The organism is Sphingobium sp. 22B, assembly GCF_001580035.1.
Taxonomy (GTDB): domain Bacteria; phylum Pseudomonadota; class Alphaproteobacteria; order Sphingomonadales; family Sphingomonadaceae; genus Sphingobium; species Sphingobium fuliginis.
The window spans coordinates 1-54673 of record NZ_LTAB01000008.1 but is presented as its reverse complement, the minus strand read 5'-3'; the positions used below and the strand labels follow the sequence as shown (position 1 = coordinate 54673).

55 protein-coding genes, 2 tRNA genes and 1 pseudogene (1 of these 58 cut by a window edge) are annotated in these 54673 nt (G+C 65.5%); 21 read left to right on the top strand and 37 right to left on the bottom strand.

The features are described from left to right. Together lspA and A0J57_RS09450 are read left to right on the top strand one after the other, a co-directional pair. On the top strand, positions 1-3 hold the final stretch of the coding sequence (gene lspA, locus A0J57_RS09455; RefSeq protein ID WP_061935276.1) for a signal peptidase II. 513 nt of this gene lie to the left of the window's left edge; the window shows 3 of its 516 coding nt (coding positions 514-516); its start codon lies off the left edge, out of view; it ends in the stop codon at positions 1-3. Next, positions 3-413, top strand: a complete 411-nt coding sequence (locus A0J57_RS09450) for a DUF3035 domain-containing protein (RefSeq protein ID WP_061935274.1) — start codon at positions 3-5, stop codon at positions 411-413. Before lspA ends, A0J57_RS09450 begins: the two co-directional genes overlap by 1 nt. Positions 414-429: 16 nt before the next feature. Here A0J57_RS09450 and A0J57_RS09445 read toward each other — a convergent pair whose 3' ends face one another. The 8 genes from A0J57_RS09445 to A0J57_RS09410 all read right to left on the bottom strand — a co-directional run bounded on the left by A0J57_RS09445 (position 430) and on the right by A0J57_RS09410 (position 8593). Next, a complete protein-coding gene (locus A0J57_RS09445; protein WP_044662499.1) occupies positions 430-759 on the bottom strand; it encodes a helix-turn-helix transcriptional regulator in 330 nt (109 codons plus the stop codon). Continuing rightward, a complete protein-coding gene (locus A0J57_RS09440; protein WP_061935498.1) occupies positions 746-1201 on the bottom strand; it encodes an SRPBCC family protein in 456 nt (151 codons plus the stop codon). The genes A0J57_RS09445 and A0J57_RS09440 overlap by 14 nt, the downstream gene beginning before the upstream one ends. A 65-nt stretch (positions 1202-1266) precedes the next feature. Continuing rightward, entirely contained in the window at positions 1267-3201 is a 1935-nt protein-coding gene (gene dxs / locus A0J57_RS09435; RefSeq protein ID WP_173664341.1) for a 1-deoxy-D-xylulose-5-phosphate synthase, read from the bottom strand. Between the two features lie 106 nt (positions 3202-3307). Next, a complete protein-coding gene (locus tag A0J57_RS09430; RefSeq protein ID WP_025550048.1) occupies positions 3308-3778 on the bottom strand; it encodes a Fur family transcriptional regulator in 471 nt (156 codons plus the stop codon). Between the two features lie 52 nt (positions 3779-3830). Beyond that, positions 3831-4157: a DUF423 domain-containing protein gene (locus A0J57_RS09425; RefSeq protein ID WP_025550047.1), complete on the bottom strand. Its 327-nt coding sequence runs from the start codon at positions 4155-4157 to the stop codon at positions 3831-3833. Further along, positions 4154-5974: a monovalent cation:proton antiporter-2 (CPA2) family protein gene (locus A0J57_RS09420; RefSeq protein ID WP_061935272.1), complete on the bottom strand. Its 1821-nt coding sequence runs from the start codon at positions 5972-5974 to the stop codon at positions 4154-4156. The genes A0J57_RS09425 and A0J57_RS09420 overlap by 4 nt, the downstream gene beginning before the upstream one ends. After that, positions 5974-6396 carry an iron-sulfur cluster assembly scaffold protein gene (locus A0J57_RS09415; RefSeq protein WP_061935270.1) on the bottom strand — a complete coding sequence of 141 codons (423 nt, stop codon included), beginning with the start codon at positions 6394-6396 and terminating at the stop codon, positions 5974-5976. Before A0J57_RS09415 ends, A0J57_RS09420 begins: the two co-directional genes overlap by 1 nt. 118 nt (positions 6397-6514) lie before the next feature. Continuing rightward, on the bottom strand, positions 6515-8593 hold the full coding sequence (locus tag A0J57_RS09410; RefSeq protein WP_061935268.1) for a transglycosylase domain-containing protein: 2079 nt from the start codon (positions 8591-8593) through the stop codon (positions 6515-6517). Between the two features lie 109 nt (positions 8594-8702). On the opposite strand from A0J57_RS09410, the gene A0J57_RS09405 reads away from it, so the two are divergent. Then, on the top strand, positions 8703-8903 hold the full coding sequence (locus A0J57_RS09405; protein ID WP_025550043.1) for a hypothetical protein: 201 nt from the start codon (positions 8703-8705) through the stop codon (positions 8901-8903). 24 nt (positions 8904-8927) lie between these two features. Here the strand turns inward: A0J57_RS09405 and A0J57_RS09400 are convergent, their stop codons facing one another. After that, positions 8928-10223, bottom strand: a complete 1296-nt coding sequence (locus A0J57_RS09400; protein WP_061935266.1) for an MFS transporter — start codon at positions 10221-10223, stop codon at positions 8928-8930. 155 nt (positions 10224-10378) lie between these two features. Between A0J57_RS09400 and pgsA the strand changes: the two genes are divergently transcribed. From pgsA to A0J57_RS09385, 3 genes are read left to right on the top strand one after another with little or no spacing between them, the layout of a single operon-like run. Continuing rightward, positions 10379-10942 carry a CDP-diacylglycerol--glycerol-3-phosphate 3-phosphatidyltransferase gene (gene pgsA / locus A0J57_RS09395; protein WP_025550041.1) on the top strand — a complete coding sequence of 188 codons (564 nt, stop codon included), beginning with the start codon at positions 10379-10381 and terminating at the stop codon, positions 10940-10942. Positions 10943-10945: 3 nt separating this feature from the next. Then, the gene (moaD, locus tag A0J57_RS09390) at positions 10946-11206 is read left to right on the top strand and encodes a molybdopterin converting factor subunit 1 (RefSeq protein WP_061935264.1); all 261 of its coding nucleotides are present in this window, start codon (positions 10946-10948) and stop codon (positions 11204-11206) included. Then, positions 11203-11643 carry a molybdenum cofactor biosynthesis protein MoaE gene (locus tag A0J57_RS09385; RefSeq protein WP_061935262.1) on the top strand — a complete coding sequence of 147 codons (441 nt, stop codon included), beginning with the start codon at positions 11203-11205 and terminating at the stop codon, positions 11641-11643. Before moaD ends, A0J57_RS09385 begins: the two co-directional genes overlap by 4 nt. 78 nt (positions 11644-11721) lie before the next feature. On the opposite strand, the gene A0J57_RS09380 is transcribed toward A0J57_RS09385, so the two are convergent. Together A0J57_RS09380 and A0J57_RS09375 are read right to left on the bottom strand one after the other, a co-directional pair. Then, positions 11722-12648, bottom strand: coding sequence for a hydrogen peroxide-inducible genes activator (locus A0J57_RS09380; RefSeq protein ID WP_025550038.1), 927 nt, complete (start codon positions 12646-12648; stop codon positions 11722-11724). Between the two features lie 39 nt (positions 12649-12687). Further along, positions 12688-13461: a sulfite exporter TauE/SafE family protein gene (locus A0J57_RS09375; RefSeq protein WP_044662493.1), complete on the bottom strand. Its 774-nt coding sequence runs from the start codon at positions 13459-13461 to the stop codon at positions 12688-12690. A gap of 160 nt (positions 13462-13621) precedes the next feature. Between A0J57_RS09375 and epsC the strand changes: the two genes are divergently transcribed. The 3 genes from epsC (at position 13622) to A0J57_RS09360 (ending at position 15919) form a co-directional block, all read left to right on the top strand. Next, on the top strand, positions 13622-14332 hold the full coding sequence (epsC, locus tag A0J57_RS09370; protein WP_061935260.1) for a serine O-acetyltransferase EpsC: 711 nt from the start codon (positions 13622-13624) through the stop codon (positions 14330-14332). Beyond that, complete coding sequence (locus A0J57_RS09365; protein ID WP_061935257.1) at positions 14332-14691, top strand: DUF2794 domain-containing protein; 360 nt, start codon at positions 14332-14334, stop codon at positions 14689-14691. Before epsC ends, A0J57_RS09365 begins: the two co-directional genes overlap by 1 nt. A 295-nt stretch (positions 14692-14986) precedes the next feature. Further along, the gene (locus A0J57_RS09360) at positions 14987-15919 is read left to right on the top strand and encodes a nitronate monooxygenase family protein (RefSeq protein WP_044662490.1); all 933 of its coding nucleotides are present in this window, start codon (positions 14987-14989) and stop codon (positions 15917-15919) included. Positions 15920-16113: 194 nt separating this feature from the next. Here the strand turns inward: A0J57_RS09360 and A0J57_RS09355 are convergent. The 3 genes and pseudogenes from A0J57_RS09355 to A0J57_RS09345 all read right to left on the bottom strand — a co-directional run. Next, positions 16114-16421, bottom strand: a pseudogene (locus A0J57_RS09355) (transposase); the annotation flags it as partial. A 304-nt stretch (positions 16422-16725) separates the two neighbouring features. After that, a complete protein-coding gene (locus A0J57_RS09350; protein WP_044662489.1) occupies positions 16726-17598 on the bottom strand; it encodes an alpha/beta fold hydrolase in 873 nt (290 codons plus the stop codon). A 138-nt stretch (positions 17599-17736) separates the two neighbouring features. Next, positions 17737-19698 (bottom strand): PAS domain-containing sensor histidine kinase, encoded by a 1962-nt coding sequence (locus A0J57_RS09345; protein WP_061939737.1) that lies wholly within the window; start codon positions 19696-19698, stop codon positions 17737-17739. A gap of 174 nt (positions 19699-19872) precedes the next feature. On the opposite strand from A0J57_RS09345, the gene A0J57_RS09340 reads away from it, so the two are divergent. Then, a complete protein-coding gene (locus A0J57_RS09340) occupies positions 19873-20835 on the top strand; it encodes a sugar kinase (protein ID WP_061939735.1) in 963 nt (320 codons plus the stop codon). A gap of 62 nt (positions 20836-20897) precedes the next feature. Beyond that, positions 20898-20971: transfer RNA gene (locus tag A0J57_RS09335), tRNA-Gly, on the top strand. On the opposite strand, the gene A0J57_RS26340 is transcribed toward A0J57_RS09335, so the two are convergent. Genes A0J57_RS26340 through cyoA form a run of 8 tightly spaced genes read right to left on the bottom strand, consistent with a single transcriptional unit; the run spans position 20937 to position 27902 of the window. Then, the gene (locus A0J57_RS26340; protein ID WP_158298506.1) at positions 20937-21086 is read right to left on the bottom strand and encodes a hypothetical protein; all 150 of its coding nucleotides are present in this window, start codon (positions 21084-21086) and stop codon (positions 20937-20939) included. The genes A0J57_RS09335 and A0J57_RS26340 overlap by 35 nt on opposite strands. Positions 21087-21137: 51 nt before the next feature. Next, a complete protein-coding gene (locus A0J57_RS09330) occupies positions 21138-21668 on the bottom strand; it encodes a response regulator transcription factor (RefSeq protein WP_044662486.1) in 531 nt (176 codons plus the stop codon). Then, positions 21665-22987, bottom strand: coding sequence for an ATP-binding protein (locus tag A0J57_RS09325; protein WP_044662485.1), 1323 nt, complete (start codon positions 22985-22987; stop codon positions 21665-21667). Before A0J57_RS09325 ends, A0J57_RS09330 begins: the two co-directional genes overlap by 4 nt. Then, positions 22984-23709, bottom strand: coding sequence for an SURF1 family protein (locus A0J57_RS09320; RefSeq protein ID WP_061939733.1), 726 nt, complete (start codon positions 23707-23709; stop codon positions 22984-22986). The genes A0J57_RS09325 and A0J57_RS09320 overlap by 4 nt, the downstream gene beginning before the upstream one ends. After that, a complete protein-coding gene (gene cyoD, locus A0J57_RS09315) occupies positions 23706-24143 on the bottom strand; it encodes a cytochrome o ubiquinol oxidase subunit IV (RefSeq protein ID WP_025551292.1) in 438 nt (145 codons plus the stop codon). Before cyoD ends, A0J57_RS09320 begins: the two co-directional genes overlap by 4 nt. Further along, positions 24140-24763, bottom strand: a complete 624-nt coding sequence (cyoC, locus tag A0J57_RS09310; protein ID WP_025551291.1) for a cytochrome o ubiquinol oxidase subunit III — start codon at positions 24761-24763, stop codon at positions 24140-24142. The genes cyoD and cyoC overlap by 4 nt, the downstream gene beginning before the upstream one ends. 5 nt (positions 24764-24768) lie before the next feature. Then, positions 24769-26772, bottom strand: a complete 2004-nt coding sequence (cyoB, locus tag A0J57_RS09305; RefSeq protein WP_061939731.1) for a cytochrome o ubiquinol oxidase subunit I — start codon at positions 26770-26772, stop codon at positions 24769-24771. 5 nt (positions 26773-26777) lie between these two features. Beyond that, complete coding sequence (gene cyoA / locus A0J57_RS09300) at positions 26778-27902, bottom strand: ubiquinol oxidase subunit II (RefSeq protein ID WP_076605720.1); 1125 nt, start codon at positions 27900-27902, stop codon at positions 26778-26780. A 187-nt stretch (positions 27903-28089) separates the two neighbouring features. On the opposite strand from cyoA, the gene A0J57_RS09295 reads away from it, so the two are divergent. After that, complete coding sequence (locus A0J57_RS09295) at positions 28090-29421, top strand: MFS transporter (protein WP_025551285.1); 1332 nt, start codon at positions 28090-28092, stop codon at positions 29419-29421. 98 nt (positions 29422-29519) lie between these two features. On the opposite strand, the gene A0J57_RS09290 is transcribed toward A0J57_RS09295, so the two are convergent. From A0J57_RS09290 to A0J57_RS09280, 3 genes are all read right to left on the bottom strand, one after another. After that, complete coding sequence (locus A0J57_RS09290; RefSeq protein ID WP_061939729.1) at positions 29520-30386, bottom strand: glycosyltransferase family A protein; 867 nt, start codon at positions 30384-30386, stop codon at positions 29520-29522. 2 nt (positions 30387-30388) lie between these two features. After that, complete coding sequence (locus A0J57_RS09285) at positions 30389-31657, bottom strand: ammonium transporter (protein ID WP_061939727.1); 1269 nt, start codon at positions 31655-31657, stop codon at positions 30389-30391. A 391-nt stretch (positions 31658-32048) separates the two neighbouring features. Further along, complete coding sequence (locus A0J57_RS09280) at positions 32049-32750, bottom strand: DUF2807 domain-containing protein (protein ID WP_061939725.1); 702 nt, start codon at positions 32748-32750, stop codon at positions 32049-32051. A 119-nt stretch (positions 32751-32869) separates the two neighbouring features. On the opposite strand from A0J57_RS09280, the gene A0J57_RS09275 reads away from it, so the two are divergent. The 3 genes from A0J57_RS09275 to A0J57_RS09265 are packed head-to-tail and all read left to right on the top strand — an operon-like array spanning position 32870 to position 36081. Beyond that, the gene (locus tag A0J57_RS09275; protein ID WP_048577732.1) at positions 32870-34450 is read left to right on the top strand and encodes a M28 family metallopeptidase; all 1581 of its coding nucleotides are present in this window, start codon (positions 32870-32872) and stop codon (positions 34448-34450) included. Between the two features lie 48 nt (positions 34451-34498). After that, complete coding sequence (gene hemB, locus A0J57_RS09270; RefSeq protein ID WP_061939723.1) at positions 34499-35494, top strand: porphobilinogen synthase; 996 nt, start codon at positions 34499-34501, stop codon at positions 35492-35494. A gap of 2 nt (positions 35495-35496) precedes the next feature. Further along, on the top strand, positions 35497-36081 hold the full coding sequence (locus tag A0J57_RS09265) for a gamma carbonic anhydrase family protein (RefSeq protein ID WP_025551384.1): 585 nt from the start codon (positions 35497-35499) through the stop codon (positions 36079-36081). A gap of 21 nt (positions 36082-36102) precedes the next feature. Here the strand turns inward: A0J57_RS09265 and A0J57_RS09260 are convergent, their stop codons facing one another. From A0J57_RS09260 to zwf, 5 genes are all read right to left on the bottom strand, one after another. Further along, on the bottom strand, positions 36103-36615 hold the full coding sequence (locus A0J57_RS09260) for a hypothetical protein (protein WP_025551382.1): 513 nt from the start codon (positions 36613-36615) through the stop codon (positions 36103-36105). Positions 36616-36652: 37 nt separating this feature from the next. Continuing rightward, positions 36653-37270 (bottom strand): bifunctional 4-hydroxy-2-oxoglutarate aldolase/2-dehydro-3-deoxy-phosphogluconate aldolase, encoded by a 618-nt coding sequence (eda, locus tag A0J57_RS09255; RefSeq protein ID WP_061939721.1) that lies wholly within the window; start codon positions 37268-37270, stop codon positions 36653-36655. Continuing rightward, positions 37270-38235, bottom strand: coding sequence for a glucokinase (glk, locus tag A0J57_RS09250; RefSeq protein ID WP_044662476.1), 966 nt, complete (start codon positions 38233-38235; stop codon positions 37270-37272). Before glk ends, eda begins: the two co-directional genes overlap by 1 nt. A 101-nt stretch (positions 38236-38336) precedes the next feature. Beyond that, the gene (gene edd, locus A0J57_RS09245) at positions 38337-40178 is read right to left on the bottom strand and encodes a phosphogluconate dehydratase (RefSeq protein ID WP_048577724.1); all 1842 of its coding nucleotides are present in this window, start codon (positions 40176-40178) and stop codon (positions 38337-38339) included. Continuing rightward, entirely contained in the window at positions 40171-41631 is a 1461-nt protein-coding gene (gene zwf, locus A0J57_RS09240; RefSeq protein ID WP_048577725.1) for a glucose-6-phosphate dehydrogenase, read from the bottom strand. Before zwf ends, edd begins: the two co-directional genes overlap by 8 nt. A 233-nt stretch (positions 41632-41864) precedes the next feature. Between zwf and A0J57_RS09235 the strand changes: the two genes are divergently transcribed. Beyond that, a tRNA-Leu gene (locus A0J57_RS09235) sits at positions 41865-41949 on the top strand. 262 nt (positions 41950-42211) lie between these two features. On the opposite strand, the gene A0J57_RS09230 is transcribed toward A0J57_RS09235, so the two are convergent. Then, positions 42212-43357 (bottom strand): aminotransferase class I/II-fold pyridoxal phosphate-dependent enzyme, encoded by a 1146-nt coding sequence (locus tag A0J57_RS09230; RefSeq protein ID WP_061939719.1) that lies wholly within the window; start codon positions 43355-43357, stop codon positions 42212-42214. Positions 43358-43411: 54 nt separating this feature from the next. On the opposite strand from A0J57_RS09230, the gene A0J57_RS09225 reads away from it, so the two are divergent. Then, a complete protein-coding gene (locus A0J57_RS09225) occupies positions 43412-43675 on the top strand; it encodes a hypothetical protein (RefSeq protein ID WP_061939717.1) in 264 nt (87 codons plus the stop codon). A gap of 2 nt (positions 43676-43677) precedes the next feature. Here the strand turns inward: A0J57_RS09225 and pgl are convergent, their stop codons facing one another. The 5 genes from pgl to A0J57_RS09200 all read right to left on the bottom strand — a co-directional run bounded on the left by pgl (position 43678) and on the right by A0J57_RS09200 (position 49600). Then, positions 43678-44367: a 6-phosphogluconolactonase gene (gene pgl, locus A0J57_RS09220; protein ID WP_061939741.1), complete on the bottom strand. Its 690-nt coding sequence runs from the start codon at positions 44365-44367 to the stop codon at positions 43678-43680. Positions 44368-44372: 5 nt separating this feature from the next. Next, positions 44373-44861, bottom strand: a complete 489-nt coding sequence (locus tag A0J57_RS09215) for a YbaK/EbsC family protein (protein WP_061939716.1) — start codon at positions 44859-44861, stop codon at positions 44373-44375. Beyond that, the gene (galE, locus tag A0J57_RS09210; protein WP_061939714.1) at positions 44858-45877 is read right to left on the bottom strand and encodes a UDP-glucose 4-epimerase GalE; all 1020 of its coding nucleotides are present in this window, start codon (positions 45875-45877) and stop codon (positions 44858-44860) included. Before galE ends, A0J57_RS09215 begins: the two co-directional genes overlap by 4 nt. A 202-nt stretch (positions 45878-46079) precedes the next feature. After that, entirely contained in the window at positions 46080-48257 is a 2178-nt protein-coding gene (locus A0J57_RS09205; protein ID WP_061939712.1) for a 3-hydroxyacyl-CoA dehydrogenase NAD-binding domain-containing protein, read from the bottom strand. Between the two features lie 134 nt (positions 48258-48391). After that, a complete protein-coding gene (locus tag A0J57_RS09200) occupies positions 48392-49600 on the bottom strand; it encodes an acetyl-CoA C-acetyltransferase (RefSeq protein WP_061939710.1) in 1209 nt (402 codons plus the stop codon). Positions 49601-49805: 205 nt separating this feature from the next. Between A0J57_RS09200 and A0J57_RS09195 the strand changes: the two genes are divergently transcribed. Then, positions 49806-51476 carry an MFS transporter gene (locus tag A0J57_RS09195; RefSeq protein ID WP_061939739.1) on the top strand — a complete coding sequence of 557 codons (1671 nt, stop codon included), beginning with the start codon at positions 49806-49808 and terminating at the stop codon, positions 51474-51476. 4 nt (positions 51477-51480) lie between these two features. On the opposite strand, the gene A0J57_RS09190 is transcribed toward A0J57_RS09195, so the two are convergent. Next, the gene (locus A0J57_RS09190) at positions 51481-52071 is read right to left on the bottom strand and encodes a nucleotidyltransferase family protein (protein ID WP_061939708.1); all 591 of its coding nucleotides are present in this window, start codon (positions 52069-52071) and stop codon (positions 51481-51483) included. Positions 52072-52223: 152 nt separating this feature from the next. Here A0J57_RS09190 and folE point away from each other — a divergent pair, with 152 nt between their 5' ends. From folE to A0J57_RS09175, 3 genes are all read left to right on the top strand, one after another. After that, positions 52224-52832, top strand: coding sequence for a GTP cyclohydrolase I FolE (gene folE / locus A0J57_RS09185; protein WP_025550994.1), 609 nt, complete (start codon positions 52224-52226; stop codon positions 52830-52832). Beyond that, entirely contained in the window at positions 52829-53671 is an 843-nt protein-coding gene (locus tag A0J57_RS09180) for an SDR family oxidoreductase (RefSeq protein ID WP_025550996.1), read from the top strand. The genes folE and A0J57_RS09180 overlap by 4 nt, the downstream gene beginning before the upstream one ends. 89 nt (positions 53672-53760) lie before the next feature. Continuing rightward, on the top strand, positions 53761-54537 hold the full coding sequence (locus tag A0J57_RS09175; protein WP_025550998.1) for an enoyl-CoA hydratase-related protein: 777 nt from the start codon (positions 53761-53763) through the stop codon (positions 54535-54537). Positions 54538-54673 lie beyond the last annotated feature (136 nt).

The window sequence follows — 54673 nt, the reverse complement described above, 5'->3', positions numbered from 1 at the left end:
TGATGCGTAAACTGATCCTCGCCGCTGGCCTGATTTCCATGCTGTCCGCTTGCGGCGGTGGCGGCGGCCTTTTCAACCGGTCGCGTCCCGACGAATTTGCCGTTTCGCGCCAGGCTCCGCTCGTGATCCCGCCTGATTTCGCGCTGGTTCCGCCCGCGCCCGGCACGCCTGCCGCCGCGTCGGTCGATTCGAGCAAGGCTGCAATGGACGCCATGTTCGGCGGCCCCGCTGCCCGCAGCCCGGGCGAAAGCGCCACTCTGAACGCGGCCGGCCGCGCCAATGCCGCCGCGGGCATTCGTTCCTCCGCCGGCGATCCGGCGACCGAAGTGGTCGAAAAGGGCGCAACCACCCGCGACATCATCGCCGCCCCCGGAGGCGACGGTCAGGACGCCCGCGCGGCCACTCCGCAATAATCGGAAAAACCGGAATTCAGGGCTGGCTCTCGACGAAATCTTTGAGCCGGCCCAAAGTCCCATCCCATTGACTGCCGACCTTGGCGAGCCAGTCCCTGGCCTCTGCGACACCCTCGGGCCGCAGGCTGAACAGCGCCTCGCGCCCGGCCCTGGTTCGCGTGACGAGTCCGGCGCCAAGCAGCACATCCAGATGCTTGGCCACCGCCTGGCGGCTGATCGGCAATCCATGGCCCAACTGACCGATCGAACGCTCTCCGCCATCGGCAAGCCGCCCGATCATGCCCAGCCGCGTCGCATCTCCCAAGGCCGCGAAAAGTCGGGCTGGGGCAGCGTCAATGCTCGGCATAGTCGCGAATATTCTTCACCTGCTCCGCCCAGCCGCCTTCATTGTCCCGCATGACATTGCTTCGCCGGGGTTCGGGAACCTTGTCGAAGCCGCTTTCCGTGACCGTCAGCCGGGTGCCCAGGGCAGTCGGCTCCAGCACGAATTCGACCAGCGTCCATTCGGGCACGGCCACGCCGCTTTCCATCAATTCCTTGTCGCCGCCGGTCGCCGGCCATTCATAGGCGAAGCGTGTCATCGGCTCGATCGCCACGACCCGCGCTTCCCAGCGATAATCCTCATATCCCGGATAGGTCATATATCCGGTCGAAGCCGCCCCCACGGCAAAGGGCTGATCGAGAGCGACCCGGAACCAGCTTCCGAACTTCTCATGATCGATCAGCGCGTCCCACACCCTTTCGACAGGGGCGGCGATCTCGATGGTCTTGGTGATGGAATCAGGCATATAGGCAACCTCCGGATTGCCCATATGCACTCATAACCTCCATCATGCAACCTTTTGGTTGCTTATCATGCCCGGACTTCGGTTCCGATCCCGGCGCTGTTATGACGCAGGGCCGTCAGCACCGTGTCGACTATGGCGCTCGCGTCCAGACGGGCGTCGGCATATTGCTTTTCCGGCTTGTCCTGATCCTGGAAGATGTCGGGCAGGCGCATGGTGCGCAGCTTGAGACCGTTGTCGATCAACCCCTGATCGCTAGCCAATGTAAGCACATGCGCCCCCAGCCCGCCGACCGAGCCTTCCTCTATGGTGACGGCAACCTCATGCGTGGTCAGCAACCTGCGGATCAGCGCTTCGTCCAGCGGCTTGGCGAAGCGCAGGTCGGCCACGGTCGTGGACAGTCCCTTGGCCTCCAGCGTTTCCGCCGCCTTCAGCGCCTCCTCCAGCCGGGTTCCGAGAGACAGGATCGCGACCTGCCGTCCTTCCCGCACGATCCTGCCCTTGCCGATTTCCAGCCTTTCCGGCGTGGCGGGCAGGGCGACGCCCGTGCCGTTGCCGCGCGGGTAGCGCACCGCAATCGGCCCATCGTCGTGCAGGGCGCAGGTGTGGACCATATGGACCAGTTCCGCCTCGTCCGCTGCCGCCATGACGACGAAATTGGGCAGGCTGGCAAGATAGGTCACATCGAAACTGCCCGCATGGGTCGATCCGTCGGCACCGACGAGCCCGGCCCGGTCTATGGCGAAGCGCACCGGCAGATTCTGGATCGCCACGTCATGGACGACCTGATCATAGGCGCGTTGCAGGAAGGTCGAATAGATGGCGCAGAAGGGGCGCATGCCCTGCGCGGCAAGCCCGGCGGCAAAGGTCACGGCATGCTGTTCTGCAATGCCGACGTCGAACGTCCGGTCGGGAAAGGCGGCGCCGAACTTGTCCAGCCCCGTTCCCGACGGCATGGCGGCGGTGATCGCGCATACCGCCGGATCGCGTTCCGCCTCCGCGATCAGCGCCTGGGCGAAGACGCCGGTATAGCTCGGCGGACCGGGAGGCGCCTTGGCCTGCGCGCCGGTGATGACGTCGAACTTCTGCACGCCATGATATTTGTCCGCCGCCGCCTCCGCCGGGGCATAGCCCTTGCCCTTCTGCGTCACGACATGGACGAGGCATGGCCCCTCCGCCGCATCGCGGACATTCTCCAGCACCGGGATCAACTGGTCGAGATTATGCCCATCGATGGGGCCGACATAATAGAAGCCCAGTTCCTCGAACAGCGTGCCGCCCATCGCCATGCCGCGCGCGAACTCGTCGGTCTTGCGCGCCGCATTGTGAAGGGGGCGGGGCAGCCGCCGCGCCAGCCGCTTGGCAAGGTCGCGCAGGCCAAGGAACTCCCGGCTCGACACCAGCCGCGCAAGATAGGCCGACAGCCCGCCGACCGGCGGCGCGATCGACATGTCGTTGTCGTTCAGGATCACGATCAGCCGGTTTCCGGCCTCCCGCGCATTGTTCATCGCCTCATAGGCCATGCCCGCCGACATGGAGCCGTCGCCAATGACGGCGATCGCCTTGCCGGGCTGACCCTTCATCCTGTTCGCCACGGCAAAGCCGAGAGCCGCGCTGATCGAGGTCGAGCTATGCGCCGCGCCAAAGGGATCGAACTCGCTCTCCGCCCGCTTGGTGAAGCCGCTGAGGCCGCCGCCCTGACGCAGCGTGCGGATGCGGTCGCGCCGTCCGGTCAGGATCTTGTGCGGATAGCATTGATGGCCGACGTCCCAGACCAGCCTGTCGTTCGGCGTATCGAACACATAATGGATGGCGGTCGTCAGTTCCACCACGCCCAGGCCGGAACCCAGATGACCGCCGGTCACGCCGACGGCGGAAATCACCTCCTGCCGCAGCTCGTCGGCCAGTTGCCGAAGCTGGCCCGGTTGCAGCCTGCGCAGGTCCGCCGGCCAGACGACCTGGTCGAGCAGCGGGGTGGAAGGACGATCGTTCATGAAAGACATAGACTCCCGAACGCAGGAAGTTCCCTGCTTGCCGCATTTTCCGAGTCAGCAGATCGCATCCGCTTCGAAAATGCTCTGGGCCGTTCCGGGCGAAAGCGCAACGCCATCACGCGGCGCATTTGGCGCAGATGCCCAATATCTCGATGACGGGGCGATCCGGCTGAAAACCCTCGCCGCGGGCCACTGCGCGGACCTTGTCGGTCACCTTGTCGTCGTCGACATGCGTCGCCTGCCTGCAGCGGGTGCATACCAGGAAGATGCAGTCGTGATGGCAGCCCGGATGCACATTGGCGATATAGGCATTGGCGCTTTCCACCCGCATCGCGATGTTGTTGTTCACGAACAGGTCGAGGATGCGATAGACGCTGTTGGGCGCCACCCGCTTGCCCCGCGCCTTGGACACGCTGTCGGCTATGTCATAGGCGGATGCGGGGGTTTCCTCCGCCGCCAGCGCATCGAAAATGGCCGCGCGCATCGGCGTCCATTGTTCCTGGCTCGCCTCCAGCGTGGCGCGGGCGGCATCCGCGAGACTGTCGCTCGACGGTTCGTGATGGTCGTGATGATGATGGTCGGCCATGGGTGCAATCTAAGCCTGGGTTAATGCGGGGGCAAGTGGCGGGCGCGGTCCGTCAGCCGCGCCAGTAGATCCACGCCGCCCATATCCAGCCGGCGATCATCAGCGTCCCTCCGACGGGCGTGACTGCGCCCAGCCATTTGGGAGCGCCCAGGGCCATGGCGTAGAGGGTGAAGGCGAAGATCGCCGCTCCGCCAAGATGCAGCGCCGCCGGACCCCGCGCCACCCCCATGATGGCGAGCGCGCCTACCGCATGGACGAGCTGATAGAGCCCGCCGGTGCGCAGCCACTCCGCCGCCTGCGGGCTGGCCGCGCCATGCGCGCCGAAGGCGCCCGCCGCTATCGCCACGGCCGCCGATAATGCAGCCAGAACCGCGATCATGCCTCTTCCTCCCCATCGCCGCGCGCCAGCAGGCGCATTTGCCTGCCGGGCCGATACATCAGCTCCTTCGCCGCCATCAGATTGCCGTGCTCCATCTGGAGCGCCATGCGCTGTTCGTCATTGCGGCGATATTGACGCTCCACTTCCTCGACCTCTTCCGGCGGAACGCCAAGTGCCTGCATCGCCAGAACGCCCATGCAGATGGCGGATTCGAACACTTCGCGCACGACGCCGGCCAGATCCATGTCCTTGAGCGCCAGCAACTGCCGCCGGTCGAAGGCGCGTACCACCAGCGCCGCCTGCGGAAAAGCCTCGGCTATCGGTTCCAGCACCCGCCCGTCGAGCGAAGGATCGTCGATGCAGAAGGCGATCAGCCGCGCCTCTTCCGCGCCAGAACGGCGCAGCAGGTCGATGCGCGTGCCGTCGCCATAATAGACCTTCATGTCGAAGCGGCTGGACACTTCGATCTGCGACGGCTTCTTGTCGATCAGCACGACGCCGAAGCCATGGCCCATCAGCATCTGCGCGACGGTCTGCCCGAAACGGCCATAGCCGACGATGATCGCCGTGCCGCGCGGCGCCTCCTCGGGTGTGGGCAGGTCCGGCCTCGCCTTGGGCCTGGCGAATTCCAGCTTGCGCGCGAACAGCATCAGGAAGGGCGTCGTCGCCATGGAGAAGGTGACGATGGCGCTGAACAGGCTGGCGGCCTGGGGAGCGATCAGCAGGGCGCTCTGCGCCTGAGCGAACAGCACGAAGCCGAATTCGCCCCCCTGGCTCAGCAGCAGGCCGGAGCCGATGGCCTGGTTCCATTCCATGCCGAACAATCGGGCAAGGCCGGTGATCAGCGCCGCCTTGGTCAGCACCAATATCGCCGCCATGCCGATGACGAACAGCGGATTGGCGGCCACCGCGTGCAGGTCCAGCACCATGCCGACCGCCAGGAAGAACAGGCCGAGCAGGATCGAGCGAAAGGGTTCGACATCCGCCTCTATCTCATGGCGATAGGGCGAATCGGCCAGCATCACGCCCGCCACGAAGGCGCCGAGGGCGGTCGAAAGGTGCAGCGCGTGCATCAGCGCGGCCGCCGCCAGCACGGTGAACAGGCCGACGACGACGAACAGCTCCCGCTCCCCCAGCCGCCCGACCAGATGGAGCAGGGGGCGCAGGATGAAGCGGCCCGTCAGGACCAGCCCGGCGATGGCGGCCACCGTATAGCCCGCCATCAGCCATCCCGGCGGACCGGCCGCATCGGCCGGGTTGCGGGACAGCGCGGCGACGATGGTGATCAGCGGGACGATGGAAAGATCCTGGAACAGCAGGATCGAGAACACCTTTTCACCAAAGGGCGAATTGATCCGGCCGCTGCTCTTGAGGCCGGGCAGCACCTGCGCCGTCGAGGAAAGCGCCAGCGGCAGCCCCAGCGCAATGGCCGCCCCCCAGGTGAAGCCGGTCGTGTAGAAGATGATCGTCGTCAGCGCGCATCCGCACAGCACCACCTGCGCCATGCCGAGCGCGAAGATGTCGCGCTTCAGCCGCCAGAGCCGGGCCGGATGCAGTTCGAGGCCCACCAGGAACAGCAGCAGCACGATGCCGATCTCGGCTATGGCGAGCTTCGATTCCGCTCCGCCGACAAGCCTCAGGCCCTGCGGACCCACAAGAGCGCCCGCAACCAGATAGCCCAGCACGGCGCCCAGCCCAAGGCGACGGAACAGCATGACGAACAGCACTGCCGCGCCCAGCAGGATCACGCCCTCCGACAATAATATATCGGTGGCGGAAACAGGTACCGCAGCAGTTGACCCAGTCTGCCCCTGCATCAGGCGTCGGCCATGCGCGCGGCTTCGGCAATGGCTTCGAAGCCCAGCCGGATGGAGGCGTGGCGGGCCGGATAATCGCGGGCGGGCGCGAGTACGGCCAGCCCCGGCCAGAAATCCAGCTCATCGCTTTCCCCCGCCAGATAGGCGGTCAGCCGGTCCCGCGCCTCCGCCAGTTCGCCGGCCGTGAGGCCGATCGCCTGCGCGGCCATCAGCGCCGCGGAGGCCTGCCCCAGCGCGCAGGCCTTCACGTCCAGCCCCATGTCGGCCAGCCGGCCATCTTCCATCCTGACGTCGGCGGTCACGCGCGACCCGCAAGTGGGCGAGCGCTTCTCGACGCTGGCCTGCGCGTCGGGCAGCCGCCTGTGATGGGGTATGTTCGCGGCCAGCCGCAAAATGTCCTTGTTGTAGAGGGGGGCGCTCATTCCGATCCATGTAGGGCAGGATGCGTTCAGGAGAAAGGGCGGAAGGGGTCGTGCATGGCGCCGGCGGGAAAATATTGCATGTGTCGGCGCAGGCAGGCGCGCATCCATTCCGCCGCCGTCAGGGCTGTTGATCGGTGGTCCCGGGACTGGCCGGAACGATCACGCGCGGCGGCGGCGCGCCCGGCTGCGGTCCGGGCACGCCGGGCGGCGGCCCCTGCGGCTGGTCGATGGGCAGGCGAAGCTGGCCGCCGCCGATATTCACCGTCACCCCCTCCGTATCCAGGCCCACGCTCATATTGCCGAGCCCGGCCTCCGTCGCGACATTGGCTATGGCGTTGACCAGATCGCTGTCCCTGCTTTCCTCCGGCGCATCCTCGACCGGTTCGTTGATCGCGCCCGCCATGAAGGTCCGCCAGATGCGGGCGGGCACGCCGCCGCCCGCCGCGCCGCCGGGCAGGGGCGTATTATCGTCATTGCCGATCCACACCGCCGTCACCAGCCCGCCCGCATAGCCGACGAAGATCGCGTCGCGGCTGTCCTGCGTCGTCCCCGTCTTGCCGAAGGTGCTGGTGCGAAGCGCGGCCGCGCTGCCGGTGCCGCGATTGGCGGCGGAGGACAGGAGGTCGCGGATCATCTCCAACTGGTCGTCGCTGAAATGCTTCTGGCGGCTCATCAGCCGGTCGAACCAGCCCTGCTCCTCCGGCGGCAGGCCGTGCGCCAGCACCGGATAGGCGCCCGCCGCCACCGCCGCATAGGCCTCCGTCAGTTCGACGAGCGGTATTTCCGACGTGCCGAGCGCCAGGCTCAAATCCTCCGTCAAGGGGGCCGTCACGCCCAGATCGCGCGCCACCTTGATGACATTGTCGACGCCCACCTTCTGCGTCAGCCGTACCGCGGCAACATTGCTGGACGCGGCGAAGGCCTGCCGCAATGTGATCCGCCCGCGATATTTGCCGCCATGATTGGCCGGGCGATAGCTGCCCGTGGTGATCGGCGTGTCCTCGATGAAGTCGTCGGGCGTCATGCCGGCCCGGAAGGCAGCGAGATAGACGAACAGCTTGAAGGTGGAACCCGGTTGCCGCTTCGCCTGGACGGCGCGGTTGAAGGCGCTCTCGCCGTAATTCCTGCCGCCGACCATCGCGACCACGCTGCCATCGGGCTTCATCGCGACGAGGGCGGCCTGCGCCTTGCCCAGCGGGGCGCGGCGGATCGCGGCCTCCGCCAGCCGCTGGATGCGCCAGTCCAGCGTGGTGGCCACATTCTGCGCGCCATAGACCGCGCCGGCCCTGTCCCTCGCCTGCGGCAGCACCCAGTCCGCAAAATAGGTGCCGCTGGTCGGATCGGGCGCTTCATGCACGTTGAGCCGCGCCGGGGGCAGGGCGTCGCGTTCCGCCTTGGTGATGTAGCCTGCCTCGACCATCGCCTGCGTCACTAGGGCGGCGCGGTCGCGCGCGCCCTTCAAATTGGCGGTCGGCGCAAGGCGGGATGGCGCCTTCAGCAACCCCGCCAGCATCGCCGCCTGGGGGATGGTCAACCGTTCCGGCTGGCGGTTGAAATAGTGCAGGGACGCGGCCCGCAGGCCATAGACATTGTCCCCGAAATAGACGTTGGACAGATAGCGCTCCAATATCTGGTCCTTGGTCAGCCACGCCTCCAGCCAGAAGGCGATCAGCGCCTCCCGCGCCTTGCGCCCGAAGGTCCGGTCGCTGGAGAGGAACACGCCCTTGGCAAGCTGCTGCGTGATCGTGCTGCCGCCCTGGGAGGAGCCGTTGGACCAGAGATTGTGCCAGGCCGCCCGCGCTATGCCTCGTGGATCGACGCCCCAATGGTCATAGAATCGCCGGTCCTCGATCGCCATGAAGGCCTGGGGCACATGCTTGGGCAGGGCCGCGACGGTGACGGGCTTGTCGATGATCGCGCCGCGCCGCGCGATCAGATGGCCGTCCGCCGACATCAGGCTGATGCTGGGGGGCGCGATGGGCTTCAGGGATCGGGACATGGGCGCCGTCACCGCGAGCCAGGCGATGAGGATCATCAGCAGCGCCAGCAGCGCCGCGACCACCCATCCGGCTATCTGCACCCGGCGCTTCCATGGCCGCGGCGGCGCGAAGGCGCTGGGCGGTCCGGCGCCGAAGGCGCGGGGCGGCAGGGCGTCAGGGTCGGAAAGGGGCAGGGGATCTTTCATCGCTTCGGTCATGCTGTGTTATTTGCCTGACACGGTCAAGCGTGTCCCGTCGCGGGACAATCGGGGGTTAACTTTAAATCGCGATATTCCAAAAGGTAAAGAATCTCTTAACCTGTGCGTCATGAGAAGCAGACCTCTAGTCCTGACGAGCGAGTCGGCGCGCCATCCGTTCCGGCAGCGGTTGCCGCGCCATGTCCTGCGCGTCGTCGAACCGGCCCCCGCCGCGCGCGAACGCCCGCCGGTTTCCGACGACAATGACTGGAAACTGTTTGTGCTGAGCTTCGGTGCCTTCTTCACGGCCTTCTACAGCTTTATCTTTTAATCGCTTCTTATCAGCCACGCACCGTCAATCGCATGCCTTGTGCAGCGTCCAGGCGATCCATGCGCAGGGCAGGCACAGCGCCGCCACCAGCAGCAACTGGTTCACCACGGAAAGGCCCGCGATGCTGAGGCTGATGGTCAGCAGCGATCCCAGCACCATCGCCCCTGAATTGACGATGTTGTTCGCCGCGACGGTGCGCGCCGCCTCGCACTTCTCGACCGTCGTGGTGAGGAAGGCGTAGAGCGGCACCACGAACATCCCGCCGAAGGTCGCCACGCAGAGCAGGCAGAGCGACAGCGGGATCGCCAGCGGGTGATAGAGGAATCCCGCCAGAGAGAGCATCTTCCCATCCGATCTCGCCATCCAGAGGTCGCAAACGATGTGGAAGGCGACGATGCTGATCCCCATGCCGATGACGGAGGCGGGCGCATATCGGGCCGACACATGGCCGCTCAGCAACCGGTTGATCGCCACCGACCCGATGGCGATGCCGATGGAAAAAATGCCCAGGAACAGGCTGGCGACGGATTTGTCGGCGCTCAGCACATTCTTGACCAGCGGCGGGAACTGGATGAACAGCACCGTGCCGACCGCCCAGAAAAAGCTGATCGCCATGATGGCGAGGTAGAGCCGCCGGATGTGCATCGTTCCCCGCACCAGCGCGATCGAGGATCGGATGATGTGGAAATCGATCGGTTGCCGCTCCAGCAGCGACGGCGCGGCGGGCACGTTGCGCCCCGCCAGCCAGCCTATCACCGCCGTCAGGATGATGCAGACCGCCGCCGCCTGCACGGGGATGATCCCGGCCAATATGGTCCCGGCAAGGATGGCGATATAGGTTCCGGCCTCGACCAGGCCGGTTCCGCCCAGCACTTCCTCGTCATGCAGGTGCTGGGGAAGGATCGCATATTTGATCGGCCCGAAGAAGGTCGAATGCACCCCCATGGCGAACAGCGCGACCAGCAGCAGCGGAATGGCGAGCAGATGGACCGCGATCCCGCTCCAGATCAGCGCCAGCCCGGCCGCGCCGACCGCCATGATGACGATTTCGGCGGCCTTGACGATGCGGATGATCGCCGCCTTGTCCCGCTGGTCGGCCAGCTGGCCCGACAGGGCGGACATCAGGAAGAAGGGCAGGATGAAGACGCCGGTCGCCAGCGCGCTGAACCAGGTTTCCGACTTCTCGTCATTATAGACGGTATAGACGACGAACAGCACCATCGCGTTCTTGAACAGATTGTCGTTGAAGGCGCCAAGGAGCTGAGTGATGAAAAGCGGCAGAAAACGTCGCTTGTTGAGGAGCCTTAGAGAGGCTTGCATGGGCGAGGGGGTCTTCTTCGCTGTGGATGAGCGTGGCGGGGTCTAGCGATAGAAGACGGGTCAGCACAACCCCTCTGCGCGAAACCTTGCCGCCCGTCCTCTCCCATGTTGCGCATCCGCTTGTGCGCCGGCCCCGACTGTGGCAGTCCGCCGCCATGCTGACGCTGCCCAATCTGCTGACGCTTTCGCGCATCCTGACCGTGCCGCTGCTGGTCGCCCTGTTGTGGCCGGCGGAGATCGGCGCGCGCTGGACGACCGGCTATATGCTGGCCTTCGCGCTATATTGCCTGATGGGGATCACCGATTATTTCGACGGCTACCTCGCCCGCGCTCAGGGCGCCGTATCGAAACTGGGGATCTTCCTCGATCCCATAGCGGACAAGATCATGGTGGGGGCGGTGATCCTGATGCTGTCGGCCACGCGCGACATTTCGGGCATCCATATCGCCGCCGCGATGATCATCCTGCTGCGCGAGATCGCGGTTTCGGGCCTGCGCGAATTCCTGGCCGGGCTCCAGGTTTCCGTGCCGGTGTCGCGCCTCGCCAAATGGAAGACGACCTTCCAGCTCATCGCGCTGGGCGCGCTGATTCTCGCCGGCGCCGTACCGCAATTTCCGTTCGTGCAACTGGTCGGCATCGCCACGCTCTGGGCGGCGGCGATACTGACGCTGGTCACGGGCTGGGACTATCTGCGCGTCGGCATCAAGCATATGGATTGAACCATGGCCGACCTCACGCTCGTCTATTTCGCCTGGGTCCGGGATGCCATCGGCCGGGATGAGGAGCGGTTGGAGCGGCCTGCCGCCGACGCCACTGTCGCCGCGTTGATCGCCGCGCTGGCCGCGCGGGGCGGCGGTTATGCCGAGGCGTTCGCCCGGCCGGACAGGCTGCGCGCGGCGCTGGACCAGCATTTCGTGCCGATGGACAGCCCGATCGGGGACGCGAAGGAACTGGCGATCTTCCCGCCGGTCACGGGCGGATGAACCGCGTCTCCATCCAGGCCGAGGATTTCGATCCGGCGGCGGAACTGGCCGCGTTGGAGGCCAGCGGCGGCGGCGGCGTCGCCAGCTTCACCGGCATCGTTCGGGGGGAAGGCGGGTTGGTCGCGCTCGAACTGGAACATTATCCGGCGATGACGACGGCGCAGGTCGAACGCATCGTCGCGGAGGCGAGCGACCGCTGGCCCCTGCTGGGGGTTCGGGTAATCCACCGCTTCGGTCGGCTGGAGCCGGGCGAACGCATCGTGTTCGTTGGCACGGCGTCGCGCCACCGCACCGCCGCGCTGGAGGCTTGCGCCTTCCTCATCGACTGGCTGAAATCCCGGGCGCCCTTCTGGAAGAAGGAACATTTCCCGGATCGGACGGAATGGGTCGAAGCCCGCGTCGAGGATGATGCGAAGGCCGAGAGCTGGAAGCGTTGAGCAAAAATCTGCCCTGTTCCTGCTTCCGCGGGAACAGCATGTTTCTCTCCAGCCACCGTCCGCCAATGGGTCCTGAGCCTAGGCCGCCGCGCTGACCTCCGGCAAGTCCGCCGCGTCGCGCAGCAATTCCGCCAGCAGCCGGAATTCCTTGTCGCGCGGGCTGTTCTTGCGCCACACCAGGGCGATGTCGCGATGGGCCCGTTCCGACCGGAGCGGCCGGGCGGTGATCTGCGTATGGTCGAGCAGGCCGCTCGCAATCGCCATTTCCGGCATGATCGTCATGCCCAGGCCATTGTCCACCATCTGCACCAGCGTATGCAACGACGTGCCCATCATCATGGCGCTCGCCCGGATCTCCGGCCGGTTGCACGCGGCCAGCGCGTGATCCTTCAGGCAATGCCCGTCCTCCAGCAGCAGCAGCTTGGTTTCATCGATCATTTCCGGCGCGATCCATTCGGGCGGATCGCGCGGATCGTCCCGGGGAAAGGCGACATAAAGCCGGTCCTGGAACAGAAATTCGCTGTCCAGTTCGCCGGTGGGAAAGGGCAGGGCGAGCAGCACGCAATCCACATTGCCGTGCCGCAGCGATTCGATGGCGGCCTGCGTCGTTTCCTCGCGCAGGTACAGCTTCAGTTCCGGCCGTTCGCCCCGCAACCTGGGCAGCAGGCGAGGGAGCAGGAAGGGTGCGATGGTGGGAATGACGCTCATCCGCAGTTCGCCGGTCAGCGGCTTTCCCGACGCTTCGGCAATGGCCGCCAGTTCTTCGGCTTCGCGCAGCACCCGGTGCGCCTTTTCCACGATGCGGTCGCCCAGAGCGGTGAACCGCACCACCCGGCGCGTCCGCTCGACCAGCGTGATGCCGATCAGCGATTCCAGCTCGCGAATGCCGGCCGACAGCGTCGACTGGGTGACGAAGCAGCTATCCGCCGCCTTGCCGAAATGGCCATGCTCCTTCAGCGCCACCAGATATTGCAGCTGCTTGAGCGTCGGCATGTAACTCGACATTGATCGCCTTCCTCGATTGGAAAGCCCAATATAATTGTCTTAGCCGATATATCCAAGCCATTTGGCCACGCCGAACAAGGATGTGAGGGTCAGGATCGATCCCACGGCGATGAACAGCGTCCGGGGCGAGACGTGCCGGGCCAGCATCGCCCCGAACGGGGCCGCGATCACGCCGCCGATCAACAGGCCGACCGTGTAGGTGGTGAAGGTTTCCCACCCCAGATGCAGCAGGAATGTGATGCTGATGGAGGTGGTCAGGATGAATTCGACGCTGTTGACCGTGCCGATGGTGTGCCGGGGGCTGGACCCCTGGATCAGCAGATTCGACGTCACAACGGGCCCCCAGCCGCCCCCGCCGGTGGCGTCCATGAAGCCGCCAACCAGGCCCAGGGGCCCCACCCATTTGGGATTGCGCGCCTGGGGCGGATAATGAAAGCCCCGCCACACCAGATAGATGCCGATGGCCGTCAGATAGGCCTGGACGAACGGCTTGATCATCGCCCCGTCCACATTGGACAGGAGATAGGCGCCCGCCACCCCGCCGATCACGCCCGGAATGATGAGGCGCGCGAACAGGCGCCAGTCGACATTGCGATGGATGATGTGGCTGATGGCCGACACCCCGGTGGTGAAGGTTTCCGCCGCATGGACGCTGGCCGATGCCCTGCTGGGCGGCACGCCGAGCGCCAGAAGCAGCGTGCTGGAAATGACGCCATAGGCCATGCCCAAAGCGCCGTCGATCATCTGGGCGCCGAAACCGATGAGAATGAAAGGCAGGATTTCGCCGAAATGGGCGATAAAGATGTCGATCATTCATTGGTTCCTGTTATGATTGTCTACCGCCTTGATTGGTATATCACGGGCCGCCAAGAAACTTTCTGTTTTATCGGGCGAAGCCGAAATAGCCCGCCATCTGGAAAATTCTTCCTTTTGCGCTTATGTACCGTCTGGTCGGTTTCATCAGGGGCGCTTCATGCTGCGCAATCTTATTGCTTATCTGGACTCGGTCAAATCACGCGACCCTGCCCCGCGCTCGCGCGCTGAAATCCTGCTCTATCCGGGCGTCTGGTCGCTGGCTTTCCACCGCGTGGCGCACCGCCTCTACCGCGCGCGGCTCTATTTCCTGGCCCGTGCGGTGAATCATTTTTCGCGATTCCTGACCGGCAACGACATTCATCCCGGCGCCCGCATCGGCAGGCGCTTCTTCATCGACCATGGCTTCACCGTGATCGGGGAGACGGCGGAGATCGGGAACGACGTCACCCTCTATCAGAACGTGACGCTGGGCGGGACCGATCCCGCCAACGGCATCGCAGGCAAGCGTCATCCGACACTGGAAGACGGCGTGATCGTCGGTTCCGGCGCTCAGGTTCTGGGCCCCGTCCGCGTCGGCGCCCGCGCCCGCATCGGCGCCAATGCCGTGGTGACCAAGGATGTGAAGGAAGGCGCGACCATGGTCGGCATTCCCGCGCGGCCCATGCTGGTCGACGTGACGGCCTATCAGCGCGAGTTCCTGCCCTATGGCACGCCATGTTCCGACTGCGTCGATCCCGAAAAGCAGAAGCTGGAACTGCTCCAGCTTGAAATCGACCAGTTGCAGAAGCGCGTGGCCGAACTGCTTGCCGAACGGGGCGGTGCGCCCGTGGATGACGTTCGCCTGGTCAAGGAGCGTGGCCGCGCCTGATGAGCAACGTGACGCCGTTCCCGTCGCAAGCGGCCCCGGGTGCAAGGGGGACGGCCAGCCAGACCGGTTTCGATCGTCTCGAACTCCAGCGGATCATGGATCTTTACGGCCGCATGGTCGCGGCGGGCCATTGGCGCGACTATGCCATCGACCTGGGCCGCGAAGCCGCGATCTTCTCCGCCTTCCGCCGCTCCGCCGAGCGGCCGGAATTCCGCATCGAAAAACGCCCCTCCCTGCGGAACCGCCAAGGCATGTGGGCGCTGATCGGGGAGGCCGGGCACGTGTTGAAGCGTGGCGCGGAACTGCAGGGGATACTCGCGCCGGTGGAACGGCGGCTGCTCAAGATCGTGGGGGATTGACGCCCCCGCGCCCCGCCAGGGCATGGGCGGGTAGGGAGCGGACGTTGGCGGTCCCGTTATGGTTCCTGCCTTCGCGGGAGCATCATGTGCCTGACGTCCCTTATTGACCCTTTCCCGCGAAGACCTGCGATTTCCGGTTCGGCAGGACCGTAATCATCAGAAGAGCGATCATCCTTGACCCTACGGCATTGCGGAAGATGCCGCTCTCCCGGCAACAGCGCCAAGATTCCGCCTTTTTAGCCGCTCGTGTAAATGATAGCGCCGTCCTGGAAATCATGAAGGAGAGGCTTCGCCCATGAGCTTGCCGGCATTTTTGGAAGGCCGTTTGTCCCTGCCGTTGATCGGTTCGCCGATGTTCATCATCTCCCAGCCTGCGCTGGTGATCGCCCAGTGCCGTGCCGGGATCGTGGGTTCCTTTCCCTCGCTCAATGCCCGTCCGTCCGGGGTATTCGAACAATGGCTCCAGCAATTGAACGAGGCGCTGACGGACAGGGACGCCCCCTTCGCGGTCAACCTGATCGTGCACAGGACCAACAGCCGGCTGGAGGAGGATCTCGCCCTCTGCGTCAAATATCGCGTGCCGATCGTGATCACGTCGCTGGGCGCGCGGGAGGATGTGAACCGGGCGGTGCACAGCTATGGGGGCATCGTGCTGCACGACGTCATCAACAATGTCTTCGCGCGCAAGGCGATCGAGAAAGGCGCGGATGGCCTGATCGCCGTCGCGGCGGGGGCGGGCGGGCATGCCGGCACCCTGTCGCCCTTCGCGCTGGTGGAGGAAATCCGGGCCTGGTTCGACGGGCCGCTGGCCTTGTCGGGCGCGATCGCCACGGGCCGGTCGATCGCGGCCGCGCGGATGATGGGGGCTGACTTCGCCTATATGGGTTCCCCCTTCATCGCGACGGAGGAGGCCAATGCCGAACCGGCCTATAAGCAGATGATCGTCGACAGCGGCGCGGCGGACATCGTCTATTCGGATTATTTCACCGGCGTGCTCGGCAATTATCTGCGTCCCAGCATCGCCGCAGCAGGTCTGGACGCCGACAAGCTGCCCAAGGCGTCGGAAATGGATTTCTCCAGCGATGCGGGCGGCGACAAGAAGGCGTGGCGCGATGTCTGGGGCGCGGGGCAGGGGATCGGCGCGATCCGCAAGGTTCAGTCCGCCACGACCTTCATCGCGCAACTGAAATCGGAATATCAGGCAGCCGTCGCCGCCTTCGGAGCCTAGAGCGTTTTCCAAGCAGATGGAATCATCTGCTGACTCGGAAAACGCGACAAAACAAAAGCTTAGAGCAGTCGAGCCGATGCAATCGGATCGGAATCTGCTCTAGGCAGTAGTGACGATTTAATCATTTGAGCCATAGCATGATGCTGGCGAGTTTGACGAAGCCGAGGAAGTTTGCGGCGAGTTTGTCATAGCGTCGCCTGGGCCTGGGCRCGGATCACSGTCGCATCGATCGCCAGCCATTCGATGTCGGGATCATCCGACACAGCCTCGAAGATCCGGTCGATCACGCCTTGCTCAACCCAGCGATAATAACGCCGCTTGGCGGTCTGATAGGGACCGAACTTCTCSGGTAGATCGCGCCAGCGWCCMCCTGAACGCGCCAGCCAGAGCAAGGCGTCAAGAAACAACCGTCCGTCACTGCGAGGACCGCGCTTGCCCTTGCGCCCKCCCGGAACGAACTCCCGCAGCCCCACTGATCATCCCGCAGCACTTCGCCTTCCACGCCAGCCTCCAAAAGCCAGCCTTGAAGCACAAATCCAAACCGTCGTGAATCCCTAAAATGTCACTACGGCCTAGAGCCAATCGACATTCAGCCCTGACGGCCTGCAAATGACGCTTTTCCGTGCTTCCGGTGCTCACCTACTTTGAGCAGGCTGCGCTCCGGGTCACGGAAAACCACCATTTTACCTTCGGTGGCCTTCGGCTTGGCTCGTCATCTTCTGAATGTCGATTGGCTCCAGGCGGCGCCCTTCATACCCTCATCCCGGCTTTCGCCGGGGTGAGGGTTGAAATTCCGAATGGCCGGGTCACAGGAAGGCGCGCAGTTCCGCGATGAAGCGGTCGAACTGGTCATGGTGCAGCCAATGACCGGCATCCGCGAATTCGACCAGCCGGGCATCCCGGAAATGCGCGGCGCGCCCATCCTTCACCGGATTGGACGCCCAGCTATCCAGCCCAAGGCACAGCAGCGTCGGGCATGTGATCCGCTTCCAGAATTGCGGCAGGTCCATGTCCGACCAGGCCTGGGGCGCCGCATCGTGCAGATAGGGGTCGAATTTCCAGCGATAGCTGCCATCCTCGTTGCGATTGACGCCGTGGATGGTGAGGTGCATCGCCTGTTCGACCGACAGATGGTCGTTGCGTTCCCGCATGCGCGCCACGGCTGCCTCCAGGGTCGGATAATGCCGCCGTGCCTGACGCGCCCGGTTCCGCCGCTTCTCGATCCATTGCAGCCATAGGTCGGGCTCGGCCTTTTGCGACTGTTCCTCGATCCGGCCCGGCGACAGGCCCAGTCCCTCTATGGCGACGATCCTGGCGACCTTTTCCGGGAACAGCCCGGCATAGCGCAGCGCGATCGATCCGCCCAGCGAATGGCCGACCAATATCACCGGCTCCCGGCCCAGTTGCTCGATCAATTGCGCCAGGTCGTAGACATAGTTCGCCATCATGTAGGAACCCTCGGCCGACCAGGCGCTGTCGCCATGGCCGCGCAGGTCGGGCGCGACGACGTGATAATCCTTCGCCAGCGCCCGTGCCGTCCAGTCCCAGCTCCGCGAATGGTCGAAGCCGCCATGCACCAGAACCAGCGTCGGCGCGGCGCTGTTGCCCCAGTCCAGATAGTGCAGGCGCATCCGCAGCGACGTGTAGAAATGGGAAGTCGGCGCGGCTTGCGTGTTCATGCGATCCTGCGAGCGGGTGGACAGGGGAGGGACAAGGTTCATGTCTCTTTGGCGAACTCCCCGGCGCATGCAAGGGGCGAGAACAGGAAAATCCCTGTTTTACGCCTGTTTCGTCAAGCTTTGGTAAAGATCGCCGCTCTACAGATCGTCCGAATGGGCGGCCAGCCTGACGAGCTTCTGGTGGTCCTGCGCCACCGCGGTCACGATGCGCGCCAGTTCCGCCTGCTTGAACGGCTTGTCCAGTCGGGGCCGTTGCGTCATGTTAGGCGGCAGTTCGGCAAAACCCGTGATGATGACCACCGGCAGGCCGGGCAGCCTTTGCTCGATCTCGTCGGCCAGCTGCGTGCCGGTCATGCCCGGCATGGCATAGTCGCTGATCACCAGGTCGACGCTGCCCTGTTCCAATATGCGCAGCGCATCGGGTCCCGACGTCGCCTGGAATACCGTGTGCCCCAGTTCCTCCAGCATGCCCGCGGTGTTGGTCAGCACCAGATCGTCATCGTCGACGGCCAGGATCACCAGCGGCTCCGTCAGCGCCAGGGCAAGGGCATCGGGAATGTCGGCCACGGCCACCTCCGCCGGTTCGGCGGGCGCCATCGGCAGCCACAGCGACACCGTGGTTCCCTGGCCCGGTTCGCTGACGATGGTCAGGGAACCGCCGCATTGTTCGGCAAAGCCGTGCACCATCGACAGGCCAAGGCCCGTGCCCTTGCCGGCGCCCTTTGTCGTGAAGAAGGGTTCGCGCGCCCGCTCCAGCGTCGCTGCGTCCATGCCCTCGCCCTCATCGATGACGGACAGGCGCACATAGGGGCCGCCCTCCAATCCGGGGCGTTGCGCCTTGGGCAGAGTGGCCTCCGCCCCTTCTATGATGATCCGTCCGTCGCCGGACATGGCGTCCCTGGCGTTCACCGCCAGATTGAGCAGCGCCAGTTCAAGCTGGGCCGGATCGGCATGGGCGGCGCTCAGGTGCAGGGGAAAGCGGGTTTCGATGGCGATCCCGCTGCCCAGCGTCGTCTTCAGGAGGTCGGCCATGTCCCGCACCAGCGCCACGCAATCGACGCTCCGCAACTTCAGTTCCTGCTTGCGCGCAAAGGCCAGCATGCGCTGCGTCAGCGTCGCCCCGCGTTCCGCCGCCGTCATCGCATTGTCGATATAGCGGGACACGTCCGCCCCGGTCGCCAGCCGCTGCCGCGCCAGGTCCAGACTGCCGACGATCACGGCCAGCAGATTGTTGAAATCATGGGCGACACCGCCCGTCAGCTTGCCGATGGCCTCCATCTTCTGCGCCTGGAACACCGCCTCCCGCGCTTCTTCGAGCGCCAGTTGCGTCTCCCGCCGTTCGGTGAGGTCGCGCGTTATCTTGGCGAAGCCGATCAGTTCGCCGGCGGCGCTGCGGATCGTATCGATGATGACATGCGCCCAGAAGCGGGAGCCGTCCTTGCGGATGCGCCATCCCTCCGCTTCGAACCGGCCTTCGCGCGCCGCCGTGTCCAGCGCCCGGGATGGCAGGCCGGCCATGCGGTCCTCTTCCGAATAGAAGCGCGCGAAATTCTGGCCCAATATCTCTTCGGTCGTATAGCCCTTGAAGCGTTCGGCCCCCGGATTCCAGCTCGTGATCGTCCCCATGGGGTCGAGCATGTAGATGGCATAGTCGGTCACGCCCTGCACCAGCAGGCGGAACCGTTCCTCGCTGCGGCGCAATTCCTCCTCCGCCGCGCGGCGTTCGGTCAGGTCGCGAGTGACCTTGGCGAATCCGATAAGCTGGCCGCCGGGTTCGCGGATGGGATCGATGACCACATGCGCCCAGAAGCGGGAGCCGTCCTTGCGCACGCGCCATCCCTCCGCCTCGAACCGGCCGGCATTTTCGGCGGTGTCCAGCGCGAGCGCGGGCAGGCCGGCCGCCTGATCCTCCGGCGTGTAGAAGCGGGAGAAATGCTCACCGATGATCTCATCGGCCTCATAGCCCTTGAAGCGCCGCGCGCCGGCATTCCAACTGACGACGATGCCGTTGGCGGAAAGCATGTAGATGGCATAGTCGGTGACGTTCTGGACCAGCAGCTCGAAGCGGTTTCCAGATCCTTCCGGTGCCGCCGTGCTCATGAGGGGTTCCCGTCGAATTGACATGTTCGTCGTCCACAACGCGCATGCGTTCCGGACGTTCCGCTTGCGAAAGCGATTGTCCGGCGTGCCGGGCCGGGCGCGGCATTGACTTCGCCGTGCCCTCCGCGCCAAGGAGGCGCCTTCGGCAAGGATGGCCAGGAAGACGGAACGCATATGGGCAAGACAGCAGGGATCACCGTCGTGGGCGAAGCGATGCTGGAACTGAGCCGCGCGTCGGACGGGGTCGGTTCGGGCCAGGTTGGTTCGGGCCAGGTTGGATCGGGCGGGGGCTGGAACCTGCGCTATGGCGGCGACGTCATCAACACGGCGATCCATCTCGCCCGTTGTGGCGACCATGTGCGCTTTGCGAGCGCGATCGGCGCCGATCCGATGAGCGCTGAACTGCGCGCAGCCTGGGAAGCAGAGGGCGTCGACACGTCGCTGCTGCTCTCCGCCGAGGGAAAGCTGCCGGGCCTTTACGCGATAGAGACCGATGCGCAGGGCGAACGCAGCTTCCATTATTGGCGGGGGGAGGCCGCCGCCAGGCGCATGTTCGACCTGCCGGAAAGCGCCGCCATGGTGGAAGAAGCGGCTGGATCGGAACTGCTCTATTTTTCCCTGATCACGCTTGCGATATTGTCCGGGGAAGCGCGCGAAAAGCTGTTCGCCCTGTGCGCGGCGGTTCGCGCAAAGGGGGGCAAGGTGGCGTTCGACGGCAATTACCGCGCCCGGCTCTGGCCCGATGCCGCGACCGCGCGCCACTGGCGCGACCGTGCCATCGCGCTCAGCGACATGGGTCTGCCCACTTTGGCCGATGAGGTCGAAATGGGCGAGGCGGACGATGTCGAGGATGCGGCCCGCCGCTGGGGCGCGGGCGAAGGCCGCGAGATCGTGGTGAAACTGGGTGCCGACGGCTGTCTGGTGGATGGGCAGATCGTCGCGCCGCCCGCCAGGCTCTCCGTCGTCGATTCGAGCGGCGCTGGCGATGCGTTCAACGGCGGCTATCTCCATGCCCGCCTCGCCGGTCGTTCCGCGCGCGAGGCGGCGCTTGCGGGCCATCGCCTGGCCGGCTGGAATATCGGCCGCCGGGGCGCGATACCGGCCCGCGATGGCGATGCGCCCTATGCCGATCTCTGAAATTCTCCGCTGCGACCTCGTTGACGGCATTGGGATCAAAGGCTAAGCCGCGTTTCACCCCGGCGGGTGTAGCTCAATGGCAGAGCAGAAGCTTCCCAAGCTTACGACGAGGGTTCGATTCCCTTCACCCGCTCCAGATTTCCTGACATCATGACGGCTATGTCGAGTTCGCCCCGGGCGCGTTCCTGATGGGCCAGCCGCGAACCGGCCAATAGCGACCGGCGAATCGCGAACCGGTCAATGGCGGGCATCAACTCCTGCCGCCAACGGCCGCGCCGACCGCCATCCACCCCATATCCTCTTCAACCCACCTGCCGCTTCGCCAGCTTCCTTGCCAGCGTGCGCCGGTGCATGCCCAATCGCCGCGCCGCTTCGGAGATATTGAAGTCGCTGTCCTTCAGCACTTCATGGATATGTTCCCATTCCAGCGTCTTGATCGACGTCGGGCGGGGCGCGAGGGGGGTGGAAGGGTCGCCGGCGGAACGCGCGAAGGCCGCCTCTATGTCGTCGGTGTTGGACGGCTTGGCGAGATAGTTGGACGCGCCGAGCTTGATCGCCTCCACCGCCGTCGCGATGCTGGCGAAGCCGGTCAGGACGACGATCACCATCGCCGGATCATGGGCATGCAATGTCTGCACGCAGACGAGTCCGGATTCCGCGCCCAGCTTCAGGTCGACCACGGCGAAGCCGGGCCTGCTGCCCGCCAGCACCGTTTCCAGCGCCGCATGGCTGTCGGCCGCCAGCACCGTATAGCCGCGCCGTTCGAAGGAGCGCTTGAGCGTTCTGGCGAACGCCTCGTCATCTTCGACAATCACCAGCAGGCGCTCGGTCATCGGGCCGTCTCCTCTTCCAGCGCCACCGTGCCCAGCGGCAGCCGCAGCAGGATCAGCGCCCCGCCGTCCGCGCCGTTGCTCGCGCTGACGCTGCCGCCCAGCTTGCGCACCACATTGACCACAAGGAACAGGCCCAGGCCATGGCCTTCCTTGCCCTTGCTCGATCGATAGGGCTTGCCGAAATCCTCCAGCATCGCCTCCGAAAAGCCGCTGCCATTGTCGCGCACCGCGATGTTGAGCGAACTGCTGTCGCGCCCCGCCAGCAGGTCGATATAGGTCGCGCCCGCCTCCCGCGCATTGTCGAGCAGATTGCCGATCGCCTGCCGGATCACCGGATCGGCCACGATGCGGGGATAGTCGTGCGGCCCGAAATCGCAGCGCAGCGGCATGCCGGGATTCGCCCTGCGCCACTCCATGGCGATGCCCTCTATGAAATCGCGCACATTGGTCACTTCCGGCGCCTCGCCCCGCGCCTCGCCGGAGGACAGGAGGATGCCGGTGACGATCTCCTTGCAGCGCTGGACCGCCGCCTGCATCTCCGCCACTTCCTCGACCAGCGGAGGGTGGGCCGTGATCTCCGGCATGTGCCGCCAGTCGCCCAGCACCACCGCAAGCTGGGAGAGGGGGGTGCCCAGTTCATGCGCCGCGCCCGACGCCAACAGGCCCATGCGGACGATATGCTCCTCCTCCGCCGCCTGCTGACGCAACCGGGCGAGATAGGCGTCCCGCGCCTGGAGGTTGCGCGTCACCGGCAGCACGAACAGCACCAGCAGCACGGCGATCATGGTAAGGCATATCCATGTGCCGACGATATGCAGGTCGAACAAATGGCCTTCCAGCGCGCCGTTCAGGTCCAGCGGCCGGTAATGCAGCGCCAGCAGCCCCGCACAGAGCGCGGAGACGAAGACGATGCCCCAGATGCTCCACCGGTCGAGCAGCACCGCCCCCAGCGCCACCTGCACCAGATAGAGCGAGATGAAGGGATTGGTCGCCCCCCCTGAAAGATAGAGCTGCGCCGTCAGCAGCAGCACGTCGAACAGCAGCGACAGGAACAGTTCGGCATGGGACACGTCGGTCCGCTTGCGCAGCGCGCCGAAGCTGAGGCCGTTCATCAATATCGCCATGCCCGCGATCAGCAGCATCGGGGCGATGGGCAGGCGGATGCCCATGATGAAATGCACGGCGAGGATGGTGATGAGCTGCCCCGCGATCGCCAGCCAGCGCAACTGCACCAGCAGCGCCAGATTCTTGCGGCCCGCGGCGTCGGCAGGCCACTGGCTGGGTTGCCAGAGGGTGCTGATCGGCAGGTTCCGGTTCATCCCCGGCGGTCTTTCCGCTCCTGGCGCATCACGAATATGTACGCGCCCGCGACCATTGCCGCCAGCGCGAACCATGTGATCGCATATTGCAGATGATTGTTCGGAAAGGCGACGACGGTGAGGCCGCCGACAGGCAAGGCGCCGGGATCGGCCGCCGCATCGGCGTCGATGAAATAATCGGCCATCGGCCGCCCGATCCCACGCGCTGCTGCGATGGCGGCCACATCGCGGGAGAACCAGCGGTCGCTTGCCGGATCGTTGGAGCGCAGGAACCCGCCGCCCGGTTCGCTGAGCCGCAGCAGTCCCGAAATCCGCGCTTCGCCCGGAGGACGCATATAGTCCCGCCGCCTGTCGGGCGGCACGAAGCCGCGATTGACCAGGACCGTGAAGCCCCGATCGGTGACGAGCGGCGTCAGCACCCAGAAACCGGCGCCGCGCACCGTGACGGCCTGCACCAGGGCGGCCTTGTCATGGAGGAAACGGCCCGAAATCCTGACGCGCCGATATTCGTCGGCCTTTGCGGCCATGCGGGGAGCGGGGACGGGGGCGGCATGGATTCGCGCATCGACGCGGGCGATCAGGTCGCGCTTCCAGGCGAGGCGCTGGACCTGCCAGGCGCCCAGTGCGCAAAATCCGGCAAAAAAGAAGAGGGCGATCAGCGTCAGGCCGATCGGAAAGGCCGGGGAGCGCCGGGAGCGCTCCCCGTCTTGGGCCGTTGTCACGGCATCTCGCTCATATTGTGCATGACGCGCATTTCCTGGGTCGGACCCATGTCCATCTCCATCTGCGCGTGCGGCATCATGTTCGCGTTCAGATGATACATGACCCACAGGGAACCGGACAGGACGATGACGACCAGCACCACCGTCAACATCATCGCCATGAACGACCAGCCGCCTTCGACGCGGGTGTTCATGTGCAGGAAGTAGATCATGTGGACGACGACCTGGACCGCGGCGAAGCCCATGATGACGATGCCCGTCAGTTGCGGGTCGTTCAGCGCGCCGCTCATCACCAGCCAGAAGGGAATGGCCGTCAGGATCACCGACAGGCCGAAACCGATCATGTAGCTGCCGAAGCTGCCGTGCGAATGGGCGTCATGATGATCGTCATGATGGTGGTCGTGGCCACCGTGCGGATGGACGGCATCGCTCACCGGAGCACTCCCATCAGATAGACAAAGGTGAAGACGCCGATCCAGATGACGTCCAGGAAGTGCCAGAACATCGACAGGCACATCAGCCGCCGCTTGTTGGCGGGGATCAGGCCCTTCTTCGCGACCTGCACCATCAGCGTGACCAGCCAGATCGAACCGAAGGTGACGTGCAGCCCGTGCGTTCCGACCAGCGTGAAGAAGGAGGACAGGAACGCCGAACGCCACGGACCCGCGCCCTCATGGATGAGGTGCGCGAATTCGTAGAGTTCGATGAACAGGAACGCCCCGCCGAACAGCAGCGTGACGACCAGCCAGCCCTGCGTGGCACTGACCCTGTTCTTCTCCATCGCCAGCATGGCGAAGCCATAGGTGATCGAGGAGAAGAGCAGCATCGCGGTGTTGAGCGCGACGAGGGGCAGGTCGAACAGGTCCTTTGGCCCCGGCCCGCCGGCATAGCTGCCGCCCAGCACCGCATAGGTGGCGAAGAGGATGGCGAAGATGAGGCAGTCGCTCATCAGATACATCCAGAAGCCCAGCATGGTGCTGTGGCCTTCGTGGAGGTGCGGCTCCTCGGGCAGGTGATAGGCCCGGGGTTCCCTATGTGCAGTTGCGCTGCTCATGCGTGTCAGACTCCCGCCGCGAGGATTTGCGTGCGCTCTTCCTCGGTGCGCGTCACATCCTCCGCAGGGATGTAGAAGTCGCGCTTGTAGTTGAAGGTGTGGCCGATGGCGACGGCGACGATGCCGATGAAGCTCAGCCCCGCAAGCCACCAGATATACCAGATGAGCGCAAAGCCGCACAGCGTCGCCAGCCCGGCCAGGATCACGCCCGCGCCCGTGCTGCTCGGCATGTGGATCGGCCTGTAGCCGCTCAGCGGACGCTGATAGCCGTTCTTCTTCATGTCCGCCCAGGTGTCGCCATCGTACACCACGGGGGTGAAGGCGAAATTATACTCCGGCGGGGGCGAGCTGGTCGCCCATTCCAGGGTACGGCCGTCCCAGGGGTCGCCGGTCGGATCGCGAAGCTCGTCGCGCTTCCAGATGGACACCGCGAACTGGATCAGCATGGCGCCGATGCCGATGGCGATGATGGCGGCGCCGATCGCCGCGATGACGAACCAGGGTTGCAGCGACGGATCGTCCAGCACCCGCAGGCGGCGCGTGACGCCCATCAGGCCGAGCACGTAGAGCGGACCGAAAGCCAGCCAGAAGCCGATGTTCCAGCACCAGAAGCTGACCTTGCCCCAAAAGACGTTCAGCCTGAAGCCGAAGGCCTTGGGCCACCAGTAGTTGATCGCCGCGAACAGGCCGAACAGCACGCCGCCGATGATCACATTATGGAAATGCGCGATCAGGAACAGCGAGTTGTGCAGCACGAAGTCCGCGGGCGGAACCGCCAGCAGCACGCCGGTCATGCCGCCGACCGTGAAGGTCAGCATGAAGGCGACGGCCCACATCATCGGCAGCTCGAAACGGATCTTGCCGCGATACATGGTGAACAGCCAGTTGAACAGCTTGGCGCCCGTCGGGATCGAGATGATCATCGTCGTGATGCCGAAGAAGCTGTTGACGCTGGCGCCCGAACCCATGGTGAAGAAGTGGTGCAGCCACACCAGGTAGGACAGCACCATGATGGTGCAGGTCGCATAGACCATGGAGGTGTAGCCGAACAGGCGCTTGCCGCAGAAGGTGGAGACCACTTCGGAGAAGACGCCGAACAGCGGCAGGATGAGGATATAGACCTCCGGATGGCCCCAGATCCAGATGAGGTTGACGTACATCATCGGATTGCCGCCGAAATCATTGGTGAAGAAGGCGGTGCCGGCATAGCGGTCGAGCGACAGCAGGACGAGCGTGGCGGTCAGGATCGGGAAGGAGGCGACGATCAGGACGTTCGCGCAGAGCGAGGTCCAGGTGAACACCGGCATCTTCATGAGCGACATGCCCGGCGCGCGCATCTTCACGATGGTCGCGATCAGGTTGATGCCGGACAATGTCGTGCCGACGCCCGCCACCTGCAACGCCCAGATATAGTAATCGACGCCCGTAGCCGGGCTGTAGGCAAGGCCCGACAGCGGCGGATAGGCAAGCCAGCCGGTCTGCGCGAACTCGCCCAGGAACAGCGACATCATGACCAGCACGGCGCCGCCCGTCGTCATCCAGAAGGAGAAATTGTTGAGGAAGGGAAAGCTGACGTCGCGCGCCCCGATCTGGAGCGGCACGATGTAGTTCATCAGGCCGGTGATGAACGGCATCGCCACGAAGAAGATCATGATGACCCCGTGCGCGGTGAACACCTGGTCATAATGATGGGCGTTCAGATAGCCTTCCGAACCGTTGAAGGCCCAGGCCTGCTGGATGCGCATCATGATCGCGTCGGCAAATCCGCGCAGGAACATGATGAGGCCCAGCACCATGTACATGATGCCGATCTTCTTGTGATCGACGCTGGTGAACCATTCCTTCCAGAGATAGCCCCAGAGCCGGAACCAGGTGAGCGCCGCGACAAGGGCGACGCCGCCCAGCACCACCGCGACGAAGGTCGCGACGACGATGGGCTCATGCCATGGGAAGCTGTCCCATGTCAGACGACCGAAGATCATCTGTGCGGTTGTCATTGTGCCAGTCATGGGCCTTACCGATGCTGCGCGTGCGCGTCAGCGCCGCTGTGGGAAGAGTGATCGCCCGCGGCGCCCTTCGCGCCGTCCGCGGCCGGTGCGTCGGGAGCAGTCTCCTGCCCCCTGTTCCGGTCCGACTGTTCGATCACATGGCTGTCGGGGAAGTCGTAGCGCAGACCTTTGGTGTCGCGCGCCGATTCCTTGCCCGCGCCGCCCATCATGTTGACGTGCATCAGCTCGCCCATGCAGCGCTGGCCGGGCCGGGGGCACAGATTGACCACGGCATCGAACAGCTGGGGGTCGACAGCGGAGAAATAGGCGACCGGCGCCTTTTCGCTGGGCTTGGCCAGCGTCAGATAGACGTCGCGATCGAGATGGGCGCGGCTGGCCTTCACCCCGGCTGCCCAGGCATCGAACCCGGCCCTGTCCAGCGCCCGGTAGGCGAAGCGCATGTGGGTGAAGCCCGCGCCCGAATAGTTGGCGGAAATGCCGGTGCCCGCCACCGGCCGGTTGGCGACGGCGTGCAACTGGGTCTTCATGCCGGGCATGGCATAGATCTGACCGGCGAGTTCAGGCACGTAGAAGCTGTTCATGACGGTAGAGGCGGTGATGTCGAACCGCACCGGCACATTGACCGGCAGCGCCAGCTCGTTGACCGTCGCGATGCCCAGTTCGGGGTAGATGAACAGCCATTTCCAGTCGAGCGCCACGACCTCGACCGTCAGCGGCTTCACCCTGGGATCGATCGCCGTCCTGGCGTCGATGCGATCGAGCGGCCGATAGGGATCGAGCTTGTGCGTGCTGACCCAGGTCAGCGCGCCAAGGCAGATGATGATCAGCAGCGGCGCGGACCAGATCAGCAGTTCCAGCTTGGTGGAATGGTCCCAGTCCGGGTCATAATCCTTGTCCGCGGCCTTGTTCGCCGCGCGGTAGCGCCAGGCGAAGAAGACGACGAGCGCCATGACGGGAACGACGATGAGGAGCATCAGCGCGGTCGAGATCAGGATCAGGTCGCGCTGCTGCACCGCAATATCGCCCGACGGGTTCATCACGACCCAGTCGCAGGCCGTCAGCGGCAGCGCCAGAATCGGAGCGGACCAGCGGAAAATCCGGGTCCGGTCGAGGGGGATGGGGTGTGGCATGGGGGCCGCCTACCGCTTCCGCAGGGAGTCGAACAGTGGGCAATTTGTCCCATTGTGCGCAGATGCAAAAAATGCTTCAGCGGTGGGATACTGCTTAGACTCTGCGGGTTTTCTGCTATGTTGCCTATCCGTGGCCGCCGGCAGAACAGAAGAGGGTTCCGGTGGCTTAGCCAAGGAGCGGATGCCTATGAGTTCACAGGCCATGACCTTCACCTCCCGATCGCTGGAGGATGATGCGCGCCTGATCAATGCGCGGGACCACAAGATCGCGCCGGGTGATATTTCCATTGGTGTGATCATTGGTCGCACCTCCGAATTCTTCGATTTCTTCGTTTACGCCATCGCCTCGGTCATCGTGTTCCCGAGCCTTGTGTTCCCCTATGTGGATGCCCTGACCGGCACGCTCTATTCCTTCGCGATCTTCGCCGTCGCCTTCATCACGCGGCCCATCGGTTCGCTGATCTTCATGGCCATCGATCGCCGCTACGGGCGCGGAACGAAGCTGACCGTCGCGCTGTTCCTGCTCGGCGGCTCGACCGCGTCCATCGCCTTCATGCCCGGTTATGCGACGATTGGCCATTATGCTGCGTTAGTCCTGATCATCTTGCGCGCGGCGCAGGGCATCGCGCTGGGCGGCACATGGGACGGGCTGGCGTCGCTGCTGTCGCTCAACGCGCCGCAGCATCAGCGCGGCTGGTACGCCATGGTGCCGCAACTCGGCGCGCCGCTGGCCCTGCTGGTGGCGAGCGGGCTGTTCGCCTTCTTCCTGCTGACGCTGTCGCGTGCGGACTTCCTCGACTGGGGCTGGCGCTATCCCTTCTTCGTGGCCTTCGCGATCAACGTCGTCGCGCTGTTCGCCCGGCTGCGCATCGTGGTGACGCATGAATTCGAACGCCTGTTCGAGCAGAAGGACCTTCAGCCGTCCGAAATCCTGCCGACGGTCAAGGCGGAAGGCCGCAACATCATCATCGGCGCCTTCGCTCCGCTGGCGAGCTTCGCGCTGTTCCACATGGTCACCGTATTCCCGCTGAGCTGGGTCGCGCTGTTCACCAACCAGCCGCTGGAACGCTTCCTGATCATCGAGATGATCGGCGCGTCCGTGGGCCTGCTGGCCATCGTGGTTTCGGGCTTCATCGCGGACCAGATCGGCCGCCGCTCCCTGCTGGCATGGTCGGCGCTCGGCATCGCGATCTTCAGCATCATGGCGCCGCTGCTGCTGAACGGCGGCGATCTGGGAGAGGTCGCCTTCATGATCCTGGGCTTCATGCTGCTGGGGCTGGCTTTCGGCCAGTCGTCCGGCGTCGTCGCGTCGAATTTCGCGACCGAGGCGCGCTATACCGGGTCTGCCCTGACGTCGGACCTGGCCTGGCTGGTCGGCGCCGGCTTCGCGCCGCTGGTGGCCCTGTTGCTGTCCGTGAAATTCGGCCTGGCCGCCTCGGGCATCTACCTGCTGTCGGGTGCGGTGGCGACGATGGTGGCGCTCTACATCAACAAGGAACTGGCGGCCCGCGACCGTTAAGGGGGCATCCGCCATCTTTGAAAAGGGGCCGGAGGGGTTTTGTCCTCTCCGGCCCTTTTCTGTCCCCGACGTGCCCACAGGAGCACGTTAAGCCAAGCTCAGAGCGACGCTCTACTCCCCCGCGCAAAATCCCGCATGCGCGCCAACGCCTTCCGGTCGAACCATCCCACGGGCAGCGCGCGCGGCGCAAAGCGCGGCAACCATTCCCCATAAACCGCATCCATCCGCACCGGCAGCCCGTCCACGCCATCCCGGCCCATGATGTCGGAAATGATCCGGTTCTGGAAAAAGCGCACCGAATAATTGATCATCCGCCGATATTGCATGCGCAGGGTGGTGGGCCGCAACAGGCTGACCGCCTCACAACGAAAGCCGGCATCCTCGCAGGCCAGGACCCGCTCCCGCCGCCAGTCGGCATCGCGCCCCAGATCGGTATGCGCCCATGCCGCCACCAAACCGTCGTCTCCGATCAGGTCCTCGGGCAGCCGCAAGCCCCTGAGCCGGATCGCCGCCAAGAAGCGCCCCGACAGGGCGTAGAGATCGCCGAACAATCCCCGTTCCTCCCGCAGGGTCCGGCGATAGGCGTCCGCGGACCGCCCGTTCATCGGCATCCCCGCCGCCGCATTCGCCTCCGGCCGCGCCGCGAGGTCCGATACCAGCGCATCGATCGACCCGGCAAGGATCTCCGCATCGCCATCCATGAAGATCACGGCATCTTCTCCGCCGGTCAGCAGGCGGTGGACGAAATGGTTCCAAGTGCGCGCCTTGCCCCCGGCGGCCAGATCGTGGACGATGACATTCGTCCGTCCTGCGGCCGCTTCGCGCGCCCGTCCTGCCGTGGCATCGGTCGATCCGTTCACCAGCACATGGAAGACGGTGTCGGCCCGGTCTAGCGGCAGCGATGCAAGGCAACGCCCGATCCGCCGTTCCTCCTGATGCGCGAATATGCCGACCGCGACGCCCATGCCTAGCGGAAATCCCAGCCCTGCTGTCCATGGCGGGCGATGTCCAGCCCCTCCGCTTCTTCCCGCACGCCGATCCGGGCGGGCGTCACGACCGACAGCATCAGCGCGATGATCGCCGCTCCCGCCATCGCCCAGAGCGCCACCGCCGCGATGCCGATGCACTGCGCCATGAAGGCGCCGGCAAGGCTGATCCCCGCCGCGAAGCCGACGCCGCCCAGCGCGGGCAGCACGAAGGGAAGCAGCAACAGCGCGCCCGTCAGCCCGCCCAGTCCGTGGATCACGAAAATATCCGCCGCGTCGTCGATGCGGTCGCCCAATAATCCCTTTGCCAGTCGGCAGATGACGGCGGCGATCAGCCCGATGGCCATCGCGCCGCCCGGCCCCACCAGAGCGCCGGAGGCGGAGATCGCCACCAGCCCGGCCAATGCGCCGGAAACCAGCCCATTGGCGGTGACATGCCCCTTGTCGATCCGTTCCACCAGCATCCATCCGAAGAGGCCTGCGCAGGCGGCGAAATGGCCGTTCAGAATGGCGGTCGCGGCATTGTCCGTCGCGCCGAAGGACCATCCGCCCACTATGCCTGCCCAGCCGATCCACAGCAGCAGCCCGCCTGATACGCCCAGCACCGGCGCATGTCCGGCAGAAACGCTGCGCCGCCTGCCCACGACCAGCACCAGCGCGAGCGCGGAAAATCCCGCGCTCAAATGAACGACCAGCGCGCCCGCGAAATCCATGACGCCCAGATTGGCGAGCCATCCGCCGCCCCAGACCCAATGGACGACCGGCGCATAGACCAGCAGCAGCCAGAGCAACGCAAACAGCGCCATCCACCCCAGGCGCACCCTTTCCGCCACAGCGCCCGGCAGCAGGCCGGCGGCAAGGATCGCAAGGGCCATCTGGAACAGCACGAAGGTGGATTCCGGCACGGTCAGCCCGTCACGCAGCGCCCCCAGATCGGCCAGCAACAGATGCGCCCGGCCGCCCAGCCACCCGCTCCCCGGCGCATAGGCCAGGCTGTAGCCGACAAGGGCCCAGAGCAGCGAAACGCCGGCGGCCACCACCAGCCCCTGCACGCCGATCGACAGGGCGTTGCGCACATGGACCAGACCGGCATGACGCAGCGCGAGTCCCGGCAGCGCCGCCAGCAACACCAGCAGACCGCACAGCATCATCCATGCCGTATCGCCGCTGTCGGCCACGGCCACCTGCGCCGCCGCGGGTTGCGGGGCCGCCGACAGGAAAAGAAGCAGAATGGCAAGGAGGCGAGGCATCAGTTAATCCGGCAGTCCATATCCGGGCCGTCGTAACGCATGCGAAGTAAAGACTTGCCTAACCCTGATCGTTTCCCGCCACGCAGCCGATGCCTTGGGCAGCGCGGACAATTCAGGACTCGCCGGACCAGTTGATTTGGGCGGAAAGCGTACACCCGCTTTATCCCTCTCCCTTGAGGGAGAGGGCTGCGCAGACTTGGCGGCTTGCTGCCTAGTCGTAGCTGGGTGAGGGGGTGCGATCCAACGGATCGCGCGGACCGCAGGCCCGCTCCCCCTCATCCAGATCAGCCTTAGGCTCCTCCGCCGCTAGGGCTTCCCATCCTTCTTCCTCAAGGGAGAAGGATGGTCTCGAATTGGCCATCCCCCGGCATCCCGAACTCGTCCACATCGCCTAATAGGCTTCCCCACCGCAACTGATCCGCCCCGTCCCCCGATTGTCGACGCTGCAGGCGGCCTTCCCCGCCACCGTCACATCGCCCGATCCGGATGCGGAAACCCGGGCCGAAACCTCTGCCGTCACCGCCACATTTCCCGGACCGTCATTCGCCACCGCGGCCTGCCGCACCCGCAGGCCTTCCGCCATCACCGCTCCGGGGCCGGTGACGCGGATGGTCGCGACGCCCGCCCGGCCGGACAGGTTCGCCCGTCCGGCTCCGGCCACTCCCAGGCTCAGCTGGTCCAGATCCACCGCCGCCACGCTGACATCGCCATTGCCGCCCAGCACGATCTCACCGCGCAGACCCTTCATCCGGCTGACCGACACCGATCCGCCGCCGGTCAGCACCACGCGGCTGAGGTCGCCGGTCGACAGCCGCAGCACCGCCCGCCCGCCCGATTTCTCGCCGGGCCGCGCCCGCTCCGCCGTCACCGCAAGCAGGCGGCCGGATACGTCCACCTTCAGCCGGTCCAGCACCGCCTGATCGCCATCCGCCCGCGCCGAAGCGCCCGCGCCGGTGGTGATCGTCACCTCCACCGGCGCATCCACGCGAATGGCGTCGAAACTGGTGATGGTGAACCCGCGCGTCGCCGCCGCCGCCGGGGCGGCCCCTAGCATGATGACGACCGGCAGGGCGAGCGAACGGGGCAGCGGCATGACGATCTCCCAGTCTTTTGCCGATCCTGATAGGGATGGGCCGTAGCGGTTCCAAGCCCCCTTGTTCGTCGCACCGGATCAGGCAAGATCGTCAGGTTTTCAAAAGGGGCATGTGGCTGATGCGCAAATGGATTTCCGGACTCCTCCTGGCTTCGATCAGCATCGCGGCCCCGGCTGCGCCCGACGACCGGGGCGAAGCCTGGTGGAAGCATGTCCGCACCCTTGCCGACGATGGCTATGAAGGGCGGGGAACGGGCAAGCCGGGCTATGACAGGGCGGCTGATTATGTGATCGGACAGCTTCGGGCGCTTGGGCTGAAGCCGGCCGGGACCGACGGCTATAAACAGCCCGTCGCCTTCGTCGAGCAGGTGATCCTGTCGCAGCAGAGCAGCGCTTCGCTGACGGGGCCGGGCGGCCATACCGCGCTGGCGGCGCCCGCCGACATCATCTTTTCAGGGGGCGGCGGCCCCGCTCCGGAAACCGTCGGCGCCCCGCTGGTCTTCGCCGGCTACGGCCTGCACCTGCCGGAAGCGGGGCATGACGATTTCGCCGGGCTGGACCTCAAGGGCAGGATCGTGGTGGTCGTCTCGGGCGGACCGGCGACCCTCTCCGGCGCGCTGAAGTCCCATGCCCGATCGGAGCGGGCGGCGTGGCTGGCGAAGCAGGGCGCGCTTGGACTGATCCAGCTCGTGACGCCGAAACAGGTTGAAATTCCGTGGGACCGGCGCATGGCGCTGGCCAGCCAGCCGGCCCTGTTCTTCCGCGACCCCGCCCTGCGGGATACGGCGACCCCCTTCCTCAACGCCCAGTTCGACCCGGCCAAATCCGCGCTGCTCTTTGCCGGATCGGGCCATGATTTCGCGCAGATCGCCGCCGCCGCCGACAGTTCCGGCCCGGTGCCGTCCTTCCCGCTCGCCCAGCGGCTGGACGCGAAGGTGGCGGCGAGGCGCGCCGATTTGACCTCGCCCAACATCATCGCGCTCATGCCCGGGACGGACCCGCAGCTCAGCAGGGAATATGTCGTCCTGTCCGCGCATCTCGACGGCTATGGGGTGGGCACGCCGATCGACGGGGACGCGATCTACAATGGGGCGCTCGACAATGCATCGGGCGTGGCGAGCCTGCTGGAAATCGCCCGGACCCTGCGCAACGGGAAGGTGAAGCCCCGGCGGTCGATCCTCTTCGCCATCGTCACGGCGGAGGAGAAGGGGCTGCTCGGGTCCAGCTATTTCGCGCGCCGTCCGACCGTGCCGCAAAGGGCGATGGTGGCCGACCTCAATTTCGACATGGCCCTGCCGATCTTCCCGCTGACCAGCGTGACACCGATCGGCTATGACCAGAGCAGCCTTGGCAAGGACGCCGAAGCGGTAAGCGCGGCGATGAACCTGCCGATCACGCCCGATCCCTTCCCGGACCGCAACGTCTTCATCCGGTCGGACCAGTACAGCTTCATCCGGGCGGGCATCCCCGCGCTGTTCTTCAAATATGGCTTCAAGGCGGGCACGCCGGAGGCGACGGTCGAAAGGGCCTGGCGCGCCAACATCTACCATTCGCCCAGGGACGACGCGAACCAGCCGGTGATGCCGGCCGAATCGGTGAAGCTCAACGACTATGTCGCCGCCGTCACGCTGCGCGTCGCCAATGCGCCGCAGCGCCCGGCCTGGAACGAGGACAGCTTCTTCCGCCGCTTCGCCAAATAGCGTCCCTCCTGCTTGATCCGGCGAGGGCAGGGGCCTAAACCCCCGGCCATGACCCATGCCTCCTATCCGGCGCTTCGTCTGCGCCGCACCCGCGCCTCGGCCTGGAGCCGGGCGTTGCACGCCGAAACCCGCCTCACGCCCAGCGACTTCATCTGGCCGCTGTTCGTCACGGAGGGCAGGCAAGTGGAGGAACCGATCGGCTCCCTTCCCGGCGTGTCGCGCTGGTCGGTGGACCTGATGGTGGAGCGTGCGAGGGAAGCGCAGGCGGCGGGCATTCCCTGCCTCGCGCTTTTCCCCAATACGCAGGCCGACCGCCGCAGCGATGACGGGGCGGAGGCGCTCAATCCCGATAACCTGATGTGCCGCGCCATCCGCGCCATCAAGGATGCGGTGCCCGACATCGGCATCCTGACCGACGTGGCGCTCGATCCCTATACGGCGCACGGCCAGGACGGCCTGCTGGACGAGGCGGGCTATGTCGTCAACGACGCGACCATCGACGTGCTGATCGGCCAGTCCCTGAACCAGGCGGCGGCGGGCGCGGACATCATCGCCCCCAGCGACATGATGGATGGCCGCGTCGGCGCCATCCGCGAGGCGCTGGAGCAGGAAGGCCATGCCAATGTGCAGATCATGGCCTATGCCGCCAAATATGCGAGCGCCTTCTACGGCCCGTTCCGCGATGCGGTCGGATCGAGCGGTCTGCTGAAGGGCAACAAGAAGACCTATCAGATGGACCCCGCCAACAGCGAGGAAGCGCTGCGCGAAGTCGCGCTGGACATTGCCGAAGGCGCCGACAGCGTGATGGTGAAGCCGGGCCTGCCCTATCTCGACATCATCGCCCGGGTGAAGGACCGGTTCGAAGTGCCCGTCTTCGCCTATCAGGTGTCGGGCGAATATGCGATGCTGGAGGCCGCGGCCGCCGCGGGGGCGGGGGACCGCGACGCGCTGGTGCTGGAAACGCTGCTGGCGTTCAAGCGGGCAGGCTGCTCGGGCGTCCTCACCTATCATGCGCTCCATGCGGCGCGGCTGCTGGGAGCCTGAACATGACCGATCATCCCGAAGTCTCCATCATCCCCTTCAACGGCAAGACGCCGAAGATCCACCCCAGCGCCTTCATCGCGCCGGGATGCCGCATCATCGGGGATGTGGAGATCGGCCCGGACGTCAGCATCTGGTATAATTGCGTGATCCGGGCGGATGTGAACTTCATCCATATCGGCGCCCGCACCAATATCCAGGACGGCTCGATCGTGCATTGCGACAGCCCCGGCGACCATATCGACGGCCGCCCGTCCGAAGGCTGGCCCACGATCATCGGGGAAGACGTGCTGATCGGACATCTTGCGATGGTCCATGGCTGCATATTGAAGGACCGCGCCTTCGTGGGGCTGGGCGCCATCGTCATGAGCGGCGGAACGGTGGAAAGCGACGCCATGCTCGCGGCCGGGGCCCTGCTTTCTCCGGGGAAGACGGTGCCCCACAGGCAGCTCTGGGCCGGCCGCCCCGCCAAATATATGCGCGATCTGTCGGACGAAGTGCTGATCGACATGCGGGAGGGCGTCGATCATTATGTCCATAATGGAAAGGCGCACAAGGGCGCGGTGAAGGCGGCGCTTTCGCCCGATTGAATCGGCAGGGCTGCGGGCGGATCAGGGCTGCGCCAGACGCCCCTTGAGCACGTCAAGCCGGTCGTTCTGCCCATCGACAATCGCCAGCGCGGAAGCCCGCGCCGCATCGATCGCCTCGATCCCGCCGCTGGCCTTCCCCTCGGCCGCCGCGTTGCTGCGCTCGACAAAGAGCACGTCCAGGCTCGCAAGCGCCGATACGCTGTCGTTGCGCGCCGATTCCAATGCGCTGAGCGCCGTCTGCGCCGCCACCCAGGCCTCGCTGGAGACCGCCGCGCCGGATGCTGCCCGCGTCGCCCTGTCCGCCGCCGGCCAGGCCTTGTCGAATGCCGTGCCGCCCGCCTGAGCCTGCGCCGTCAGCCGGTCGACATTCTGGACCAGCTCCGGTTCGGGCGCGACGGGGGAGGGCGCGGGCGCCGCCTCCGCGATGGGGGCGTCCTCGATCGCCCGCTTGGCGAGGGACGGATAGCCCTGAAAGGTGCTGGCGCAACCGGACAGGAACAGGGCCAGGGAAGGAAGCAGCCGACGCGGATTCATGCTTCGCATCTAGGATGAGCCGCGCCGGGAGGCAAGTTCAGCGTGGCAGCGCGGCGGCTTCCCGTGCAAGCGCCTCTATCTTCGCCGGATCGACCGGCCCCTTGGGCACGACCCAGCTTCCGCCGACGCATTTGACGACGGGTTCCGCCAGCCATTTGGGCGCGCTTTCCGCCGTGATCCCGCCGGTCGGGCAGAAGCGCGCCATGTGCAGCGGCGCGGCCAGGGCCTTCAGCGCGGGCAGCCCGCCCGAAGTCTCCGCCGGGAAGAATTTGAAGTGCGACAGCCCCATGTCCAGCCCGCGCATGATGTCGCCCGCCGTCGCCGTGCCCGGCAGGAAGGGAATGCCCGCGGCGATCGCGGCCCTGCCCAGCGGCTCGGTCAGGCCGGGGCTGACGATGAAGCGCGCCCCCGCCTCCATCGCGGCGTCCAGTTGCGCCGGGTTCAGCACCGTGCCCGCTCCGACGACGGCGCCCTCGACCTTCGCCATCTCCCTGATCACGTCCAGCGCCGCCGGCGTCCGCAGCGTCACTTCCAATGCAGGAAGCCCGCCCTTCACCAGCGCCCGCGCGATCGGCAGCGCATCCTCGACCCGGTCCACCACCAGCACCGGGATCACCGGGGCCAGTTCCATCACCTGTTCAACGCTCAACGCCATCATTTCTTCTCCCGAAAGGCCGCGGCGGCGCCGTACAGCCCGATTTCGTCATGCAGGGCGAGCCGGATCGGCACCGACTTCATCAGGCTTTCGAACCGTCCCTTGGCGGTGAAGCGCTGGTGGAAACCGCATTGCGGCAATATGTCCTTCATCCGCTGGGTCAGGCCGCCCGCCAGCACCACCGTATGCGGTCCCTGCGCCAGCGCCAGGTCGCCCGCGACCGAGCCGTAGGACATGCAGAACCGCGCCAGCGCCCTGCGCGCAAATTCGTCGGTCCCGTCGATGGCGGCCTGCCAAAGCTCGGCATCCTCCATCAGCACGACCCGATCATGGCCGATGGTCGCCATCGCCTTGTAGATGTTGTTGAGCCCCGGTCCCGACACGATGCGCTCGGTCGACACGCGCAGGAATTTGTCGCGCAGATAGGCGAGGATCTTCTCTTCCAGCGGGTCCAGCGGCGCGAAGTCCAGATGCCCCCCCTCCGTCGCGATCACATGCGGCTCGCCGTCGTCGAAGGCGATCATCGCCACGCCCAGCCCGGTGCCCGGGCCAAGGATCGTCACCCCGCCGTCGCGCGGAAAGGGCCTGTCCTCCCCGAACAGCAGCGGCAGATTCTCCTTCGGCAGGCGCGCCACGGCATGGGCGACCGCCTCGAAATCATTAACCAGCCGCAGATGCCTGAGGCCCAGTTCCTCGTCCAGCGTATCGGGCCGGATGACCCATGCGCTGTTGGTGAGCTTGATGACTTCGCGCCCGATCGCGGTGGCAAAGGCGATGGAGGCGGATGTGGGCAGATGGCCGCCCTCATCCTTGACGAAGGCCGCCCAGCAGGCCTGGAGGGTCGGATAATCGGCCACCTTATATTTGCGCACCTTGCCCAGCGTGGGCACATTGCGCGCATTCAGTCTGGCACGGGCGAAGCGGGCGTTTGTGCCGCCAATGTCGGCTGCGATGATCTCGGTCATGCTACTCTCCTCCCGTCCGGGCCGAGCCTGTCGAAGTCCTTCACTTTTCCTCAGGAAAAGCGCTCCTCCGAAAATCTCGGGCGGACGGGAATGTTTCGGTTCTAAACTTCGGTTTCCATGGCCGCCAGAATGGGCGATGCGCCGCTTTCCGCCAGATCGCTATGATGGCGGAACAGCGCGAACAGCTCGCGACCCGTATCATAGGGGGCGGGGGGCGGCGCGGGCGTGTCGCGGCCGTCCCATTCCGCCGCGTCGACCAGCGCCTCGATCAGGCCCGTCTCCGCGCAGACCCGCACCATGTCGCCGTCGCGCAGCTTGGCGATGGGGCCGCCGCCCAACGCTTCCGGCGACAGGTGGATCGCCGCGGGCACCTTGCCCGATGCGCCGGACATGCGCCCGTCCGTCAGCAGCGCGACGCGGAAGCCGCGATCCTGCAACACGCCCAGCGCCGGGGTCAGCTTGTGCAGTTCGGGCATGCCGTTCGCCCTTGGTCCCTGGAACCGCACAACGACCACGACATCGCGTTCCAGTTCGCCGGCCTTGAAGGCGCGCAGCACATCGTCCTGATCGTGGAAGACCGCCGCGGGCGCTTCGATGGTCCAGCGCTCCCGGTCGACCGCGCTCACCTTCATGACGCAGCGGCCAAGATTGCCGGCCAGCAATCGCATCCCGCCGTCGGGATTGAAGGCGTCGGACACCGGCCGGAGGATCGACAGGTCCCGCGATTCGGGCACATCCTTCCAGACCAGCGCGTCATTCTCCAGCACCGGTTCCTTGCCATAATCGGCCAGTCCCTGCCGCGCGACGGTGAGGATGTCGCCATGCAGCAGCCCGTTGCCGAGCAGTTCGCGGATCACATAGCTGATGCCGCCTGCTGCATGGAAATTGTTCACATCCCCCGATCCATTGGGATAGACCCGCGCCAGCAGCGGCACGACATCGGAAATTTCCGCAAAATCGGTCCAGTCGACGACGATCCCCGCCGCCCGGGCGATGGCCGGCAGATGGATCGCATGGTTGGTCGATCCGCCGGTCGCCATCAGGCCGATGATGGCGTTGACGATCGCCTTTTCATCCACGCAATGCCCCAGCGGCCGATAATCGTCATTGGGTTGTCCGTCCCTGTCCCAGCCGATGCGCGACAATTGATGCACCGCCGCCCGCGTCAGTTCCTGCCGAAGCTTCGTGCCCGGATGCACGAAGGAGGCGGCGGGCATGTGGAGCCCCATCATCTCCATCATCATCTGGTTCGAATTGGCCGTGCCATAGAAGGTGCAGGTCCCTGCGCCGTGGTAGCTGGCGCTTTCGGACTCCAGCAGTTCCTCCCGTCCGACCTTGCCTTCGGCATAGAGCTGGCGGATGCGCACCTTCTCCTTGTTGGCGAGGCCGGACGGCATCGGCCCGGCGGGGATCAATATGGTCGGCAGATGCCCGAAACGCAGCGCCCCGATCAGCAGCCCGGGCACGATCTTGTCGCAGATGCCCAGCAGCAGCGCGCCCTCGAACATGGCGTGGGACAGGGCGATGGCGGTGCCCAGCGCGATGGTGTCGCGGGAAAAGAGCGACAGGTCCATGCCCGCCTGCCCCTGTGTCACGCCGTCGCACATCGCCGGAACGCCGCCCGCGACCTGAGCGGTGCAGCCCACCTCCCGCGCCGCCAGCTTGATCTGCTCGGGATAGCGGCCATAGGGCTGATGCGCCGACAGCATGTCGTTATAGGCGGTGACGATGCCGAAATTCATTGCCGCGCCGGTGCGGATGACAGCCTTGTCTTCGCCGCTCGCGGCAAAGCCATGGGCCAGGTTCCCGCATGAAAGCTGGGCGCGGTTGGTGCCCGCGTCCCGCCCGCGCTCGATCAGGCTCAGATATTTGAGGCGCGAAGCCGCGCTGCGCTTCACGATGCGTTCGGTGACCTTTTCGATCACCGGATGAAGGTCAGTCATTCCAGCTCGCTCCGTCTCGTTCGATAAGGGCAATGGCTGAGGACGGCCCCCAGTTCCCGGAAGAATAGGAGGATGGCTTCACCCCGGCCTCCTTCCACCCGTCGATGATCGAATCGATCCAGGTCCATTGCGCCTCGACCTCGTCCCGGCGCACGAACAGCGTGGCGTCGCCCGCCAGCAGGTCCAGGATCAGCCGTTCATAGGCGATGCGCCGGCGCTGCCCGGCGAAGGCGGCGGTCAGCGACACGTCCAGCGTCACCTCCTCCAGATGCACCTCGCGCTCCAGCCCCGGCCTTTTGCTCATGATGAGCAGGCGGATATATTCCTCCGGCTGCAACCGGATGATGAGCGTATTCGGCTCCAGACCCGACCCGCCATTGCGCCCGAAGATCGAATGGCGCACCGGCTTGAACTGGATCAGGATTTCCGACTGGCGCGTCGGCATGCGCTTGCCGGTGCGCAGGTAGAAGGGCACGCCCTGCCAGCGCCAGTTGTCGATATGGGCCTTCAGCGCCACGAAGGTCTCGGTGTCGGACGGCCTGCCCAGTTCGTCGGCATAGCCGGTGACGATCTGCCCACCGACCGCGCCGGGCGTATATTGCCCGCGCACGCTGTGCGTCTTCACCGTCTCGGCCGTCATCGGGCGCAGCGAACGGAGCGCCTTCACCTTCTCGTCGCGCACGGCGGTCGGGTCCATCCGCGCGGGCGGCTCCATGGCGATGATCGACAGGATCTGGAGGACGTGGTTCTGCACCATGTCGCGCAGCGCGCCGACGCCGTCATAATAGGAAACCCGGCCTTCCAGGCCCACCGTCTCGGCCACGGTGATCTGCACATGATCGATGGCGGTGGCGTTCCACAGCGGTTCGAACATCACATTGCCGAAGCGCAGGGCGAGCAGGTTCTGGACCGTTTCCTTGCCCAGATAATGGTCGACGCGGAAAATCTGGTCCTCCGCGAACAGCGCGCCGATGCCGTCATTGACCTCTTTGGAAGAGGCCAGATCCTTGCCGATCGGCTTTTCCATCGCGATTCGCGTCTTCGGCGTGATCAGCCCCGCCTCGGCCAGCCCCTGCGCGGTCGGCGCGAAGAGGGAAGGGGGCGTGGAGAGATAGACGGACACGCCCTTGTCGAGTCGCCCGTCCAGCCGTTCCGCCAGCGCCCTGAACTGGGCGGCGTTGCCTGCCTCCACCGGCTGGTAGACGATGATGTCGCGCAGCCGCTCCGCGATGTCCGCGTCATAACGGTCTGCGGCCAGGAATTTCCGCAGCGCCTTGTCGATGTCGGCGCGAAACTGCTCGTCGGTGAATTCGGAACGCCCTGACGCGATGATCAGGAAATCCTCCGGCAGCAGGCCATCGGCCAGCAGATTGTAGAGCGAGGGAAAGATCATCCTGTGCGCCAGGTCGCCGGTGGCGCCGAACAACAGGAACGTGGCAGACGGTTCGGTCAAAGGTTGTCCCTTTTCCGTTAGTGTTATCAGGTCTGCACGAAGCCGCCCTTATACCCAGCGGCACTCGTTACGCAAGCAGGCTATCCCTGTGGGACCCATCCCGCAACCGCGAGAGGATGAAAGCGTCGATTTTTGGCTGGACGCTGGCCGCCGATTTTGCCATTGGCGCTCCACCCTGGCGTTTTTGACGGAAGATGGAATCATCCTCCGTCCGGAACGCGGCTGAAGGGCATGCGGGCGTGGTGAAACTGGTAGACGCGCCGGACTCAAAATCCGGTTCCGAAAGGAGTGTCGGTTCGATTCCGACCGCCCGCACCATCTTATTTTGCCTCAAGCGCCGGGCGGCCGCATCCGCGGCGCTGGCTATCCTCGCATAAGCTCGGGCGGCCGTTCGGTTCGCCCTTGCGAACCCCGCCGGGTTCGATGCCCTCTTTCCAGACATGGCCATGCACTAAAAAGCCCGGCAGCATGGCTGCCGGGCAGGCGAGCTTTTACAGGGTAAAAGCTTCGGGTCGCACCCCAGCGATTAACCGCAAATATTTAAGATACCAGAGGAATTTGCCGATCCAGCCGGAATGGATCAATCCCTTGCGCCGCCGCCCTGCGCGTTGAACCAGGGGATCATCCGGGCGATGGCGTCCTCCACCCGATCGGTGGAAACCGCGAAACTGAAGCGGATATGCCGGTGCCCGTCCACCGGATCGAAATCGATCCCCGGCGCCGTCGCCACACCCGTTTCGCGGAGCAGCCTCTGGCAGAAGGACAGGCTGTCATTGGTCAGATGCCCCACATCCGCATAGATGTAGAAGGCCCCGTCCGGCGGCGCGATCTCCTTCAACCCCAGCGCGGGCAGGGCGGCCAGCAGCAACTCCCGGTTGCGCCGATAGGTGGCGACATGCCCCTCCAGCTCATCGACGCAGTCGAACGCCTTCAACCCCGCATGCTGCGCCAGGGAAGGCGGCGTCAGGAACAGATTGCCCATCCGCGCCCGCGCCGTGTCGATCAGGTCGGGCGGAAACACCACCCAGCCCAGCCGCCACCCGGCCATGGAAAAATATTTGGAAAAGCTGTTCACGACGATGGCGTCCGGCGCGAATTCCAGCATCGACCGCGCCGGTTCGCCATAGCTGAGCCCGTGGTAAATCTCGTCGGAGACGATGCGAATGCCCCGCACCCGGCAAACCTCCGCGATGCGCGCCATCTCCTCGGCGGGAATGATGGTCCCCGTGGGATTGGCCGGACTGGCGATGATCGCCCCATCCGGCGCGGGTTCCAGGGCCTCCAGCGCCGCCGCGCCGATCTGGTAACGCTCCGCCGGCCCGCAATCGACCTCCAGCGGCTCCAGATAGAGCGCCTTCAACGTATTGCGATAGGCGACATAGCCCGGCCGCGCCGTCGCCACCCGCGCACCCGGCGCGAACAGGCTGGTCAGCGCCAGCACCAGCCCCGGCGAAGCGCCGCAGGTGAGCAATATCTGCTCCGGGCCCACCGCCACGCCATAGCGCTCCCGATAATGGAGCGCGATCCGCTCCTTCAGCGCCGGACTTTCCCAATAGCCCATGGGGTCGCGATCCAGCACGGCATGCGCTTCCATAATCGCAGCAGAGGGCGCCCCCGTGGACGGTTGCCCGAATTCCATATGCAGGATGGATCGCCCCTCGGCCTCCAGCCTGTGGGCTTCCCGGCTGATGGCGATGGCGTGAAAAGGATCGATATTGGCAACCATGCGTCGCCTCTTACCCGCGCCGCAACCTTGTCACAATTGCCGCGTTGGCGATGGATGAACGAAACCATGCTCGACACGCTGCAATATTATGGCGCAGGCGCCGCCACCATCGCCGCTTTCATCGTCTCCCTCAATCTCGGCCGCCGCATCACGGGCTGGGCTTTCGTCCTCTTCGTGACATCCTCCATCGCCCTGATCGGCTGGGGTTTCCTGTCCGAAGACAGCGAAGGCATAGGCTTCCAGAATATCGCGCTGCTCCTGATCAATCTCGTCGGCGTCTGGCGCTATCTCATCTCCAGGCACAAGCCGCGCGACTGAACCTATTCCGAAATCCAAACCTCCACCGAAACCGCATGCTGGCACAGCGCCACCCGGACGGGCAGTTCCTCCACCGGCCCCCCCGCCAAGGCCCGGTCATAGACCGCCTTCTTCGCCGCCCCGCCGATCTGGAGGAAGATATGCCGGCTCGCAAGGATCGCCCGGGCGCTCATCGACATGCGCTGATGCGGGGCAGCGGGCGGCGTGACCGCGATCGTCAGGGCATGGGTGGAAAGCCCCTCCGCCAGTTCCTTCGCCCCCGGAAACAGCGAAGCGGTATGCCCATCCTCCCCCATCCCCAGCAGCACGATGTCGAGCGGCCAGGGCAGGGCCGCGAGCGCCGCCTCGCACTCGGCCTGCCCGGCATAGGCGTCCGCCGCCTCATTCTTCATCGGCACGAACCGCGCCGCCCCGGCCTTCCCCTGCAACAAAGTCTCGCGCACCAGCCGCTCATTGCTGTCCGCATGGTCCGGCGCCACCCAGCGCTCGTCGACCAGCGTCACGATCACCTTGCCCCAGTCGAGCGCCATCCCCGACAAAGCCTCCAGCACGGGCCTTGGCGAGCGCCCGCCCGACAGCGCGATCGTCGCCACGCCCCGCGCCGCGATGGCATCCCCCAGGATCGCAGCGATCCGCCGCGCCATGTCCGCCGCCGCCAGCGCGCCATCGACGAAAAGATGTTCGGTAGGCATGTCGTTCAATTCTCTTCGGCCAGATTGTCTTCAGGGATCGTGCAGATGTCGATCCATCGCGCGGCGGTCAACGCGGCCAGCCGCTCCGGCGTCAACTCCACCGAAGTCGTCCGCGATCCCGCCGCCGGAAACACCGTCTCGAAATCCCGCAGCGAAATGTCGCAATAAACGGGCAGGGGAGAGGTCAGCCCAAAGGGACAGACGCCCCCCACCGGATGCCCGGTCAGCCCCTCCACCTCCTCCAGCCCCAGCATGCGCGGCCTGGCGCCCAGCGCCGCCTTCGCCTTCCCGTTATTCAGCCGCGCATCGCCCCGCGCCACCACCAGCGCGACCTCATCCCCGACCCGCAACGACAGCGTCTTGGCGATCCGCGCCGGAACCACGCCCAGGGCCTCCGCCGCCTCATTGACCGTGGCGGTGCTCACCCCCTGGTCGATGATGGCGACATCCGGCGCATGGGCGGAGAAGAAGGCCCGGACCGACTCCGCGCTCATTCCCCTCCATTCCCCCATTGCTGTATCTCGGTCAGCTTGCGCTCCCAGGCGAGGGCATGGGTGACGATCTGATCCAGATCGGCATAAAGCGGCTTCCATGGGAATTCCCCCATGATTGCCCGATTGTCGGAAATGAGCGCATCCGGATCGCCCGCGCGCCGTCCCTCCATCCGCCGGTCGATCTTCAGGTTCGTCACCCGGTCGACCGCGTCCAGCACCTCCAGCACGGAAAAGCCCCGGCCATAGCCGCAGTTGAGCAGATAATTCTGCTCCGGCCTGGCCATCAGCGCCTCCAGCGCCAGCACATGCGCCGCCGCCAGATCGGTGACATGGATATAGTCGCGCACCCCGGTCCCGTCCGGCGTGTCGAAATCGGTCCCGAACACCGAAACATGGCTCCGCTTGCCCAGGGCCGCCTCGACCGCGACCTTGATCAGATGCGTCGCCCCCGCCGTCGACTGTCCCGTGCGCCCGGCCGGATCGGCGCCCGCCACGTTGAAATAGCGCAGAGCGCAGAAGTTCATTGCATGCGCCGCGCTGACGTCGCGCAGCATATATTCGGTCATCAGCTTCGACATGCCATAGGGATTGATCGGCCGCTGCGGCGTGGTCTCCCTGACCGGGCTTTCCTCCGGAATGCCATAGGTCGCCGCCGTCGAGGAGAAGATGAAATGCGGCACGCCGACGGTCACGACGCTCTCGATCAGGTCGCGGGTCTTGGCGCTGTTGTTATGATAATATTTGAGCGGGTTCTCGACCGATTCCGGCACCACCACCGATCCGGCAAAGTGCATCACCGCCTTCACGCCATGATCGCGCAGGGCCTTCTGCACCAACGGCTGATCGGAAATATCGCCCTCGACGAACGCCACATCGTCCGGCACCGCCCAACGGAACCCCGTCACCAGATTGTCGATCACCACGACGCCATAGCCCGCGTCGCGCAGCGCCAATACGGCATGGCTGCCAATATAGCCGGCCCCGCCCGTGACCAGAACCGTCGGCTTTTCGCTCATAAGATGAAGGTCTCCCGATAGATCAGGGCCGCCGCCATTCTCCCCCGTCATGCTGAACCTGTTTCAGCATCCATCGCGCCTCCGGACTCAGGTCTTGCCGAGGGCGAAACGGATGCTGAAACAAATCCAGCATGACGAATGAGAAGGTTACAGCCCTTTGCCTGTCAGGACTAGATCAGCTTCGTGACGATTCCCACCCCATTCATGCCGCGGCGCGGGATGAAACGGGGCGATAGAAAGTCGCGCCGCTTGCCGCCATGTCCTGCAACTGGACAGTGGGCGCAAAGCGATCGCCATGCGTCGCCGCCAGCCGCTCCAGCACCGCGACGACATGGCCGATGCCGACCGTGTCCATATGGCTGAACGGTCCGCCGGTATAGGGCGCGAAGCCCCAGCCGAAGATCGCCCCGATGTCGCCATCCTCCGGCGTCTCCAGCACGCCTTCCTCGAAGCAGCGCGCGCATTCGATCAACTGGCGGTAGAGCAGCCGCTCCTTCACTTCCTCGACATCGGGCTGCACGGCGGCGCGCGGGAACATGTCCTCCAGTCCCGGCCAGAGATGCTTCTTCCCGCCCTCGGGATAGTCATACCAGCCCTTGGCGCTTTTCCGCCCCAGCCGCCCCAGTTCGACCATCCGCGCCATCACCGCGTCGGACGGCTGCGCGACATAGGCGTCGCCCAGCTCCTTCTGCGCGGCGACGACGATCTTGTGGCCCAGCTCGATGGAAACCTCGTCGCCCACCGCCAGCGGCCCCACCGGCATGCCCAGTTGCCGCCCGGCATTTTCGATCAGCGCGGGATTGATCCCCTCCGCCACCATCTCCACGCCCTCCTGCACATAGGTGCCGAAGCAGCGCGAGGTGTAGAAGCCGCGCGAGTCATTGACGACGATCGGCGTCTTCCTGATCTGGGCCACGAAATCCAGCGCCTTGGCGATGGCGGCCGGCCCGGTTTCCTTGCCCAGGATGATCTCCACCAGCGGCATCTTCTCGACCGGCGAGAAGAAGTGGATGCCGATGAAATTCTCCGGCTTGCTCCACGCCTTCGCCAGCTTGGTGATCGGCAAAGTGGAGGTGTTCGACCCGAAGATCGTATCCGCGCCCAGCACCTCCTCGACCTTCTTGGTCACTTCGGCCTTGATCGCGACATCCTCGAACACCGCCTCGATCACGAAGTCCGCTCCGGCCAGCGCGGCATAATCCGTCGTCGGCGTCACGCGGGCCAGCGTCTCCGCCATCTTCTCCGGCGTCATGCCCCGGCCCAGCCGCTTCTTCAGCACTTCCTCGACATGCGCCTTGCCCTTTTCGGCATAGGCCTGATCGCGGTCGAACAGCACCACCTCGATCCCCGCCTGCGCGGCCACGGTGGCTATCCCTGCGCCCATCATGCCCGCGCCCAGCATGGCCAGCTTCTTCGTCGGCGCCTTGGGCTGGTCCTTGGGCCGCCTTGCGCCGCGCTCGGCCGCCTGCTTGTTGACGAACAGGCTGCGGATCATGTTCGCCGCCTGCGGGTCGGCCGCGACCTTGGCGAAATATTTGCTCTCGACCCGGATCGCCCGGTCGATGGGCAGGAAAGCCCCCTCATAGACCGCCGAAAGCAGCGCGATCGGCGCGTTCATGTTGCGCTGGGTCTGCTTGAGCGTCATCGGCAGGGCGCCCGCCATGGTCTGGACGAAGGCCGGATTGAACCCGCCCGCGCCGCCGGGGAATTTGAAGCCCTTGACGTCCCATGGCTGCACGAAGGCGTTGGGATTGGCCTTCACCCATTCGCGCGCGGCTTCGACCGCCGTGCCCTGCGGCACGACCTGATCCACGACCTTCATCATCGCCGCGTCGGCCGGGCGGAACAGCTTGCCCTGCAACATGTACATCAGCGACGCCTGCACCCCCATGATGCGCGGCAGGCGCTGCGAACCGCCGCCGCCGGGGAACAGGCCGATCAGGATTTCGGGCAGGCCCAACTGCGTCTTCGGGCTGTCCCCGACGATCCGGCGATGGCAGGCCAGCGCCAGTTCGAACCCGCCGCCGACGCAGGTCCCCTCGATGGCGCAGGCGACCGGCTTGCCGCAGGTCTCCAGCCGCCGGAACAACTGGTTCAGCACGAAAACCTTGTCGAAGATCGCGGCGGGGGAGGGGCGTTTCCCATTCTCGCTGACCAGCATCGACCCGAAATATTTGAGGTCCATGCCCGCCATGAAGCCGCTGTCCTTGCCGGACGCGATGACCGCGCCCTTGATCGCCTCTTCGGAGGAAATGCGCGTGATCGCCGCGTCCAGATCGGCCAGGAAATCCGGGCCGATGACGTTCATCGACTGGCCGGGCACGTCGATGGTCAGCGTGGCGATGCCGTCGGCGTCGATGTCGAAATTGATGGTCTGCATTTGAGGCAACCTTTCCTACCTCCGTTCGTGCTGAGTAGGGGCTGAGCTTGTCGAAGACCCGTATCGAAGCATTGATCCTTCGATACGCCATTTCGACGGGCTCAATGGCTACTCAGGACGAACGGCTCCAATGTTCAAACGCGCTCGATGATGATGCCCGTGCCCATGCCCGCGCCGACGCACAGGTTGATGAGCGCGGTGCCCTTGCCGGTCCGTTCCAGCTCGTCCAGCGCCGTGCCCAGCACCATCGCCCCGGTCGCGCCCAGCGGATGGCCCATGGCGATCGCGCCGCCATTGACGTTGATCTGCCCATGGTCGAGGTCCATCGCCTGCATGTAGCGCAGGACGACGCTGGCAAAGGCCTCGTTCAGTTCCCACAGGTCGATGTCGGACTTGCTCATCCCCGCCCGGTTCAGCAGCTTGCCCGCCACGAACTCAGGCCCTGTCAGCATGATCAGCGGTTCCGACCCGATGGACGCCATCGCCTTGATCCGGGCGCGGGGCTTCAACCCATATTTCTCGCCCATCTCCCTGTTGCCGACCAGCACCGCGGCGGCGCCGTCGACGATGCCGCTGCTGTTGCCGGCATGGTGGACATGGTTGACCTTCTCCAGCTCGGGATAGCGGAGCAGGGCAATGGCGTCGAAGCCCGGCATCTCCTCGCCCAGCGCGGCGAAGCTCGGCTTCAGGCTGGCGAGCGACTGCATCGTCGCATCGGGCCGCATATGTTCGTCATGGTCCAGGACGACCGATCCGATGACGTCCTTCACCGGCACGATGGATTTGGCGAAGCGCTTCTCGTCCCAGGCGGCCTTGGCGCGCCGCTGGCTTTCGACGGCATAGGCGTCGACATCGTCGCGGCTGATCCCGAACTTGGTCGCGATCACGTCGGCGCCGATGCCCTGCGGCGCGAAATAGGTCTTGTAGGCGACCGCCGGGTCCATCGCCCAGGCGCCGCCGTCCGAAGCCATGGGCACGCGGCTCATCGACTCGACGCCGCCGCCGATGGCAAGGCCCGCTTCGCCGGAATAGACCTTGGCGGCGGCCATGTTCACGGCCTCCAGTCCCGAAGCGCAGAAACGGTTGATCTGCACGCCGGGCACGGTCTGGGCGTAATCGGCGTTCAGCACCGCCACGCGGGCGATGTCCGCGCCCTGTTCGCCCACCGGGCTGACGCAGCCCAGTATGACGTCATCGACATCGGCGGTGTCGATCTCCGTCCGGTCCCGCACCGCCTGCAGCATCTGCGTCGCCAGCTGGATCGGGGTGATTTCGTGCAGCGACCCGTCGGCCTTGCCCCGGCCCCGGGGCGTCCTGACGGCATCGTAGATAAAGGCTTCCATGGCTTTCCATTCCTCTCCGCTGGGCGCCGGATGTTCGCTGCGAATGTATTTACGTTTACGTAAAGTGCAAGCCTCAATCGTCAGCCCGCCCGACCGTAACGTCATCCCGCCAAAGGGGCCCCGCCTCGTCCTCCGGCGGACGTTTCAACCCTTTTCAATTCTTTTAATGATTCGCGGATTTGACCCGCCCGCCTTATTCCGCTTCATGGAAAGCGTGTCAGAGTCGGACCCCTCCCAAGCGCCGTCGCCCTTGTCGATCCCGATCTTCCGCGCGATCTGGTGGGCCAGCCTCGCCTCCAACTTCGGCGGGCTGATCCAGTCCGTCGGCGCGCAGTGGATGATGACCTCGCTCTCCGCCTCGCCCCAGATGATCGCGCTGGTTCCGGCGGCGACGACCCTGCCGATCATGCTGCTGTCGCTCTGGGCAGGCGCGGTGGCGGACAATAGCGACAGGCGGGTGGTCATGCTGATCTGCCAGCTGTTCATGCTCATCGTCTCCGCCCTGCTGGCGCTGTTCGCCTGGATGGGTTGGGTGACGCCCTGGGCCCTGCTGGGCTTCACCTTCCTGGTCGGCTGCGCCACCGCGATCAACGGACCGGCCTGGCAGGCGTCGGTCGGGGACATGGTGCCGCGCGCCGCCTTGCCCCATGCAGTCTCGCTCAATTCCATGGGCTTCAACATGGCGCGCAGCATCGGCCCGGCGCTGGGCGGCGTCATCGTCGCGGCCGCCGGTGCGGCGACGGCCTTTCTGGTCAACGCCATCAGCTATGTGGGGCTGGTCGCCGTGCTTGCCCGCTGGCGTCCCGAACGGCCGCCTCAACTCCTCCCGCGCGAACGCATCGGCCTCGCGATGCGCGCTGGGGTTCGTTACGTCGCCATGTCGCCCAATATCCAGGTCGTGCTGCTCCGAAGCGCGGCATTCGGCATCGGGGCAAGCGCCGTTTCAGCGATGATGCCGCTGGTGGCGCGCGACCTGCTGGGCGGCGGCGCGCTGACATTCGGCGCGCTCAGCGGCGCCTTCGGCATCGGCGCGGTGCTGGGGGCGCTGTCGACGGGGCAATTGCGCCGCCGCTTTTCGGTCGAGACCATCGTGCGCTCGGCCGCCATGGCGCTTGCGGCCGGGACGGTGCTGATGGCGGTCAGCGACTGGCTGGTCGTTGCGTTGCTGGGGCTGCTGATGGCGGGCGCGGGCTGGGTGATCGCCCTCTCGACCTTCAACGTTTCGGTCCAGATGTCGGCGCCTCGCTGGGTCGTGGCGCGGGCTGTTGCCCTGTATCAGATGGTCGCCTTCGGCGGCATGGCCGGGGGTGCATGGCTGTTCGGCACCATGGCGGAGGATCATGGCGTCGTCACCGCCCTCTATGGCGCGGCAGCCGTCCAGTTCGCCTCGGCCCTGATCGGCTATGCGCGTCCGCTGGCGCAGACGGGCGAGGAGAATCTCGACCTCCAGAACCTGTGGCGCGAGCCGCAGACCGCCGTTCCGATCGAGCCCCGCAGCGGTCCGGTGGTCGTCACCATAGAATATCGCATAGCCGCCGGATCTGTCGTCCCCTTCCTGGCGGCGATGAGCGAACGCCGCCGCATCCGTCGCCGCGACGGTGCCCATGGCTGGTCGCTGCTGCGCGACCTGGGTGATCCGGAATTGTGGGTGGAACGCTATCATGTGTCGACCTGGCTGGACTATGTCCGCCACAACAGCCGCCGGACCGTTGCCGACATGGCGAACAGCGAAGCCATCCACGCGCTGCACAGCGGTCCCAATCCGCCGGTCGTGCATCGCATGCTGGAGCGGCAGACGGGTTCTCTGCCGCTGGGCCGCTCGGCCGACCCGCGCGAGATGGGCGATCCCATGACCGATCCCACCCGGTCGAGCTGATGCGCTATTCGGGCCGCCGTTCGGCAAGATCCTCCGGCGTGTCGATGTCGCGCAGGCTGGCGCCCATGGTTTCGATCTGCACGCCATGGCTGAGCAGCGCCCGCGCCCCCTGGTCTCCCCGCAGCGCCAGCAGTTCGGGGAAATGCTTCCGCCCGATGAAGGCGGGCGGCGAAGAGGAAAATCCGTCGGTGCTGGCGACGACGGAGCGGATGTCCTCCGCCGCCAGGCAGATGCGGTTGTAATGCGTCTGCGGCACGTCGGGCATGTCGGCCAGGCAGATCAATATGCCGCGGCATTTCCGCATCGGCATGACATGCTCCACGGCGCGGATGATGCTGCCCGATATGCCGTCTTCCGGACGATCGTTGACCAGGATCGAATAACCGCGCCGCTCCAGCCGGCGATGCAGGACCGGCGCCTGGCCGACAGGACGCACCACAGCAACCAGTTCCGCAAAGATCATGGAGGCGATGGTTTCCAGCGCATGCACCGCGACGGGCTTGCCCCGCCAATCGGCCATCAGCTTGTCTTCTTCCCCGAATCGTGAGGATGTGCCCGCTGCAAGGAGGACGGCGGCGATCTGTTCGGTCCGCATGGTTCCGCTGTGATGATTTGAGGCGACCCGGTTGACCCGGTTTCCCCTGCATGTGCCACCGCCAGCATGTCCTGTCCAGCAGGGCGAAGGGGCTGGCGTTCCTGTAAATCAGTCGCCATATGCCCGGAAGCAACAAAGGAGTGGTGCCGTCCATGGAATATGATCCCGATGCCGAAACTGCGGGCGAGTCGATCAAGATTCCGGTTCCGGCGGACGTGGCCGACGCGATCCGTACGCTGATCCGCTGGTCGGGCGACGATCCGGAACGGGAAGGGCTGGTGGAAACGCCCCAGCGCGTGGCGCGGGCGTGGAAGGAATATTGCCGCGGCTATGACGACGATCCGGCCTATCATCTTTCGCGCATCTTCCATGAAGTCGGCGGCTATGACGACATCGTGCTGTTGAAGGACATACCGTTCCAGTCGCACTGCGAGCACCATATGGCCCCCATCGTGGGCGTTGCGCACATCGCCTATCTGCCCGGCCAATATGTCGTCGGCATATCGAAGCTGGCGCGCGTGCTGCACGCCTTCGCCCACCGGCTTCAGGTGCAGGAACGGCTGACTTCGGAAGTCGCCAACTGCATCTGGGAACATCTGAAGCCCCAGGGCGTCGCGGTCGTGGTCGAGGCGACCCATGGCTGCATGACCGGCCGTGGCGTGCGCACGCCCAATGTCGTCATGAAGACCAGCCGCATGCTCGGCGTCTTCCGCGACGATGAGAAGAGCCGTGAAGAAGTGCTGAAGCTGATCGGATCGTGAGCGAAGAGGAAGCTCCCGCCTATCGGCCCCTCGGGGGCACTGGGAAGCGCGCCGAACAGGCGGGCGCACGGCCGCTGGCGCAAAAGCGGCTGGCGCTGGTGACGGGCGGCCATCGGCGGCTGGGCGGCATCATCGCCGCCGCCTTCGCGCGGGCAGGCTATTCGCTGGCGATCCATGGCAGCCACGATACCCGGCTCGATTCCCATCTGGCGCTGACGCTGGAGGAGAATGGGACCGAATGGGACGGCTTCACCGTCGATTTCAGCGATCCGGAAGGGGCGGAGGAACTGGTGGCGCTGGTCGCGGAGCGTTTCGGCCGTCCGCCCGATGTCCTGGTCAACAGCGCGGCGATCTTCGGCCAGGATCGGCTCGACAGCGTCAATGCCGACGACCTGATGCGCCATTATGCGGTCAATTGCGCCGCGCCCACCTTGCTCACCAAGTCCTTTGCCACCATTCCGGCCGGCACAGGCGACCGGTGCATCGTCAATATACTGGATCAGCGGATCGACCATCCGCATGGCGACCAATTGGCCTATACCTTGTCGAAGATGGCGCTGGCGGGGCTGACGCGGCTGTCCGCCTCCACCCTGGCGCCGCAGATCAGGGTCAATGCGGTCGCCCCCGGACTCACCATCGCGACGCCCGATTATGACGAAGGGCAGATGGAAAGGCTGTCCGCGATGATGCCGCTGGCGCGTCTGCCGCAGGCGGAGCAGATTGCCGAAGCCGTGCTGTATCTGGCGGGCGCCAGTGCGGTGACGGGTCAGACGCTCTATATCGATGGCGGCGCGCATCTGCGCAGCTATGACCGGGACTTCATGCATCTGTGCCGATAGCGGCTGCGAAGATGCGGCTTGCCGGGGCTGGCCAAGGGCCGTCGCGCTGCATAGAGCGGATCGCAATGGGTCAATGAAGGGAGACGGCAATGGCATATGAAACGATCCTGGTGGAACAGCGCGATGCGGTGACGCTGGTCACGCTCAACCGCCCGCAGGCATTGAATGCGCTGAACAGCCAGGTGCTGAAGGATCTGGGCGAGGTCTTTGCTGCCTATGATGCCGATCCGTCGCAGCGTTGCCTGGTCCTGACCGGCAGCGAGAAGGCCTTTGCCGCCGGCGCCGACATCAAGGAAATGGTGGAGAAGGATTCGGCGGACTTCTTCCTGGAGGATTTCTTCTCCGGTTGGCAGAGCAAGGTCGTCGCCACCCGCAAGCCGTGGATTGCGGCGGTCGCCGGCTTCGCGCTGGGCGGCGGATGCGAGCTGGCGATGATGGCGGATTTCATCCTGGCCGCCGACACCGCGAAATTCGGCCAACCCGAAATAAAGCTGGGCGTCGCGCCGGGCATGGGCGGATCGCAGCGTCTGACCCGCGCCGTCGGCAAGGCGAAGGCGATGGAAATGTGCCTGACCGGCCGCATGATGGGCGCCGAAGAAGCGGAAAGCGCCGGTCTGGTCGCGCGGATCGTTCCGGCGGCTGATCTGCTGGAGGACGCGCTCAAGACGGCCGCGACCATAGCGGGGATGCCGCCCATGGCCGCGATGGTGAACAAGGAAATGGTCAATCTGGCTTTCGAGACCGGGCTGGCTCAGGGCATCCTGACCGAGCGCCGCCTGTTCCAGATCCTGACCGCGACCGAGGACAAGAAGGAAGGCATGGAAGCCTTCGTCGCCAAGCGTCCGGGGGTTTGGAAAGGCCGCTGATTGGTGAGTGGGTGGAGGCTGATGATAGCCAATTCAGGACATTCCCCTCCCGTAAACGGGAGGGGTTAGGGGTGGGCGCGAGCGTAGCGAGCTTCTGACTTAGCCGTTGCAAAACAGCGCAGATGCCGCGCCAGCC

Coding starts and splice junctions, on each gene's coding strand:
- A0J57_RS09450 (WP_061935274.1), top strand. CDS start 3: ATGCGTAAACTGATCCTCGCCGCTGGCCTGATTTCCATGCTGTCCGCT.
- A0J57_RS09445 (WP_044662499.1), bottom strand. CDS start 759: ATGCCGAGCATTGACGCTGCCCCAGCCCGACTTTTCGCGGCCTTGGGA.
- A0J57_RS09440 (WP_061935498.1), bottom strand. CDS start 1,201: ATGCCTGATTCCATCACCAAGACCATCGAGATCGCCGCCCCTGTCGAA.
- dxs (WP_173664341.1), bottom strand. CDS start 3,201: ATGTCTTTCATGAACGATCGTCCTTCCACCCCGCTGCTCGACCAGGTC.
- A0J57_RS09430 (WP_025550048.1), bottom strand. CDS start 3,778: ATGGCCGACCATCATCATCACGACCATCACGAACCGTCGAGCGACAGT.
- A0J57_RS09425 (WP_025550047.1), bottom strand. CDS start 4,157: ATGATCGCGGTTCTGGCTGCATTATCGGCGGCCGTGGCGATAGCGGCG.
- A0J57_RS09420 (WP_061935272.1), bottom strand. CDS start 5,974: ATGCAGGGGCAGACTGGGTCAACTGCTGCGGTACCTGTTTCCGCCACC.
- A0J57_RS09415 (WP_061935270.1), bottom strand. CDS start 6,396: ATGAGCGCCCCCCTCTACAACAAGGACATTTTGCGGCTGGCCGCGAAC.
- A0J57_RS09410 (WP_061935268.1), bottom strand. CDS start 8,593: ATGACCGAAGCGATGAAAGATCCCCTGCCCCTTTCCGACCCTGACGCC.
- A0J57_RS09405 (WP_025550043.1), top strand. CDS start 8,703: ATGAGAAGCAGACCTCTAGTCCTGACGAGCGAGTCGGCGCGCCATCCG.
- A0J57_RS09400 (WP_061935266.1), bottom strand. CDS start 10,223: ATGCAAGCCTCTCTAAGGCTCCTCAACAAGCGACGTTTTCTGCCGCTT.
- pgsA (WP_025550041.1), top strand. CDS start 10,379: ATGCTGACGCTGCCCAATCTGCTGACGCTTTCGCGCATCCTGACCGTG.
- moaD (WP_061935264.1), top strand. CDS start 10,946: ATGGCCGACCTCACGCTCGTCTATTTCGCCTGGGTCCGGGATGCCATC.
- A0J57_RS09385 (WP_061935262.1), top strand. CDS start 11,203: ATGAACCGCGTCTCCATCCAGGCCGAGGATTTCGATCCGGCGGCGGAA.
- A0J57_RS09380 (WP_025550038.1), bottom strand. CDS start 12,648: ATGTCGAGTTACATGCCGACGCTCAAGCAGCTGCAATATCTGGTGGCG.
- A0J57_RS09375 (WP_044662493.1), bottom strand. CDS start 13,461: ATGATCGACATCTTTATCGCCCATTTCGGCGAAATCCTGCCTTTCATT.
- epsC (WP_061935260.1), top strand. CDS start 13,622: ATGCTGCGCAATCTTATTGCTTATCTGGACTCGGTCAAATCACGCGAC.
- A0J57_RS09365 (WP_061935257.1), top strand. CDS start 14,332: ATGAGCAACGTGACGCCGTTCCCGTCGCAAGCGGCCCCGGGTGCAAGG.
- A0J57_RS09360 (WP_044662490.1), top strand. CDS start 14,987: ATGAGCTTGCCGGCATTTTTGGAAGGCCGTTTGTCCCTGCCGTTGATC.
- A0J57_RS09350 (WP_044662489.1), bottom strand. CDS start 17,598: ATGAACACGCAAGCCGCGCCGACTTCCCATTTCTACACGTCGCTGCGG.
- A0J57_RS09345 (WP_061939737.1), bottom strand. CDS start 19,698: ATGAGCACGGCGGCACCGGAAGGATCTGGAAACCGCTTCGAGCTGCTG.
- A0J57_RS09340 (WP_061939735.1), top strand. CDS start 19,873: ATGGGCAAGACAGCAGGGATCACCGTCGTGGGCGAAGCGATGCTGGAA.
- A0J57_RS26340 (WP_158298506.1), bottom strand. CDS start 21,086: ATGCCCGCCATTGACCGGTTCGCGATTCGCCGGTCGCTATTGGCCGGT.
- A0J57_RS09330 (WP_044662486.1), bottom strand. CDS start 21,668: ATGACCGAGCGCCTGCTGGTGATTGTCGAAGATGACGAGGCGTTCGCC.
- A0J57_RS09325 (WP_044662485.1), bottom strand. CDS start 22,987: ATGAACCGGAACCTGCCGATCAGCACCCTCTGGCAACCCAGCCAGTGG.
- cyoC (WP_025551291.1), bottom strand. CDS start 24,763: ATGAGCAGCGCAACTGCACATAGGGAACCCCGGGCCTATCACCTGCCC.
- cyoB (WP_061939731.1), bottom strand. CDS start 26,772: ATGACTGGCACAATGACAACCGCACAGATGATCTTCGGTCGTCTGACA.
- cyoA (WP_076605720.1), bottom strand. CDS start 27,902: ATGCCACACCCCATCCCCCTCGACCGGACCCGGATTTTCCGCTGGTCC.
- A0J57_RS09295 (WP_025551285.1), top strand. CDS start 28,090: ATGAGTTCACAGGCCATGACCTTCACCTCCCGATCGCTGGAGGATGAT.
- A0J57_RS09290 (WP_061939729.1), bottom strand. CDS start 30,386: ATGGGCGTCGCGGTCGGCATATTCGCGCATCAGGAGGAACGGCGGATC.
- A0J57_RS09285 (WP_061939727.1), bottom strand. CDS start 31,657: ATGCCTCGCCTCCTTGCCATTCTGCTTCTTTTCCTGTCGGCGGCCCCG.
- A0J57_RS09280 (WP_061939725.1), bottom strand. CDS start 32,750: ATGCCGCTGCCCCGTTCGCTCGCCCTGCCGGTCGTCATCATGCTAGGG.
- A0J57_RS09275 (WP_048577732.1), top strand. CDS start 32,870: ATGCGCAAATGGATTTCCGGACTCCTCCTGGCTTCGATCAGCATCGCG.
- hemB (WP_061939723.1), top strand. CDS start 34,499: ATGACCCATGCCTCCTATCCGGCGCTTCGTCTGCGCCGCACCCGCGCC.
- A0J57_RS09265 (WP_025551384.1), top strand. CDS start 35,497: ATGACCGATCATCCCGAAGTCTCCATCATCCCCTTCAACGGCAAGACG.
- A0J57_RS09260 (WP_025551382.1), bottom strand. CDS start 36,615: ATGAATCCGCGTCGGCTGCTTCCTTCCCTGGCCCTGTTCCTGTCCGGT.
- eda (WP_061939721.1), bottom strand. CDS start 37,270: ATGGCGTTGAGCGTTGAACAGGTGATGGAACTGGCCCCGGTGATCCCG.
- glk (WP_044662476.1), bottom strand. CDS start 38,235: ATGACCGAGATCATCGCAGCCGACATTGGCGGCACAAACGCCCGCTTC.
- edd (WP_048577724.1), bottom strand. CDS start 40,178: ATGACTGACCTTCATCCGGTGATCGAAAAGGTCACCGAACGCATCGTG.
- A0J57_RS09230 (WP_061939719.1), bottom strand. CDS start 43,357: ATGGTTGCCAATATCGATCCTTTTCACGCCATCGCCATCAGCCGGGAA.
- A0J57_RS09225 (WP_061939717.1), top strand. CDS start 43,412: ATGAACGAAACCATGCTCGACACGCTGCAATATTATGGCGCAGGCGCC.
- pgl (WP_061939741.1), bottom strand. CDS start 44,367: ATGCCTACCGAACATCTTTTCGTCGATGGCGCGCTGGCGGCGGCGGAC.
- A0J57_RS09215 (WP_061939716.1), bottom strand. CDS start 44,861: ATGAGCGCGGAGTCGGTCCGGGCCTTCTTCTCCGCCCATGCGCCGGAT.
- galE (WP_061939714.1), bottom strand. CDS start 45,877: ATGAGCGAAAAGCCGACGGTTCTGGTCACGGGCGGGGCCGGCTATATT.
- A0J57_RS09205 (WP_061939712.1), bottom strand. CDS start 48,257: ATGCAGACCATCAATTTCGACATCGACGCCGACGGCATCGCCACGCTG.
- A0J57_RS09200 (WP_061939710.1), bottom strand. CDS start 49,600: ATGGAAGCCTTTATCTACGATGCCGTCAGGACGCCCCGGGGCCGGGGC.
- A0J57_RS09195 (WP_061939739.1), top strand. CDS start 49,806: ATGGAAAGCGTGTCAGAGTCGGACCCCTCCCAAGCGCCGTCGCCCTTG.
- A0J57_RS09190 (WP_061939708.1), bottom strand. CDS start 52,071: ATGCGGACCGAACAGATCGCCGCCGTCCTCCTTGCAGCGGGCACATCC.
- folE (WP_025550994.1), top strand. CDS start 52,224: ATGGAATATGATCCCGATGCCGAAACTGCGGGCGAGTCGATCAAGATT.
- A0J57_RS09175 (WP_025550998.1), top strand. CDS start 53,761: ATGGCATATGAAACGATCCTGGTGGAACAGCGCGATGCGGTGACGCTG.